The 56,370-nt window shown below is 64.7% G+C and carries 51 protein-coding genes (2 of these 51 running past the window's edge); 21 read left to right on the top strand and 30 right to left on the bottom strand.

What is annotated here, in order from left to right:
• Positions 1 to 649, bottom strand: the 5' end (the start) of a protein-coding gene (locus tag AC5RU3_RS11550; RefSeq protein ID WP_309070848.1) for a cytochrome P450. It extends 668 nt beyond the left edge of the window; only the first 649 of its 1,317 coding nucleotides appear in the window; it begins with the start codon at positions 647 to 649; the stop codon falls past the left edge of the window.
• A 112-nt stretch (positions 650 to 761) separates the two neighbouring features.
• Between AC5RU3_RS11550 and AC5RU3_RS11545 the strand changes: the two genes are divergently transcribed.
• Positions 762 to 1,667, top strand: a complete 906-nt coding sequence (locus AC5RU3_RS11545; RefSeq protein ID WP_309070849.1) for a LysR substrate-binding domain-containing protein — start codon at positions 762 to 764, stop codon at positions 1,665 to 1,667.
• Between the two features lie 34 nt (positions 1,668 to 1,701).
• The gene (locus AC5RU3_RS11540) at positions 1,702 to 2,682 is read left to right on the top strand and encodes a glycoside hydrolase family 43 protein (RefSeq protein WP_309070850.1); all 981 of its coding nucleotides are present in this window, start codon (positions 1,702 to 1,704) and stop codon (positions 2,680 to 2,682) included.
• 22 nt (positions 2,683 to 2,704) lie between these two features.
• Here AC5RU3_RS11540 and AC5RU3_RS11535 read toward each other — a convergent pair whose 3' ends face one another.
• Together AC5RU3_RS11535 and AC5RU3_RS11530 are read right to left on the bottom strand one after the other, a co-directional pair.
• On the bottom strand, positions 2,705 to 3,643 hold the full coding sequence (locus AC5RU3_RS11535) for a DUF368 domain-containing protein (RefSeq protein ID WP_493965593.1): 939 nt from the start codon (positions 3,641 to 3,643) through the stop codon (positions 2,705 to 2,707).
• Between the two features lie 61 nt (positions 3,644 to 3,704).
• Positions 3,705 to 3,890, bottom strand: coding sequence for a PspC domain-containing protein (locus AC5RU3_RS11530; protein ID WP_309070852.1), 186 nt, complete (start codon positions 3,888 to 3,890; stop codon positions 3,705 to 3,707).
• A gap of 122 nt (positions 3,891 to 4,012) precedes the next feature.
• Between AC5RU3_RS11530 and AC5RU3_RS11525 the strand changes: the two genes are divergently transcribed.
• Entirely contained in the window at positions 4,013 to 4,747 is a 735-nt protein-coding gene (locus AC5RU3_RS11525; RefSeq protein WP_493965592.1) for a DUF72 domain-containing protein, read from the top strand.
• Positions 4,748 to 4,838: 91 nt separating this feature from the next.
• Here the strand turns inward: AC5RU3_RS11525 and AC5RU3_RS11520 are convergent, their stop codons facing one another.
• The 4 genes from AC5RU3_RS11520 to AC5RU3_RS11505 form a co-directional block, all read right to left on the bottom strand.
• On the bottom strand, positions 4,839 to 5,636 hold the full coding sequence (locus AC5RU3_RS11520; protein WP_493965591.1) for an IclR family transcriptional regulator: 798 nt from the start codon (positions 5,634 to 5,636) through the stop codon (positions 4,839 to 4,841).
• Positions 5,637 to 5,644: 8 nt separating this feature from the next.
• Entirely contained in the window at positions 5,645 to 6,478 is an 834-nt protein-coding gene (gene kduI / locus AC5RU3_RS11515; protein ID WP_458115706.1) for a 5-dehydro-4-deoxy-D-glucuronate isomerase, read from the bottom strand.
• Between the two features lie 18 nt (positions 6,479 to 6,496).
• Positions 6,497 to 7,783, bottom strand: a complete 1,287-nt coding sequence (locus tag AC5RU3_RS11510) for a TRAP transporter large permease (protein ID WP_493965590.1) — start codon at positions 7,781 to 7,783, stop codon at positions 6,497 to 6,499.
• Positions 7,784 to 7,848: 65 nt separating this feature from the next.
• The gene (locus AC5RU3_RS11505) at positions 7,849 to 10,716 is read right to left on the bottom strand and encodes an FAD-binding and (Fe-S)-binding domain-containing protein (RefSeq protein WP_493965589.1); all 2,868 of its coding nucleotides are present in this window, start codon (positions 10,714 to 10,716) and stop codon (positions 7,849 to 7,851) included.
• Between the two features lie 62 nt (positions 10,717 to 10,778).
• Between AC5RU3_RS11505 and AC5RU3_RS11500 the strand changes: the two genes are divergently transcribed.
• Together AC5RU3_RS11500 and AC5RU3_RS11495 are read left to right on the top strand one after the other, a co-directional pair.
• On the top strand, positions 10,779 to 11,480 hold the full coding sequence (locus tag AC5RU3_RS11500) for a GntR family transcriptional regulator (RefSeq protein ID WP_493965588.1): 702 nt from the start codon (positions 10,779 to 10,781) through the stop codon (positions 11,478 to 11,480).
• A 49-nt stretch (positions 11,481 to 11,529) separates the two neighbouring features.
• Entirely contained in the window at positions 11,530 to 13,194 is a 1,665-nt protein-coding gene (locus AC5RU3_RS11495) for an alkaline phosphatase D family protein (RefSeq protein WP_493965587.1), read from the top strand.
• A gap of 6 nt (positions 13,195 to 13,200) precedes the next feature.
• Here AC5RU3_RS11495 and AC5RU3_RS11490 read toward each other — a convergent pair whose 3' ends face one another.
• Positions 13,201 to 14,004, bottom strand: a complete 804-nt coding sequence (locus tag AC5RU3_RS11490) for a hypothetical protein (RefSeq protein WP_493965586.1) — start codon at positions 14,002 to 14,004, stop codon at positions 13,201 to 13,203.
• Between the two features lie 102 nt (positions 14,005 to 14,106).
• On the opposite strand from AC5RU3_RS11490, the gene AC5RU3_RS11485 reads away from it, so the two are divergent.
• The 4 genes from AC5RU3_RS11485 to AC5RU3_RS11470 all read left to right on the top strand — a co-directional run bounded on the left by AC5RU3_RS11485 (position 14,107) and on the right by AC5RU3_RS11470 (position 19,763).
• Complete coding sequence (locus AC5RU3_RS11485) at positions 14,107 to 15,546, top strand: lipase maturation factor family protein (RefSeq protein WP_309070542.1); 1,440 nt, start codon at positions 14,107 to 14,109, stop codon at positions 15,544 to 15,546.
• Between the two features lie 154 nt (positions 15,547 to 15,700).
• Positions 15,701 to 17,434, top strand: coding sequence for an ABC transporter ATP-binding protein (locus tag AC5RU3_RS11480; protein ID WP_309070541.1), 1,734 nt, complete (start codon positions 15,701 to 15,703; stop codon positions 17,432 to 17,434).
• 134 nt (positions 17,435 to 17,568) lie between these two features.
• The gene (locus AC5RU3_RS11475) at positions 17,569 to 19,467 is read left to right on the top strand and encodes an ABC transporter ATP-binding protein (protein ID WP_493965622.1); all 1,899 of its coding nucleotides are present in this window, start codon (positions 17,569 to 17,571) and stop codon (positions 19,465 to 19,467) included.
• A 77-nt stretch (positions 19,468 to 19,544) separates the two neighbouring features.
• Positions 19,545 to 19,763, top strand: a complete 219-nt coding sequence (locus AC5RU3_RS11470; protein WP_493965585.1) for a hypothetical protein — start codon at positions 19,545 to 19,547, stop codon at positions 19,761 to 19,763.
• On the opposite strand, the gene AC5RU3_RS11465 is transcribed toward AC5RU3_RS11470, so the two are convergent.
• Positions 19,753 to 21,222, bottom strand: a complete 1,470-nt coding sequence (locus tag AC5RU3_RS11465; RefSeq protein WP_493965584.1) for a DUF6297 family protein — start codon at positions 21,220 to 21,222, stop codon at positions 19,753 to 19,755. The genes AC5RU3_RS11470 and AC5RU3_RS11465 overlap by 11 nt on opposite strands.
• A 61-nt stretch (positions 21,223 to 21,283) precedes the next feature.
• Positions 21,284 to 21,973 carry an ABC transporter ATP-binding protein gene (locus AC5RU3_RS11460; RefSeq protein ID WP_493965583.1) on the bottom strand — a complete coding sequence of 230 codons (690 nt, stop codon included), beginning with the start codon at positions 21,971 to 21,973 and terminating at the stop codon, positions 21,284 to 21,286.
• Between the two features lie 89 nt (positions 21,974 to 22,062).
• On the opposite strand from AC5RU3_RS11460, the gene AC5RU3_RS11455 reads away from it, so the two are divergent.
• Positions 22,063 to 23,328 carry a multidrug effflux MFS transporter gene (locus tag AC5RU3_RS11455; protein WP_309070537.1) on the top strand — a complete coding sequence of 422 codons (1,266 nt, stop codon included), beginning with the start codon at positions 22,063 to 22,065 and terminating at the stop codon, positions 23,326 to 23,328.
• Positions 23,329 to 23,350: 22 nt separating this feature from the next.
• A complete protein-coding gene (locus tag AC5RU3_RS11450; protein ID WP_493965582.1) occupies positions 23,351 to 23,746 on the top strand; it encodes a VOC family protein in 396 nt (131 codons plus the stop codon).
• Here AC5RU3_RS11450 and AC5RU3_RS11445 read toward each other — a convergent pair.
• Entirely contained in the window at positions 23,743 to 23,961 is a 219-nt protein-coding gene (locus AC5RU3_RS11445) for a hypothetical protein (protein ID WP_493965581.1), read from the bottom strand. The genes AC5RU3_RS11450 and AC5RU3_RS11445 overlap by 4 nt on opposite strands.
• 176 nt (positions 23,962 to 24,137) lie before the next feature.
• Between AC5RU3_RS11445 and AC5RU3_RS11440 the strand changes: the two genes are divergently transcribed.
• On the top strand, positions 24,138 to 25,028 hold the full coding sequence (locus AC5RU3_RS11440) for a ribonuclease Z (RefSeq protein ID WP_493965580.1): 891 nt from the start codon (positions 24,138 to 24,140) through the stop codon (positions 25,026 to 25,028).
• Between the two features lie 30 nt (positions 25,029 to 25,058).
• On the opposite strand, the gene AC5RU3_RS11435 is transcribed toward AC5RU3_RS11440, so the two are convergent.
• The 6 genes from AC5RU3_RS11435 to AC5RU3_RS11410 form a co-directional block, all read right to left on the bottom strand.
• Complete coding sequence (locus tag AC5RU3_RS11435) at positions 25,059 to 25,700, bottom strand: DNA alkylation repair protein (protein WP_493965579.1); 642 nt, start codon at positions 25,698 to 25,700, stop codon at positions 25,059 to 25,061.
• A 2-nt stretch (positions 25,701 to 25,702) separates the two neighbouring features.
• Complete coding sequence (locus AC5RU3_RS11430) at positions 25,703 to 25,963, bottom strand: antitoxin (protein ID WP_493965578.1); 261 nt, start codon at positions 25,961 to 25,963, stop codon at positions 25,703 to 25,705.
• Positions 25,964 to 26,137: 174 nt separating this feature from the next.
• A complete protein-coding gene (locus tag AC5RU3_RS11425; RefSeq protein WP_309070531.1) occupies positions 26,138 to 27,376 on the bottom strand; it encodes an ABC transporter permease in 1,239 nt (412 codons plus the stop codon).
• A complete protein-coding gene (locus AC5RU3_RS11420; RefSeq protein ID WP_493965577.1) occupies positions 27,373 to 28,254 on the bottom strand; it encodes an ABC transporter ATP-binding protein in 882 nt (293 codons plus the stop codon). Before AC5RU3_RS11420 ends, AC5RU3_RS11425 begins: the two co-directional genes overlap by 4 nt.
• Positions 28,255 to 28,334: 80 nt before the next feature.
• Positions 28,335 to 29,033: a response regulator gene (locus tag AC5RU3_RS11415; protein ID WP_309070529.1), complete on the bottom strand. Its 699-nt coding sequence runs from the start codon at positions 29,031 to 29,033 to the stop codon at positions 28,335 to 28,337.
• Between the two features lie 56 nt (positions 29,034 to 29,089).
• Positions 29,090 to 30,511, bottom strand: a complete 1,422-nt coding sequence (locus AC5RU3_RS11410; RefSeq protein ID WP_493965576.1) for a sensor histidine kinase — start codon at positions 30,509 to 30,511, stop codon at positions 29,090 to 29,092.
• Positions 30,512 to 30,767: 256 nt separating this feature from the next.
• Here AC5RU3_RS11410 and AC5RU3_RS11405 point away from each other — a divergent pair, with 256 nt between their 5' ends.
• A complete protein-coding gene (locus AC5RU3_RS11405; RefSeq protein WP_493965575.1) occupies positions 30,768 to 32,258 on the top strand; it encodes a glyceraldehyde-3-phosphate dehydrogenase in 1,491 nt (496 codons plus the stop codon).
• A 108-nt stretch (positions 32,259 to 32,366) separates the two neighbouring features.
• Complete coding sequence (locus tag AC5RU3_RS11400; protein WP_493965574.1) at positions 32,367 to 33,158, top strand: ZIP family metal transporter; 792 nt, start codon at positions 32,367 to 32,369, stop codon at positions 33,156 to 33,158.
• Between the two features lie 13 nt (positions 33,159 to 33,171).
• Here the strand turns inward: AC5RU3_RS11400 and AC5RU3_RS11395 are convergent, their stop codons facing one another.
• The 5 genes from AC5RU3_RS11395 to AC5RU3_RS11375 form a co-directional block, all read right to left on the bottom strand.
• The gene (locus AC5RU3_RS11395; protein ID WP_458115770.1) at positions 33,172 to 33,276 is read right to left on the bottom strand and encodes an MFS transporter small subunit; all 105 of its coding nucleotides are present in this window, start codon (positions 33,274 to 33,276) and stop codon (positions 33,172 to 33,174) included.
• A 7-nt stretch (positions 33,277 to 33,283) separates the two neighbouring features.
• Positions 33,284 to 34,666 carry an OFA family MFS transporter gene (locus AC5RU3_RS11390; RefSeq protein WP_493965573.1) on the bottom strand — a complete coding sequence of 461 codons (1,383 nt, stop codon included), beginning with the start codon at positions 34,664 to 34,666 and terminating at the stop codon, positions 33,284 to 33,286.
• A 149-nt stretch (positions 34,667 to 34,815) separates the two neighbouring features.
• A complete protein-coding gene (gene malQ, locus AC5RU3_RS11385; protein WP_493965572.1) occupies positions 34,816 to 36,888 on the bottom strand; it encodes a 4-alpha-glucanotransferase in 2,073 nt (690 codons plus the stop codon).
• Positions 36,889 to 36,992: 104 nt separating this feature from the next.
• Complete coding sequence (locus tag AC5RU3_RS11380; RefSeq protein WP_493965571.1) at positions 36,993 to 39,113, bottom strand: FG-GAP-like repeat-containing protein; 2,121 nt, start codon at positions 39,111 to 39,113, stop codon at positions 36,993 to 36,995.
• A 245-nt stretch (positions 39,114 to 39,358) separates the two neighbouring features.
• A complete protein-coding gene (locus AC5RU3_RS11375; RefSeq protein ID WP_493965570.1) occupies positions 39,359 to 41,509 on the bottom strand; it encodes an FG-GAP-like repeat-containing protein in 2,151 nt (716 codons plus the stop codon).
• Between the two features lie 213 nt (positions 41,510 to 41,722).
• On the opposite strand from AC5RU3_RS11375, the gene AC5RU3_RS11370 reads away from it, so the two are divergent.
• On the top strand, positions 41,723 to 43,660 hold the full coding sequence (locus AC5RU3_RS11370; protein ID WP_493965569.1) for an acyl-CoA dehydrogenase family protein: 1,938 nt from the start codon (positions 41,723 to 41,725) through the stop codon (positions 43,658 to 43,660).
• A gap of 78 nt (positions 43,661 to 43,738) precedes the next feature.
• A complete protein-coding gene (locus AC5RU3_RS11365; RefSeq protein ID WP_309070520.1) occupies positions 43,739 to 43,897 on the top strand; it encodes a hypothetical protein in 159 nt (52 codons plus the stop codon).
• 22 nt (positions 43,898 to 43,919) lie between these two features.
• Here AC5RU3_RS11365 and AC5RU3_RS11360 read toward each other — a convergent pair whose 3' ends face one another.
• Positions 43,920 to 44,468: an acyl-CoA thioesterase gene (locus AC5RU3_RS11360; protein ID WP_309070519.1), complete on the bottom strand. Its 549-nt coding sequence runs from the start codon at positions 44,466 to 44,468 to the stop codon at positions 43,920 to 43,922.
• Positions 44,469 to 44,617: 149 nt separating this feature from the next.
• On the opposite strand from AC5RU3_RS11360, the gene putP reads away from it, so the two are divergent.
• The gene (gene putP / locus AC5RU3_RS11355; RefSeq protein ID WP_493965568.1) at positions 44,618 to 46,117 is read left to right on the top strand and encodes a sodium/proline symporter PutP; all 1,500 of its coding nucleotides are present in this window, start codon (positions 44,618 to 44,620) and stop codon (positions 46,115 to 46,117) included.
• 99 nt (positions 46,118 to 46,216) lie between these two features.
• Here the strand turns inward: putP and AC5RU3_RS11350 are convergent, their stop codons facing one another.
• Complete coding sequence (locus tag AC5RU3_RS11350) at positions 46,217 to 47,335, bottom strand: DNA polymerase IV (protein ID WP_458117194.1); 1,119 nt, start codon at positions 47,333 to 47,335, stop codon at positions 46,217 to 46,219.
• A gap of 117 nt (positions 47,336 to 47,452) precedes the next feature.
• Between AC5RU3_RS11350 and AC5RU3_RS11345 the strand changes: the two genes are divergently transcribed.
• Positions 47,453 to 48,286, top strand: coding sequence for an aldo/keto reductase (locus AC5RU3_RS11345; protein WP_493965567.1), 834 nt, complete (start codon positions 47,453 to 47,455; stop codon positions 48,284 to 48,286).
• 2 nt (positions 48,287 to 48,288) lie between these two features.
• Here AC5RU3_RS11345 and AC5RU3_RS11340 read toward each other — a convergent pair whose 3' ends face one another.
• Positions 48,289 to 48,936: a pyridoxine/pyridoxamine 5'-phosphate oxidase gene (locus AC5RU3_RS11340; protein WP_493965566.1), complete on the bottom strand. Its 648-nt coding sequence runs from the start codon at positions 48,934 to 48,936 to the stop codon at positions 48,289 to 48,291.
• A gap of 63 nt (positions 48,937 to 48,999) precedes the next feature.
• On the opposite strand from AC5RU3_RS11340, the gene AC5RU3_RS11335 reads away from it, so the two are divergent.
• Positions 49,000 to 49,794 carry a phosphatase PAP2 family protein gene (locus AC5RU3_RS11335; RefSeq protein ID WP_309070515.1) on the top strand — a complete coding sequence of 265 codons (795 nt, stop codon included), beginning with the start codon at positions 49,000 to 49,002 and terminating at the stop codon, positions 49,792 to 49,794.
• Between the two features lie 108 nt (positions 49,795 to 49,902).
• On the opposite strand, the gene AC5RU3_RS11330 is transcribed toward AC5RU3_RS11335, so the two are convergent.
• Genes AC5RU3_RS11330 through AC5RU3_RS11320 form a run of 3 tightly spaced genes read right to left on the bottom strand, consistent with a single transcriptional unit; the run spans position 49,903 to position 53,083 of the window.
• Positions 49,903 to 51,678 (bottom strand): thiamine pyrophosphate-requiring protein, encoded by a 1,776-nt coding sequence (locus tag AC5RU3_RS11330; protein WP_493965565.1) that lies wholly within the window; start codon positions 51,676 to 51,678, stop codon positions 49,903 to 49,905.
• Positions 51,678 to 52,817 carry a baeRF2 domain-containing protein gene (locus AC5RU3_RS11325; RefSeq protein WP_309070513.1) on the bottom strand — a complete coding sequence of 380 codons (1,140 nt, stop codon included), beginning with the start codon at positions 52,815 to 52,817 and terminating at the stop codon, positions 51,678 to 51,680. Before AC5RU3_RS11325 ends, AC5RU3_RS11330 begins: the two co-directional genes overlap by 1 nt.
• On the bottom strand, positions 52,814 to 53,083 hold the full coding sequence (locus AC5RU3_RS11320; RefSeq protein WP_309070512.1) for a hypothetical protein: 270 nt from the start codon (positions 53,081 to 53,083) through the stop codon (positions 52,814 to 52,816). The genes AC5RU3_RS11325 and AC5RU3_RS11320 overlap by 4 nt, the downstream gene beginning before the upstream one ends.
• Positions 53,084 to 53,198: 115 nt before the next feature.
• Here AC5RU3_RS11320 and AC5RU3_RS11315 point away from each other — a divergent pair, with 115 nt between their 5' ends.
• Together AC5RU3_RS11315 and AC5RU3_RS11310 are read left to right on the top strand one after the other, a co-directional pair.
• Positions 53,199 to 54,092, top strand: coding sequence for a phosphoribosyltransferase (locus AC5RU3_RS11315; protein ID WP_493965564.1), 894 nt, complete (start codon positions 53,199 to 53,201; stop codon positions 54,090 to 54,092).
• Between the two features lie 3 nt (positions 54,093 to 54,095).
• Entirely contained in the window at positions 54,096 to 54,890 is a 795-nt protein-coding gene (locus AC5RU3_RS11310; protein WP_493965563.1) for an MBL fold metallo-hydrolase, read from the top strand.
• Between the two features lie 7 nt (positions 54,891 to 54,897).
• Here the strand turns inward: AC5RU3_RS11310 and AC5RU3_RS11305 are convergent, their stop codons facing one another.
• Together AC5RU3_RS11305 and AC5RU3_RS11300 are read right to left on the bottom strand one after the other, a co-directional pair.
• Positions 54,898 to 55,992 (bottom strand): LacI family DNA-binding transcriptional regulator, encoded by a 1,095-nt coding sequence (locus tag AC5RU3_RS11305; RefSeq protein WP_493965562.1) that lies wholly within the window; start codon positions 55,990 to 55,992, stop codon positions 54,898 to 54,900.
• A gap of 46 nt (positions 55,993 to 56,038) precedes the next feature.
• Positions 56,039 to 56,370, bottom strand: the final stretch of a protein-coding gene (locus tag AC5RU3_RS11300; protein ID WP_493965561.1) for a PfkB family carbohydrate kinase. 553 nt of this gene lie beyond the right edge of the window; only the last 332 of its 885 coding nucleotides appear in the window; its start codon lies beyond the right edge, outside the window — the gene reads right to left on this strand; its stop codon occupies positions 56,039 to 56,041.

Below are 56,370 nucleotides of genomic sequence, written 5' to 3'. Positions count from 1 at the left end.
AGTTGCCGGTTCCGTCGATCATCGACTGGCTCCAGCGCTGCAAATCTTCCTGCGTGGAGTTGTGGAACCCGCAGATCAGTCGGAGGTTCTCGGCCGCATAGGGTGCTGCGTAATCCCAGACGAAGTCCGCTCCCGGCCCCTTGGCGACGAGCTCGTCGAGGTACTTCCGGTTGTTCTCCTCGAAGATGGCGGCCCAATGCTTCTTGATCGTGCCCGGCCGGAGCGTGCTGCCGTAGGAGTCGCGGTCCACCTTGTGCTCCGGATCGTCCTTGCGGAGCATGGAATGCCCCATGGCGCGCTTCATCAGGGAGCCCGTCTCATTGGCAGAGAAAACGTCCGCGTCCTGTTCGATGGCGTGGCAGGCGGCGTAACTCGTCACCATGTAACGGTTGACGGCCGGGACCCAGTGCACTGGCGCCTCTTCGCGCATCCTCCGGTAGATCGGGAATGGGTTCCGGTGGAGTTCGGGGATCGTGACCCAGTCGGCGACAGGCGGGTCAATGGGCGCCTCGGTGTTCTCCGCAACGCTGCCGGACCCTACGTGGTCGGCGGGAAGGGATGCCAACACCGCAGCGCGTTCGGTAGGGTCCGTGGGCAGGTTCCCGCTGAAGGGACATGCGGCGGTCTCGGATGGCCCCTGGACATTCATGGCTGATCTCCTGCACTGAGCGACATTGCTGATGGATTCAGTGTGGCCTGACTCATATCAGCAGGTAAAGTACAAGAATCAGGGCTATATCCACGGTTTGGGTGAGGTGTTCATGGCACGGTATACGCTCCGGCAACTGGAGGCGTTTGTCGCCGTAGCTGAACAAGGCAGCCTCACCTCCGCTGCGGAGAAGCTCCATGTGTCCCAGTCAGCCATTTCCGGTGCCATCAACAACCTTGAACGCGTCTTCGGCGCACAGCTGACCATTCGCCGTAAGGCTCATGGAGTGACCCTTACCTCCGCCGGAAAGTACGTTCTCGACCGGTCGAAAGGCCTCCTGAACGCGGCGTCGGACCTCGAATTACACGCCTCCGACGCTGGGACCGAACTGCGGGGCGCCCTTACACTCGGCTGCTATCGCACGCTCGCGCCCACCGTGCTCGCTGGCCTCATCGACCAGTACAGCCGGCTCTACCCACTGGTGGAGCTCGATTTCTTCGACGGACCACAGTCGGAGATTCAGGAACGGGTCCTCGCAGGCCGGCTGGATCTCGCAGTCGCTTACGACCTGGGGCTGCCCGCCGGGCTGCAGCGCAAGCGCCTGTACGAGGCTGCGCCCTCCATCGTGCTGGCAGCGGATCACCCGTTGGCGTCCCGGCCTTCCCTTGGGTTGAACGATGTGGCCGATGAACCGATGATCCTGCTGGACGTGAATCCGAGCCGCGAGAACACCATGATGATGTTCTCCAGCGCCGGGCTGCAGCCCAATATCCGGTTCCGCACAACGGACTACGAGGTCACACGGTCGCTGGTCGGACGCGGGATGGGCTACGCAATCCTGATTCAACAACCGGCAGCGAATCAGACCTACGAAGGCCGCCCGCTTGTAGTCCACCCCATGACACCGGTCATTCGAACCGTCCCGGTCTCGATCGTGTGGCCGGGCTCCGTGACGCCCTCCCAGAGCGCTGCCGCCATGGTGGCGCTTGCCTCCGAGCTCTACGCCGATGCCGGCTGATTCGCAGCCGGCAGCGTCTGAAAGACTGACTCCCGTGACTCCATCCCATGCTGCTTCCGCGGACACAACCCATAACGACGACGACGCCTCCCAGCGCTGGCTCTTCGCCTACTTCACTCCCGAGACGGAGAAGGAAGGCGAGCAGGTCCGCTTCGCCGTAAATTCCGGCCCGGATGCAAGGACGTGGATACCCCTCAACGATGGCAACCCCATCCTGATCAGCGACGTCGGCGAGCGCGGCGCGCGGGACCCCTTCATCTTCCGCGACCATACGCGTGACAAGTTCGTTGTGCTCGCCACCGACCTGCGCGTTGCGACGGACGGCGACTGGGACCGAGCCGAGCACCGCGGCAGCCGGTCAATCCTCGTGTGGGAATCCGAGGACCTGATGACGTGGTCCGGCCCGCGGCTCGTCCCCATCGCCCGTGAGGACGCCGGCAACGCCTGGGCCCCGAAAGCCTTCTGGTCCATAGAACGGGACGCCTGGCTGGTGTTCTTCGCGTCATCGCTTCCGGGCATCGGTGAGGCAGGAAGTGATTACCAGCGCATGTTCGTCACCGAAACGGCCGACTTCGCCAGCTTCAGTGCACCCGTCCTGTACCTGGACCTCGGCAAGTCCGTCATCGACGTGACCTTCCTGCAGGTGGGCCAGTGGTGCTACCGCTTCTCCGCAACCTCCCGCCCCGCGGGGAGCCCCGAGGATGACGCTTTCGTGTTCGTTGAACGCGGCCGCAGCCTGCTCGACCCTGACTTTGAGCCCTGGGTAGTAGCCGCCGGAAAGGGGGACATCAGGCAGGGCGAGGGTCCCGCCGTCGTCCTGCCCTCCGACGGTTCCGCACCGTTGCTGCTGATCGACGAATTCGGGCTGAGCGGCTATCACCTGTTCGAAGCCGCTGACCCGGAGCTGCGGGAATGGAAGCACGTGCACGACGCCGTCCTGCCGCCCCGTGCACGCCACGGCTCGTTGCTGGCGATCACCCCTGAGGAACACGCACGGCTTCTGCGACGCCGATGACCCCTGCCAACGTCCTGGCAGACTAGGCGGGCTTGTGCGCCCGTCGGCCAAGCAGCCACATCAGGATGACCATCGATGCTCCTGCCACAGCCGCGGTCAGAGGTCCTGCCCAGGCGCCGGGCTCTGGGGCGAGCAGCGCTGTGTCATCTTGCCAGGGCCAAAGAGCGCGGACTGAGCCAAGGATCAGACCGGCAGCGATCAGGAGCGTGGGGACTTGGTGTTTGCGCAGGAGGTACGCGAGGAGCCGGACCACGGTCACAAGCCCCAGGAATGCGCCGGCGCCAAAGAGCGCGATGTAAGCAAGATCCCTGGAGCTGACGGCTTCCAGAGTCGGTTCGTACATGCCCACCGTGAGCAGGACAAACGACCCGGACAGCCCGGGAAGTACGAGCGCCCCAACCGCTGCCGCTCCACTGATGACGAGGATCCACCACCGCGGCTCGTCGACCTGTAGGGCCGGAATGCCAAGGAAGAGAAACGTAAGCGATGCGACTGCCAGCACCACGGCCACGTTGCGGACGTGGCGACCTGGCTTTGCCGATGTCGCTTGACGAACCATCGACGCCGGTACCAGCAGACTCGCGAGAACCATGCCGAAGAAGAGCGCCCGCGCCAGGACGGGTTGTGTGTCAACGAAGTGGTGAAGCGGTCCGGCAAGGGTGAGGAGAGCGACCACCATGCCGGCAACCAGCGGAAGGACGAGCACCCACTCGACCTGCTTGAGGTGCTGCAAGGCTGACCCGACGCTGCGGCGACGTACCAGCGACGCGACACCATGGACGGCATGGTTCGCTGAGCGGATCAGCCGCTCATAGATTCCAAGGACCAACGCCATCGTGCCGCCGGAGACTCCGGGAACGAGTTCCACGAGACCGATTACGGCCCCCTGGAGGAGAGCAGGGATGAGTCGCAACCACCCTCTGGTAGGAACAGGAGCGCTGGGTACCGGAAGCGAAGTCATCCCTTCAACGGTAAGTGCAAGGAGCCGATCGGCCTGAATCGGAGCCGGCGTGCGGTGGCGGTCAGCCGCTGGACTTGGGCAGGATGATCCACAGGATGATGTAGACCAACTCGCCAATGCCTACCAGTCCGAAGATGATGAAACCGATCCGGACAAGCCACGTGGGCAGGCCGAATCCGGTTGCGATAGCCGCGCAGACTCCGGCTATCAGTTTGCCGTTACGGGGACGTACCAGTGTGCCAGCCATGCGGCGACTCTACGCCCGTCGGGGACCCGGCGGAACCCCGCTCTTCAAACGTCGCGAGCGTTCTATCGGCCGGTTGCTAGTGTGACCAAGGTGAGTGAAGCGGACCCTAGGTCAACCGGGCAATGAGCGAAGTCCGTATCGGAACCTCCGGCTGGAGTTACGACCACTGGAACGGCGTCTGCTACCCGCACGGGACACCGCCGGCGAGACGGCTGGACCACTACGTGAGCCGGTTCAACACGGTGGAGCTCAACGCCAGCTTCTACCGCTGGCCGCGCGACGCGACGTTCGCCGGGTGGCGGCGTCGCCTTCCGCCGGGGTTTGCGATGTCCGTCAAGGCACCACGCGGACTGACGCACGGTAAGAAGCTGTACCAGCCGGAGGTCTGGATCGAGCGGATCGCCCGCTGCTGGCACGAGCTTGGTGACCGCCGCGCCGCCCTCCTCCTTCAACTCCCGCCATCCATGGAGCGCGACGACGCCCGCCTCGACTACTTTCTCACCCACCTGCCGTGGTGGATCCGGGTAGCGGTCGAGTTCCGTCATCCGAGCTGGGATGACGACGCCGTGTACGCGATGCTCGAACGTCACCAGGCCGCGTACTGCGTGATGAGCGGAGCAGGGCTCCCCTGCGTCCTGAAAGCGACAGCTCCCTTTGTGTACGTTCGGCTGCACGGACCGGATCACGGGCATCTTTACGCGGGCTCGTACTCGGACGCCGACCTTCGCTGGTGGGCGGACCGTATCTCGGAGTGGCACAGTTCCGGTCGGGACGTCTACGTGTACTTCAATAACGACGGCGCCGGCCACGCCGTGCGAAATGCGGAGACTTTGCGGGTGTTGGTGGGCAAACTTTGACTATGCTCGGCTCGTGAATCCGGGGAAGAACAGGGAAAACGTGCAGCGCGGAGAGCCTCTGCAACTGAGGCACCGCCCCGATGAGGAACCTCTACGCGCTGGCACGCTCCACGGACGATCCAAGTGCCCGGGAGATCTCGTTCGCCGCTGCGACAGCCTGCGGAGCAAACTGCTCGATGCTGGAGCCCGGATACTCCAACTCGAGGGATGAGATCGACAGACCATACGTCACGCGGCCGAGGTGGTCACGGATGGGGGCTGAAACGCACACCGTACCGCGCTCGTTTTCGCCCAGATCGAGTGCATACCCGCGCTGGCGCACGTTAGCGAGTTCCGCGTGTAACTTCTCAGGGTCGGTGATGGTGTCACCGGTTCGGGCCGGCAGACCGACCTCAGCCACCAACCGGTCCACCTGCTCAGCCGTCCAGCTGGAGAGCACCGCCTTGCCCATGCCCGAGCAATGCATGGGCATCGACAGGCCTACGCGCGAGGCCATCCGATAAGGCTTCGACGAGTCCTTGCGGATGACGTAAACCATCTCGAAGCCATTCGCGACGCCGACGTGAACCGTACAGTCGACTTCGCGAACGAGCCTGTCGACGATCGGCTCCGCGATGAAGGAGATGTCGAGCCTTGAGATAGCCCTACCGGCAATGCCGAGGAGCCTGGAGCCGGGGTGGTACCCACGATCGCTGTCGCCGCTAACGAACTGCAGCTCAGCAAGCGTTGCGAGGATACGGTGCACGGTCGCCTTGGGCAGCCCGGTTTCCTCGACGATGTCCGTAAACCGGTCGTAGAGGATCGCGGCCTCGAGCACCCGCAGGGTCTTCTCACTAGCGCCCATGGACGGCGCCGGGCTTGTATCAAGCTCCCTGGCTTCCCCGGTCATGGCCCGCATCATCTCACGTCAACAATCGCGACGCCATCCATATCGTCGAACGCCTGATTCTCCCCGGCCATCGCCCACACGAACGAGTAGTTGGATGTTCCGACACCCGAATGGATCGACCAGGACGGCGAGAGCACCAGTCCCCCGTCGCCGACAAGCATGTGCCTGGTTTCTGTCGGCTCGCCCATGAGATGAACGACGCGAGCCTCCTCGGGGATATCGAAGTAGACGTAGAACTCAGTGCGACGGTCGTGGGTATGTGCCGGCATCGTGTTCCACATGCTGCCGGGGTGCAGTTGCGTCACACCCATGACGACCTGGCAACTGCGCACACCGTTCTCGTGGATGTACTGGTTGATTGTCCGTCGGTTCGAGGTCAACGGATCACCGAGCTCACGGACCGTGCCCTGACCGGGCTCGACCAACGCCGTCGGGTAGGAAGCGTGCGCGGGTGCAGAGAAGCCGTAGAAGCGCGCGGGGGTGCCGGCATCGTCGGACTCGAAAAAAACATCCTTCACTCCGCGGCCCAGGTACAGGCACGCCCCTGTGGTCATCACGTGACGCTCGCCATCGGCCTGGACGGTGCCCGGCCCGCCGATGTTGACGATGCCGATCTCGCGATGGTCAAGAAACTGTTCGCTGCGGATCTCCGGGACAGCTTCGAGCGCAATAGGTGCGTCGGTTGGCACGGCGCCAACAGCCACCACGCGGTCGTAGTGCGTGACGACGATGCGCACGCTGCCCGGCACAAAGAGGTCTTCAATCAGGTAGCGGTCACGCAGCTGCTGCTGGGTGGCTCCGGGAATCTGCTCGGGGGATGTCGGCCCGTAGACGGCGGTCATGGAATTCCTTCCGGTCGGTTAGAGCAGTCCCATGAGGCCCGGTAGCCACAGGGAAAGCTGGGGGACGAAGACGATAATGAACAGCAGCACAACGAGCACGATCAGGAACGGCACCAGTTTGACGATAACCGGTTCGAGCTTGACCTTCGCCACCTGGGTACCGACAAACAGCACGGGCGCTGACGGGGGCGAGATCACCGCAATCGAGAGGTTGAATACCATGATGATTCCGAAGTGCACGGGGTCGATGCCGTAGGAAACAGCGATCGGCAGGAAGATTGGCGTGAATATCAGGATTGCCGGCGTCGGATCAAGCGGGATACCGATCAACAGCAGCACAAGCATCATGATCAGCAGCACTATAACCTTCGAGTCAGTCCACCCGAAGAGCGAATCAGCGATCAGCTGCGGCAACCGGGCATAGGTCATCACGTAGGACATGATCGACGAGACCGCGATCAGGAAGATGACGATCGCACTGGTGCGGCAGGCGTCGAACAACACGCGCGGCAGGTCCTTGACCGAGATGGTGCGGTAGAGGAACGAGAGAAGCAGGGAGTAGATCACTGCAACTGCCGAGCCCTCGGTCGGGGTGAAGAAGCCGGCAACAATGCCGCCGATCGCCACGACGATCAGGCCGAGGGATGGAACGGCGCGGCCGAAGGTCACGAGGAAAACCGAGAACTTGGGCCAGGGCTCGCCCCGTAGCTCGGGATGGCGACGAGCGTAGACCAGCCCGACGACGGCGCACGCGACTGCCCAGAGAATGCCGGGAATGTACCCCGCGACAAACAGGGCGCCCAGCGACGTGCCGCCGGCGGCCAGGGAGTAGACGATGAGCGTGTTGCTCGGCGGGATCAGCATGAGCGACCCTGTCACAATCGGCGTGGTGACTACCGGATCTGTCGGAGTGATGATCGCGCCCAGCAGGAGTGCCAGCACAAATGGGACTCCCAGTAGCGCCCACAGCACACCGGTCGCCACGATCAACATCCCGATCATTCCCAGCAGGATGATGACAACGATCCAGCGCAGGTTCTTCCGCCAGTATCCGTGCGGCAGACGAAGGGCGACCCCGGTCAATCCGACCGCTAGGGTGATCCGGGCTGCTTCTTCGAGCAGCGTCCCTGTGGGAACACCGAAATCCTCGATTGTCATGACACCGAGACAATAGGGGCCGATCAGCGCCCCGAACAACAGGGCAAGCACTGGCCCCGGCAAGCTCACCCGTTGCATCAGCGTGGAGAAAGCAGAAAGCACGAGTACCGCACCGGCAAACAGCGTCAGCACGAGATTGATCGTCATGGATATCTCGTACCCCCTTTTCCCGGCACTAAACCAGTTGTGATGCTATGGCGCTGGCATATCGGTCACATCGTCGTATCCAGGCGCTCTGCCAGCAGTTGCGCCAGATGAATTCCCTTCCGCTCGCTGAGGTCCTCCAGTTGAGTACGGCAGGAGTAGCCGTCGGCGAGCACGACGGCGTCATCAGCCGCCGCACGAACCGCCGGCAACAGTTGCTGCTCGGCCACCGCAACAGACACCTCGTAGTGGCCGCGTTCCACCCCGAAGTTGCCGGCGAGCCCACAACAGCCTCCGAGCTTCTGAAGCTCGGCACCCGCTCCTTCGAGCAGCGCGGCATCGGGACTCCACCCCATGACGGCGTGATGGTGGCAGTGCGGCTGGGCCACGATGGTGGTTCCCTCCAGCGACGGCGGCTTGTAGCCCGGCGTTTTGGCGAGCAGCTCGGCGAGGGTGTGGGTCGCTCCGGCAACCCGGCCCGCCTCTGCGCGGCCCAACAGCTCGATCGAGTCCGACCGCAGCACCCCCGTACAGGACGGCTCGAGGCCCACGATGGGGATACCCTGCTCGGCGTACTCCATCAGGGCGCCTACTGAGGACCGCAGGATTTTGCGCGCGCTGTCCAGTTGCCCGGTCGAGATCCAAGTGAGGCCGCAGCACACAGGTTTCTCCGGAATCCGGACCTCATACCCCGCATCCTCGAGGACCCTCGCTGCGGCCTTGCCGACGTCGGGTGAGAAGTTGTTGGTGAAGGAGTCTGCCCAGAGCAGTACCTGCGGCCGCCCGTCGGACGCGGGTGTGGACCGTGACTGGAACCACTTGTGAAAGGTCTGCGGGGCAAACGCCGGGATGTTGCGACGCTGGTCAACGCCGGCCAGCCGCAGCCCGAGCTTCCCGAGGCCCGGCAGACCGGTCAGCGCGTTGACCAGCCGCGGAGCCACGGCAGCGAAGGAAGCCCAGCGCGGCAACCAGCCCAGTGAATAATGGGACGCCGGCCGGATGCGCCCCTTGTAGCTCTGGTGCAGCACCTCGGCCTTGTAGGACGCCATGTCGATCCCCGTGGGGCAATCGGACGCACACCCCTTGCAGGACAGGCAGAGGTCCAGTGCATCATGGACCTCCGGTGCACGCCAGTTGGGCTTCCCATGCTTATGACCGGCGGCGGTTCCGCCCGTGACGCTTCCGTTGATCATCTCCTGCAGCGCACGGGCACGGCCGCGGGTGGAGTCCTTCTCCTCAAGGGTCGCCACGTAGGACGGGCACATCACCGTCTGGTTGTCCCGGTGCGCCGCGCGGCACTGTCCCACGCCGGTACAGCGGTGAACTGCCTGGCTGAAGTCGCCGTCGTCGTGCTCGTAGCCGAAAGCCAGTCCCGTACGCAGGGGGCCGGCTTCCGCGACCCGGAGGTTGGCGTCCAGCGGCTCGGGATCAATCAGGACCCCCGGGTTGAGGATGTTGTCCGGGTCGAAGATGCCTTTCACCTTGCCAAACAGCGACAACGCGTCCGGCGTATACATGTACCGCAGGAGTTCGCTGCGCGCCCGTCCGTCGCCGTGTTCGCCCGAGAGGGACCCACCATAGGATGCGACCAGCCGGGCCGCATCGGTGAGGAACGCGCGGAAGGCGGCGGCGCCGTCGTCGCGCTGGAAGGGGAAGTCCAGGCGCACGTGCACGCAGCCGTCGCCGAAGTGACCGAAGGGGAAGCCTGTGAGGTTATGCGTCAGCAGGAGTTCGTCGAATTCACGCAGGTAGTCGCCTAACCGTTCCGGCGGGACAGCCGCGTCCTCCCACCCGGCGTGCGCAGGTGCTCCGGCAGGTGACCGGCCCGCAAGTCCTCCGCCGTCCTCGCGGATGCGCCACAACGCCGCGGCCTGAAGCGGGTCGGTGATGATGCGGGCGTGTCGGGCTGCTTCGATGCGGCTCACCGCAGCCGCCCTGTCCGCCACCTCCAGGGCATCGTCACCCGAGATCTCGACGAACAGCCAGGCCGCCCCACCGGGCAGTTCAGGCACCGCCCGCGGACCCTTGCGTGTGCGCACCACCTCGACGATGCGCGAATCGAGCCCCTCACACGCCGTGGGTTTGAACGGAAGGACCGCAGTCACGGCGTCACCGGCGTCCCCGATGTTCCGGAATCCCAGCACCACCATGGTTTTATGGGGCGCGTCCTTCACCAGCCGCACGCCGGCTTCGAGCACGACGGCGAGGGTCCCCTCGCTGCCCACGAGCATCCTCCGCAGGTCAAACCCCCGCTCCGGCAGGAGGTGCTCGAGCGAATACCCGGACACCTGCCGCCCGAACCGCCCCAGTTCGGTGCGGATGGTCCCCAGGTTCGCGCTCACCAATGAGCGGAGGGCATCGGTCTCCGACGACGACGGCGTCTCCCCTGCTCCCAGCTTCAGCCGCGTTCCGGAGCCGGTCAGCACGTCGAGGTGGGTCACGTTGTCGGCCGTCCGGCCGTAAGCGAGGGCGCGTGATCCGCACGCGTTGTTACCGATCATCCCGCCTACGGTGCAGCGCGTGTGCGTCGACGGGTCAGGTCCGAAGCGCAGCCCGTTGGCGAGCGCGACTTTCTGCAGCGTGGCGTGAATGGCACCCGGTTCCAAGACCGCGGTACCGCTCTCGGCGTCGAACTTCAGGACCCGATTGAGGTGACGGCTGAAGTCGATGACCACGCCACGGCCGATCGCGTTTCCCGCGAGGGATGTCCCGGCTCCACGTGAGGTAAACGGGATCCCCCGCTCGCGGCACACCTCGAGTGTGGCGAACACTTCGTCGAGATGGCGCGGAAAGACGACTGCGGCCGGCTGGATCCGGTACAACGAAGCATCGCTGGAGTAGACCGCGCGCGACGTCGCGTCCGCCCGGGCATCGCCCACTCCACGCGATTGGAGTTCCGAAACCAGGGACCGGGGAGCTGAGAGCGTCGTCGCCATGGGTAACATGTTACTACGCCGTGCTGCTCTGGGTACTTTTCTCACGCGACTACTCTGGACGCATGCCATCTGTTCAGACGCCGAGACCGCCGTCGCTCACCGAGCGCACCATTGAAGCGGTCCGGGACGGCATCCGGAATGGTTCATTCGTGCCAGGTGAGCTGTACTCGGTGTACCAGTTGGCGGACCGGCTTGGGGTGTCCCGCAGCCCGGTGCGCGAGGCATTGCTGCGACTGGCCGAGACCGGAATGGTGAGCATCGAGAAGAACCGCGGCTTCCGGGTGGTGCTGCCCGGCGCACGTGAGCTCGCCGAGATCATGGCCGTGCGGCTCGCACTCGAAGTACCGGCCGCTGCGCGGGCCGCCAGGCGTGCCGGCCCTGCCGACCGCGCAGCCCTCGAAGCGGAACGCGAGTCCATGCAGCAGGCTGTAGATACCGGCAACGAAGGCGACTTCCTCCTCCACGACCAACGGCTCCACTCCGTCCTGCTCAATCTCGCCGGCAACACCCACGCCATCCGCATCATCGACAACCTGCGCGACGCTACCCGCCTGGTGGGCATGTCCACCATCCGCACAGCGCGCTCCCTCGATGATGTCTACGCTGAGCACCTGCCGATTCTCACCGCCGTCGAGCATGGCGACCCCGCCGCCGCAGCCGACGCCATGCGCCATCACCTGGAATCGACGGGAAGGCTCCTGCTGCGCGGAGCGGCAACCGAGCACGACGACGTCGACCGCCTGTGGGAGGACTACGTCGGCTGAGCCGACGGTGCCGATAGCGGAGGCGCGTCCGCACGGGTAGAAAGGAGGGATGGACTCTCCGTTGATACTCGGCCCGATGCTCCGTTACGTCGACGAAACAACCGCGAGCGTATGGGTCGAAACGCGCTCCACTGCGTGCGTTCGAGTCAACGCTGCCGGGAACTCGTGGGAGGCGGGAACCTTCGCCGTAAACGGGCACCATTACGCCCTGGTCGAAGTGGACCGCCTGGACCCGGGATCGAGCTCACCCTATACGGTGGAGATCGACGGGCATCGAGTCTGGCCTGAGGAGGGATCGCCCTTTCCGCCGCCGACGATCCGCACCCTGGACCCGGATCGTCCGTTCCGCCTGTCGTATGGCTCCTGCCGGACAAGCGAAGCGAACGACCTCGCTGCCCACAAGACCCACGGGGTGGACTCCCTGCTCGCCTTCGCCCTGGACCTTGCTGTGCGGGAAGAAGAAGTGCGGCCTGATCTCATCGCGTTCCTGGGCGACCAGGTGTATGCGGACATCCCGAGCTATGAAATGCGCGAACTCATCCGTGAGGACCGCGGCATCAACACCAAGCTCGACGCCGAGCTTCGCAACTATGAGGAGTACACCCAGATCTACCGGCTCGCCTGGTCGAACCCGGCGATTCGGTGGCTGCTTTCAACTCTTCCGAGCGCCATGATCTTCGATGACCATGACATCCGGGACGACTGGAACTCGTCGCTGCTTTGGAAGAAGAAGGTCGCAACCCTCCCGTGGTGGCGCGACCGGATCGTCTCCGGGCTGGCGTCCTACTGGGTCTACCAGCACCTGGGCAACCTCTCGCCGGATGAACGTGCTGCCGATGAGGTGTGGCAAACCATCCAGCAGCATCAGGGTCCGGGCGAACTTGAGCTGGGGCCGATGGTCGAGGCCGTCGTGGAGGAAGCGGATCGGGATCCGGAACGCTATCGCTGGAGTTTCTGCCGCGACTTCGGTGATACGCGGCTGATCGTCCTCGACTCGCGCGCGGCACGCGTCCTTGAACCGGGCAAACGGTCCATGCTCGACCCCAAGGAATTGCAGTGGCTTGATGAGCGGATGCAGGGCGACCGGCGGCACCTGCTCGTGGCCACCTCGCTGCCGTTCCTGCTTCCGCGGGGTCTTCACCACATCGAGGACTGGAACGCCGTGCTGGCCGACGGGCGGTGGGGCGAACGTCTCGCCACCCTCGGCGAATGGATCCGGCAATCAATCGACCTTGAGCACTGGGCGGCATTCCCCGAGAGTTTCCGGGCTGTCGCGGAGATGACAACGGAGGTCGCCGAAGGCAGCCGTGGCGCGGCCCCCGAGACGGTGACATTCCTGTCCGGTGACGTTCACTTCTCCTACATCGAGGAAGTGGACCACCCGATGCAGTCGCGGGTGCTGCAGGCCGTCTGCTCTCCGATCCGCAACCCCTTGCGGCCCGCATTGCGCTGGGTGGCGGCACTGCTGTCGACCCGGGTGGCAGGCCCGCTCGGAGGTGTACTGGCTCGCTTCGTGCCGCGCCCTCCGTTCCACTGGTCCACCCTGAAGAGCCCGTGGTTCGACAACAACCTCGCAAGCCTGGAGGTAGCCGAGGAGGGGCTGAAGCTGCGGTGGGACACCGGCGTCGTCAGCGAAGGAAACCACGGTGCTCCGACGCTGAGGGAGGTCACCTCGATCACCATTGCACCGCATTCGGCGAGGGCGCCGCGCTAGGGACGCCTAGAGGACGGCCGGCTCGAGCAGCTGCGCCGCGAGGTCAGCCAACTTATCCTGTGCGGCGGCATCCAGCTCGCTGGGGCTCATCGCCTGCACGTTCGCCACTACTCCATTGCCGCGGGCGGTGACTGAGAGGGTGTGGAAGACCTGCTCCGACCCGACCTCTTGCGTCATCCGGACCGCAAAAGACTCCTCGCCGATGGGATCCAGTGGGAGCTCCTCTGTGGTCGACGTGATGGTGTTGCCCTGAATGGTCGCAGTCACCACGGCACAATCCTGCAGCGCTTCGCGGCTGACCTCGAACGCGTCCTGGACAGCTTGTTCCGTCGACCCGTCGAAGAGTACGACAGCCAGATAGCCACCCGACTCATCGGCCGCGCCCACCCCGCTCACGGCTTCCGCTGCAAGGTCCCCTGCTCCGGCCATGTTTCCCGTGGCGTGGTCCTTGCATTCCGCAGGCTGCACGTCTGCGCCTTCCATCGCCGACTGCACGATCTCAAGTCCCGCAGCCGCCTGTTCTGCTGACACAAGCTGCAGCGGATTACCGAGTGAATCGGTCAGGGCCGTGATGCGTGCCTCAAGTTCCGCTTTACTGACCTGCGCCACTGCTGGATCAGAAGCCGGAGCGGAAGAAGCCGGCGCAGTGGCCGAGGCGGTGCTTTCCGCCGACGGCTCGGCGCTCACGCTTGCATCCGCCGGGGCGGTGGCGCTGGCCGGCCCCACCTCGGGTTCTTCGCCACCACCGCTGCAGCCGGTAAGGAGCAACGCTGCTCCGAGCACGCAGGATGAAACAAGAGTTGATCGCATGATGTGGGCCCCCAGGTTGGCAGCGGCTTTCCGCTTGAGTACCGAAATAGTAGCCGCCGGTGCCCCTTGACGCCCCCTCCTGTACGGGAGTTTCGTTGGAGCATGGAGTGGTTGAGCGGCGTGCTCGACGCCGAAGGATACGAAGTGGGGCGGCAGATACTTCAGCGCGGGGTCGCCGCCATCTACCTCATCGCCTTCATCTCGGCCATCAACCAGTTCCCGGCGCTGCTCGGCGAGAACGGGCTGCTGCCCGCGCCACGGTTCATCGAGCGGGCAGGGAAGCGTGCCGGGCCCACGCTCTTCCGCTGGCGTTACTCCGACCGGCTCCTGTTGACGGTGTGCTGGGTCGGCGTCGCGATCGCGGCTTTGCTTGTGCTCGGAATCCCGCAGGCCGGACCCCCATGGCTGCCGATGCTCGCGTTCCTCATCCTGTGGGGGCTCTACCTTTCGGTCGTCAACATCGGCCAGGTCTTCTACGGGTTCGGTTGGGAGAGCCTGCTGCTCGAAGCCGGGTTCCTCGTGGCGTTCCTCGGATCCAACGAGGTGGCCCCGCCGTTCCTGGTGCTGCTGGTCATCCGGTGGCTGGTGTTCCGGCTGGAGTTCGGCGCCGGCATGATCAAGATACGCGGCGACCGATCCTGGCGTGATCTCACCGCCCTCTACTACCACCATGAAACCCAGCCCATGCCCAACGCCGCCAGCCGCTTCTTCCACCTCCTGCCGAAGCCGCTGCACCGCATGGAGGTCGCCGGTAACCACTTCACCCAGCTGGTGGTGCCGTTCTTCCTCTTCGCGCCGCAGCCGGTCGCCGGGTGGGCGGCCGTGATCATCATCGTGACCCAGGCGTGGCTCGTGGTCTCGGGGAACTTCGCGTGGCTCAACTGGATCACGATCGTCCTCGCCTTCGGCGCGGTGCCGGATTCGTTCTACGAAGCCTTCGGCCTCGCTATCGCGCCCGCATACAGCACGACGCCGGTCTGGTTTGCAGCCGTCGTCGTGCTGATGACCGTTTTCATCGCCTGGCTGAGCTGGCCGCCGCTGCGCAACCTGTTCGCCAAGCGGCAGCTGATGAACGCCAGCTTCAACCGCTTCCATCTGGTGAACGCCTACGGAGCCTTTGGCAGCGTCACGAAGGTCCGGAACGAGGTGATCATTGAAGGAACGCGCGACGACGGCGCACCCGGCTCCCGCTGGGAAGAGTACGAGTTCAAGGGCAAGCCCGGTGACCCTGGCCGGATGCCCCGCCAGTATGCCCCGTACCACCTCCGTCTGGACTGGCTCATGTGGTTCCTGGCCTTGGGGTCCGACGGCGGTTGGTTCACTCCGCTGCTCGTGAAGCTCCTCGAAGCGGACCCGAAGATCCTGAAGCTTCTCCGCCACGACCCGTTCAACGGCGAGCGCCCCCGCTATATCCGGGCTCGCATGTTCCGGTACCGCTTCTCCACGCGCGAGGAAAAGAGGGCGACCGGTCTCTGGTGGATGCGGGAGGAAGTCGGTGTGCTCGTGAACCCTGTCTCCCTCGGAGCTAACCAGCGACGCTGAGCGCGCAGATCCTCCTTTCGGGTGATGTCCCGACGGGGGCGCAGGACTAACCTGAAGTGCGGTTCTTGTGGTTTAGCGCCTTTGACATGGCTGCCACCCCCCTCAGCACAAGAGGCCGTCCGCCAGTCAGCCCACTATTCGAGGAACCGGCTCCATGCTGATCAAATTGGTCCGCCATTACCTGCGGCCCTATGCGCCACTAGTCCTGGCAGTGGTTGCACTGCAACTGGTGTCGACCATCGCTGCCCTCTACCTGCCCAGCCTGAACGCGCAGATCATCGACGAGGGCGTGGCCCGCGGCGACACCGGATACATCTGGGACACGGGCATGGTGATGCTCGGGGTGAGCCTCATTCAGGTTGCTGCTGCCATTGCCGCCGTCTACTTTGGGTCGAAGGCCGCTATGGCGTTGGGCCGGGACGTGCGCAAGAGCGTCTTCCACCGGGTGTCCGGTTTCTCTGCCCAGGAAGTCAGTTCCTTCGGCGCCCCGAGCCTGATTACCCGCGGTACCAATGATGTCCAACAGGTGCAGATGCTCGTGCTGATGGGTCTGAACTTCATGGTCGCTGCCCCCATCATGTGCATCGGCGGCATCTTCATGGCCCTGCGTGAGGACCTCGAGCTGTCCTGGCTGGTGTGGGTGTCAGTGCCGGCGTTGTTCGTCGTCGTCGGGTTCCTGGTCTGGCGGCTTATGCCGCTGTTCCGAACCATGCAGGTCAAGATCGACAACATCAACGGGGTGCTGCGTGAGCAAATCACCGGCATCCGCGTGGTCCGCGCCTTCGTGCGCGAGCCCTACGAAGCCAAGCGCTTCGGCAAGGCCAACCGGGAGCTCACGGATGTTTCGCTCGCGGTGGGGTCACTGTTCGTCCTCATGTTCCCGGCCATCGGCATGATCCTGCACCTCGCCACAGCGGCCGTGCTGTGGTTCGGCGGCCTGCGGGTAGACGCAGGTGAAATGGAGGTGGGCGCCCTGACCGCCTTCCTGCAGTACCTCCTGCAGATCCTGGTGGCAGTCATGATGGGGACGTTCATGGCGATGATGATCCCCCGCGCATCCGTCTGTGCCGAGCGCATCGGCGAGGTGCTGGACACCGAACCGGCGATTCACGAGTCGGACCAGCCGCTGCAGCCGGCCAGCAAGGCCGGCGTGGTCGAGTTCCGTAACGTCACCTTCGCCTACCCGGGGGCCGAGGCGCCCGTCCTGAACAACATCAGCTTCACGGCCCGCCCTGGCCAGACCACGGCAATCGTCGGGAGCACCGGCGCAGGAAAGAGCACGCTCATCAGTATGCTGCCGAGGCTCTTTGACGTCGGCGGCGGCCAGGTCCTGCTGGACGGAATCCCCGTCACCGATATGGCCCGCAGGGACATTACCGAGCGCGTGGCGCTGGTACCCCAGCGCCCCTACCTGTTCTCGGGCACCATCGCGCACAACCTGCGGTTCGGCAACCCGAACGCGCACGACGACGACCTCTGGGACGCCCTTACGGTCGCCCAGGCGGCAGATTTCGTACAGGCAAAAGAACACGGGCTCGAGGCGCGGGTGTCACAGGGAGGAACGAACGTGTCCGGCGGTCAACGCCAACGGCTCTGCATCGCGAGGGCCCTCGTGGCAAAGCCCAAGGTGTACCTCTTCGATGACTCGTTCTCGGCACTCGACGTCACCACTGATTCGCGGCTGCGTGCGGCGTTGAAGCCGAAAACCAACGACGCCACAGTCATCATCGTTGCCCAGCGCGTCACCACCATCACCGAGGCCGACCAGATCCTGGTCATGGAACACGGTGAAATCGTCGCCCGCGGTACGCACGAGGAGTTGCTCGAGATTTCTCCGACCTATCAGGAGATCGTGGAATCGCAGACTACCGCGGAGGAAGTGGCATGAGCACCGACAAAGACCTCCGTTCCGACGCAGACCGGACCATCGACCCGGTGGTCGCCCCTACTCCGGGTGCGGCGGCGGATGCTGAATCGCAGGTGCTCGATGAGGAATTCCGTCCCTCTGAAGCTGACGGCGACATGTTCGGCGGCGTCCCGGCCAAGAAGGCCAAGCACTTCTGGCCCTCCGCCAAGCGACTCTTTGGCCTGCTGGCCCCGGAGAAGGCAGCCATCGTGGTGGTACTCGCGATGGTGGTCATCGCCGTCGTACTCAATGTCATTGCGCCTCGGGTGCTGGGAAGCGCCATGGATGTCATCTTCAGCGGTGTCATCAGCAGCAACCTGCCCAGCGGCGTGAGCCAGGAGCAGGTCATCGAGGGGCTGCGTGCTGAGGGGCAGGACCAGTTCGCGGACATGCTGACCGGCATGGAAGTGACCCCGGGTGTGGGTATCGACTTCGGCTTGCTGGGGCGCCTGATCTACATCGTGCTCGGCATGTACCTTGTCGCCTCCCTGTTCATGTGGCTCCAGGGCTACCTGCTGAACAAAGTGGTCATGCGGGTGGTCTACAACCTCCGCCGCGACGTGGAGGCGAAGCTGAACCGCCTCCCCCTGAACTACTTCGACACCCGGCAGCGAGGCGACCTGCTCTCCCGAGTGACCAACGACGTCGACAACGTCCAGCAGGCCCTGCAGCAGGCGTTCGCGCAGCTCATCATGTCGGCGCTGAGCCTGATCGGCATCACGGTCATGATGTTCGTGGTCTCCTGGCAGCTTGCGCTCATCGCCCTGGTTGCGCTGCCCCTGTCGGCCCTCGGCGCCGGGATGATCGGTGTGCGCAGCCAGAAGCTTTTCGCGGAACAGTGGAAGCACACCGGGCAGCTCAATGGGCATATCGAAGAGTCCTTCAGCGGCCACGACCTGGTGCGGGTGTTCGGCCGGGAGAAGGAATCGCTGGAGATCTTCGACCAGAAGAACGACGACCTCTACAAGGCGTCCTTCGGCGCACAGTTTGTCTCCGGCATGATCATGCCGGTCATGCAGTTCATCTCCTACCTGTCCTACGTCGGCATCGCGGTGGTGGGCGGGTTGCGCGTGGCGTCCGGTTCAATGACCCTCGGCGAGGCCACCGCCTTCATCCAGTATTCCCGTGAGTTCAATCAACCGCTGAGCCAGATGGCGGGCATGGCCAACATGCTGCAGTCCGGCGTGGCGTCCGCGGAACGCGTCTTCGAACTGCTCGACGCCGATGAACAGGATCCGGACACGGCGACCGAATCCCTGCCCGAGCGGACCACAGGCCATGTCGAGTTCGAGCGGGTCAGCTTCAGCTACTCCCCCGACAAGCCGCTCATCGAGGACCTGTCCTTCGAGGCAAGTCCGGGTGAGACGGTGGCGATCGTAGGCCCGACCGGTGCGGGCAAGACAACGCTGGTTAACCTCGTCATGCGCTTCTACGAGCTTAATTCAGGGCGCATCACCGTGGACGGCGTGGACATCACGCACATCAGCCGCGCCGAGCTGCGCTCCAAGGTCGGCATGGTGCTGCAGGACGCCTGGCTGTTCGGGGGCTCGATCTACGAGAACATCCGCTACGGCAACCTGGACGCCACCAAGGAACAGGTGATGGAAGCGGCGAAGGCAACTTACGTGGACCGGTTCGTGCGCGCGCTGCCTGACGGCTATGAAACCGTCATCGATGAAGAAGGGAACAACGTCAGTGCAGGCGAGAAGCAGCTGATCACGATCGCCCGTGCCTTCCTCGCCAACCCGTCACTGCTGATCCTGGATGAGGCCACCAGCTCGGTCGACACCCGGACGGAGTTGCTGGTGCAGCATGCCATGGCGGCGCTGCGGACCGACCGGACCAGCTTCGTCATTGCCCACCGCCTGTCCACCATCCGTGATGCGGACATCATCCTGGTGATGGAGGAGGGCCGGATCGTGGAGCAGGGCAACCACGCGCAGCTCCTGGAAGCGCAGGGTGCGTATTACCGCTTGTACATGAGCCAGTTCGCGGGGGCTGCGGACCCGGTCTAGGCTTCGCTTCCGAGCGTCCGCGCTTCCACCGTTGTCGGTGGGACTGTTTGAATGGGGTATTCATCAAGGGGAACGTCATGACCTATACCAAGCTTCTGCTCACGGGTGGCACATCGCTGCTCGCCGGCTTCTTCCTGTTCGTGCTGCCGGTGCGCGACCTCATCAACGGCACGGGCACCGGACTCGACTGGCTCCTCGTCGCCGTCGGAGCGTTCCTCCTGGCGGAGGGACTCACCATGTTCTTCCTCGGGGAGCGGATGCGCAGGCGCGACCTGAGCCGGGACCTCAAGCGCTAGCTTTGTCATGCGGGTTCGTCATCGCCACCACAAGAAATACGACGACGCTGATCACGCCCTGCACCAGTAGCACCGGCAGCGCCACGGCTCCGAGGTAGAGGGTGAGCAGGACCGGCATCAGGCTCAATACCGTCACGTCAACTCCGCGCATGAGCGACGCCAGTTGCGCTCGGGGAACCGGACCGAACGGAGTCTCAACCGGTGGCGCAGACCAGTCGGTCGAAGGCCTCGTGGCGCCTCGCACCGTTCCCGCGCCCATCCCGATCCCGGCGAGTCCTGTCAGCAGGATGAGCATCGGTCCCGCCGCGCCAAGGACCACCAGCACGGCACCGAGCAGGATCATCCACAACGTCATGACGACGGCGGGCATGAACGCCCGGCTGGTTCGAACCAAAGCGGCGCTCGCGGGAACCAGCCCATCAAGTTCCGGCACCAGCGCCGCCCTCCGCGCCACTGCCCCGAAGCCGGAGGATGCAGCGCATCCCGCGACTCCCAGAACCGCCAGCTGCGCGAACAGCGGCAGCCCGCCGTCCACCATCATCACCGCAGCACAGGCGACCAGCCAAAGCACCGCCGTCGTCGGTAGCGGGTGCAAGCGCACGAACGCGACGATGTCAGCGCGCAGCAGCGCCGCGAACGGCCGTCGGGAGGGTCGGGCGAAAAACCGGGAGCCGCGGCGATGAGCTGCCCGGTTCTCCGCTCGTACAGCACGCAGCAACTCGTTGGTATCCATGAAGTAGAACGAGGCTCCCACGTGCCCGGACACCGCGCCCGCACGTGCCAGCTCCGAGCCGGGCACAAGACCGGCCCGCGGCGAAACCAGGGCCACCAGAAGAACAGCCAGCACCACGGCGGCGCCCGCAGTCCATATCGATGGCACGAGAGCAGCACCCGCCGCACCGCCTGCCACAACGACGCCGGCCGCCACTTTCAGTCCGACCGCACCGGGAGTTTCCTGAAGCAGCCCGGCGATGCCGAGCACCGCTGCGACAGCCGCCCCGAACGTGGCAGCGGCATACGCGTGCGTCAGCGGGCTGCGTTCAAGCGCGGTGAGGATGCTGAACGGCGCGTACACCGCGGCTGCGCCGGCGCCCGACAGAGCGGTCCTGCGCAGGTACGGCCCCCACACCATGGGCCGGCGGTCCAGCGGCAGGGAGAGCCACCACGCGCTCTCCGGTCCCCCGAGGGCAAGCGGTCCCAGCCGTCGGGACAGCACGACGACGGCGGCGAGCGCAGTGAACGTCAACATCATCTCAAGCGCCTGCCTGGGCAGGACAAACACCGGGTCGGTGATGAGGCCGCCGTCGGACGTGGCACGTTTCGCGAACTCACCCCGCAGGGCCAGAACGAAGGAAACCGCAAGGGCGGCCGCGCAGCCCAACGCATGCACGCTGACGTAGACGTCGGCGAACAGGTCGGGCAGCGAGGTGCGGGCGCGGTGTAACGGCGGGCGGACCACCGGGTGAAGCGGACAATTTCTTCAGCCCGGTCGACCGCCGGGTGCGGTTCGGCAAGAGCGGTCATCGGGAGCCAGCGATGATGGCCGCCCCCGCATCGGGTGCTCCGAGTGTCACCTCGTCGTCGATGACCAGGCAGGACGAGGCTGTGTCCCTGAGCAGCTGCGGGTCGTGCGTTACGAGGACCACGGCTGTGCCGTTGTCGGCCATGGTGCGGATTCGACGGCCGAGCGCTTCACGCATCACTGGGTCCAGCCGCTGTTCCGGTTCGTCGAGGATGAGCAGCGACGCGGGACGCATCAGTCCGGCGGCGAGGAGGGTGCGCCGGCGCTGTCCTGAGGAGAGTGACTCGGGTACGACGTCGGCGCGGGCGTGGAGACCAAAGAAGGTCAGCTCCTCCTCCACAGAGGCTTCCGGCTCGGGCAGCGAATGGCCACGGGCCACCAGCAACAGGTGTTCGCGCACAGTCAGGGACGGAAAGAAGAGATCCTCATCAAAGACGGCGGACACCTCCCGGCGGAAGGGAACGGCGTCCGGGTCGGCCAGTAGTCCATGCACCTTCACGTCACCCGGGATGGGCACTTGACGCCCCGCCAGTGTGCGGGCCGCCGTCGACTTGCCCGCACCGTTGAAACCAACGACGCCGAGCACCTCCCCGGCAGCGACAGACACGGTAATTTCGCCGCAGACAGGCGCTCCCGCGTACCCGACAAGAAGGCGCTCAGCCTCCAGGACAGTCCCCCGTACAGTCACTCCTCCACCCTATCCGCACCCGGTGTTGAGCCTGCCGTAACGTTTCAACAATCCACCACGGGGCCACAAATCGGCCTACAGTTAACCGGGTGACTCAACCGCCTGCGTCCCAGGCCCACCCTCCCCGTTATATTCCCGGCATCAAGTACATCCTGATGCTGGGGGCATTGGCCGCGCTCCCGGCCGTCACCACCGACATGTACCTGCCCTCGCTTCCTGCTGTAGCCGAGGACCTCAGGGCCAGCCAGGCGGCCGTCCAGTTCACCCTCTCCGGGATGCTCCTCGGCGGCGGCGTAGGCCAGCTGGTGATCGGGCCGCTCTCCGACCGGTTCGGACGAAGGCTCCCGCTCATCGTCGGCATCATGCTGCACGTGGTCATCTCGCTGCTCTGCTCGGTTGCGCCCGACATCGGCACGCTCATCGTCCTGCGCGTTCTGCAGGGGTTCTTCAACGCGGCAGCTGCCGTCGTCGCCATAGCGGTCATCCGCGACAGGTTCGTTGGCTCCGATGCCGCCCGCCTACTTTCCCGCCTCATGCTCGTGATCGGTGTGGCCCCGCTGTTCGCGCCCACCATCGGTCAGGCGGTCGCGGGCTTGTGGGAGTGGCGTGCAGTTTTCTACGCCCTGGCCCTGATCGGCGCCGTACTCGTCGTGATCGTGTGGCGGTTCATGCCCGAGACGCTTCCCGAGGAACGACGACGACCGGCCCACCTCCGGCACGTCGCCGGCGGGTACTGGCACCTGCTCAGGAACGTCCGCTTCATGTCCCTTGCCGTCATTCCCGGACTCGGCCTCGGCGTGATCATGAGCTACGTAGTGGGATCCCCCTTCGTGTTCCAGGACCAGTACGGGCTGAGCCAGGCGGAGTTCGCCCTGATTTTCGCTTTGAACGGCCTGGCGCTGGTGCTGTCAGCACAGGTGAACGCAGCGCTCGTCCGGAAGGTCGCCCCTGCCCGGCTTCTGCGCACTGCCGCCGTCGCCCAGCTGGTCTTCGCGGTCATCCTGGTTGTGGTTGCGGCCACTGGATTCGGTGGCGTGGTCGGTTTGATCGCGTGCCTGTGGCTGGTTCTTGGAACCCAGGGGATGATCCCGGCGAACGCCTCAGTTCTCGCGCTCAACTCGTACGGCCACATGGCCGGCACGGCGGCCGCCGTCATCGGCGCCCTTCAGTCCGGGGTGGCCGGAATCGTGAGCCCGGTGGTAGGCCTGCTCGGCGGCAACGCCACGTCCATGTCGGTGGTCATGCTCGGCGCTGTCTTACTTACCGTCGTCGTGCTTCTGCTGGGCACGCCGGTTTTCCGCAAGGGAGGCTGGCAAGCCCTCGAAGCCTCGGAGGAGCCGGCCGCCCGGCGTTAGCCCGACTCTGTAGGCTGTGCCCATGACAGCACCCCAGGTTTACGTCAGCTTCCCCGGTACTGCCCGCGAAGCACTCACCTTCTATGCGGACGTTTTCGGCGGGGAGCTATCCCTGCACACCCACCAGGATTCCGGCCGCGACGAGGGCACGCCTGACGCAATCGCTCACGGAACGCTCAGCGGCATGGTTGCGCTGGCAGGATCGGATGCAGGAGCCGATGGAAAGAGTGTCCGGTTCGAGGGGCTGATGCTCTCCCTGCTCGGCACCGCAGAACCACACGTCCTCCATGACTGGTTCGACAGGCTGGCAGAAGGCGGTTCGGTCGTTGACCCCCTGGGGCCCAAGCCGTGGGGCGCTTCGGACGGCCAGGTGATCGACCGTCACGGCCTTCACTGGCTCATCGGTTACGAGTCCTAGTCGCTGGGGCTGATGTCGGTGGTGAGCTCGCGCTCGTCGTCGGTCTCTTTATCCTTCTCTTCGGCGGGTCCGGCAGCTTCGTTCACTCCGAGCTTTGTGCCGCTCGCTTCATCCTCGTCCTGATCCGCCTGGACCACGTCGCGCGGAATCGGATTTTGCAGATTCTTCAGACCGTCGGCAACCTCGTCCTCAAAGTCATTGGTATCGCTGCTCACACGGTTCTCCCCAGCTCGGCGTTCCTGATGCCGAACACGTTACTCCCCACGGGAGGACTTTGGGGAGGGAACGGACAGCTTGGGGCTCCGTCAACACACCTGCCTGCCGCTCGCTGGAAGGCGTGATAACAAGCGAGGTCGCCCGAAGCCGACGCAACAATGGCACACTCGAATCCATGCGCGAACTCGTGATCCTCGGCACCGCCTCACAGGTTCCCACCCGAACGCGCAACCACAACGGCTACCTGCTCCGCTGGGACGGTGAAGGCCTGCTTTTCGACCCGGGTGAAGGGACCCAGCGGCAGATGACGTATGCCGGAGTCGGGACGTCAAGCATCACGCGAATCTGCCTCACGCACCTCCACGGCGACCACAGTTTCGGCCTTCCCGGCGTGTTGTCCCGCATGGTGCTCGACGGCGTCGACCATCCCATACACCTCCATTACCCAGCGTCCGGCGAAGAGGCCGTCCGTGCGCTGGTGTCGCTCGCCACTCCGGGCCTTGACCTTCGGCTCAGCCCGCATGGGTCACCGGGCGCCATCACCGATGGACTCGAGGTGCAACCGCTGCGGCACCGGATCGAGGCGTACGGCTACCGACTCAACGAGCCGGCGTCCCGCAGTCTGATCCCGGAACGTCTCGCTGCGGCTGGAATCATGGGGCCCGACGTCGGCCGCCTGCAGCGGGAAGGACATCTCCGTGGCACCGCGGTCGAGGACGTGAGCGTTCCCCGCCCTGGACAGAGCTTCGCCTTCGTCATGGACACGGCCGAGTGCGAGGGCGCAGACGCACTGGCGGACGGCGCGGACCTCCTGGTTGCGGAATCCACTTTCAGTAACGACGATGCCGGCCTCGCCTCCCAGTACCTCCACCTCACCGCCGGTCAAGCGGGCGCGCTCGCCGGGAACGGGCACGCCGGCATCCTGGTGCTGACCCACTTCTCGTCCCGCTACCCAGATGTGAGCGTCCTGCAGGAGCAGGCGGCTGCGGCCGCCGTCGTCACGCAGGTTGTCGCCGCGAATGACCTGGACCGGATCGCCTTCCCGAAACGCCGACGGCTGGAGTAGCACGGCTCTTGTCGGGCGACTCTTCGGGCGCTAGCTCTGGGGCAGCTCAACCAGGAGCTCGGGCCGCCTCTTCCCCAGTTCTGCGTGAAGCACTTCGAACGCGCCGCGGACCGGCCCGCCGTCGTCGTTCTTCTCCAGCACCAGATGCGCACGGCGAAGGAAGGCATCACCGTCTCCCTGGCCGGAGCGCAGTTCGCGCAGCGGAGCAAGCAGGGCTGCACGCCGGAGCCAGGGGTCGGCGCTTGCGGCCCAGCGGTCCAGCACCTCCTCGGCGTGGGAGCGCTCGGGCCCGGTCAGGCGCGCAGCCAACGGCCCGACGACGTCGACCGCCACCGGATCCACCAGCGACTCCCTCCGGCTATCCCGCACGTAACGCTCCAGGCGGGCGAGGTCCGAGTGCCGGAGCAGGGAAACGGAGGACTGCAGCAGAACCACGGCGGCGAGACGCCGCTCGAACACCGGCTCGAACCACAGCTCGGCGCTAAGGAAAAGCACATCCTGCCGGTCCATCCCCCGGAACTTACGGCTGGCATCCCGTACGGTGCCGCGCACGGCGCCGACGGAAGACCCGTAGTAGCGAAGGCCGTCGTCGAGCGCGTTCTGTGCATCCGCCCGTTCCCACGACGCCTCGCGCTGTAGCGCGGCGTCGATGAAGTCCGCTGCCTCGCTCAAGCTCAGAGGCGGGGGGACCCGGGATTGTTCGGGTTTGCGTCGGGGCCTTCACCCGGTCCACGCAGATGCTTCTGCGCCTGGCCGCGGGCGTTCTGGATCTTGTCCTGGTGCTTGCCCTTGGTTGCCTTGTCCGCAACGTCAGCCACGCGGTCCACTACTTTGCTGCCCATCTGTTTGGCCTGGGGGCTGTTGAGCGCTTCGCGGACCTTGGGGTTGCGGGCGAGTTCCTTCGCGATCTTGCCGAGCGAGCCGAATCCGGCCATGACTGAGTACCTTCCGTGGGAGATGGTGTCTTGCCAGTACCAACGTAGTGCTCGTGGGAATCGTCCCCACCTCTACCCACTCGACCCGACGGGCGCAGAAATGGCCCTTGGGTGCACGTCCGTCGGATCGAACCGGCGTTTCCTGAACCCAAGGGCCAATTCTGCGGGATTGCCCTACTGCTCCAGCTTCATCGCCTTGCGCAGGGTCAGCGCTCCACCGCCTTGCATCACAGCACGGCGGTAGATCTTCTCGCCGAGATGGAGCAACGCAACCGCAGCAGCGAGCGCGAGCACCAGTGACAGGATCGGTTCCCAGAGCGCGACCTCGGAGTTCAGCATGCGGATCGGCATCGCAACGGATGACACCACCGGCACATAGGACGCAATGACGAGCAGCTGGCCCGAGGCGAACAACCCGGCACCCAGTGCAGCGAAGATCAGGGCCATGACCGGTGTCGAACTGCTCGTCAGATCCTCCGCACGGCTGGCCAGCGACCCGAGCACCGCCCACATGGCGGCCAGGATCAGGAAACCGAACAGGAAGAACACCATGAACCACCCGGACGCGGGGATGATGCTGCCGATGATGTCCGCGGTGTCCGTGAGGTTCAACGCGAGCAGCGCCGCTCCGCCGTACAGCGCCAGCTGGATCATCGCCAGGATCGTGTTGCCCAGCACCTTGCCGTACAACAGCTGCCGCACAGGGATCGCAGTGGCCAGGATCTCCACCACGCGGTTCTGCTTCTCTTCCACCACCGAATTGGCAATAGCCATTCCGAAGATGATGGACGCCATGTAGAACAGGAAGCTGAACGCGAAGCCGGCCACGTCCGCAACGGCCTGGTTTTCCGCGTTGCCCTCCAGGAGCGACTCCTCCAGCGTCGACCCCCTGAGCAGCTGCTCGGAAGTGGTCCCCGCAGCTGCTGCATTCGACTCGAGGGCGTAGGCCTCCAGGGCGGCACCCAGGCCGCTGCTCAGACCTCGGGGTACCTCGTTCTTGCCGGTCAGGGTCCACGTACCGTCGCCCCCGCGGATGAGGGCTGCGTCGGCTCCCTCGGTCCGGACCTGCTCAAGCGCTGCATCATCGGACACTGTGGCTATCGTCTCGAAGGCCGTGTTGCCGTCGTCGTCCTGGCCTACTTCATGTGCGAGGGCGACCACAGACTCCCCGGCGTTCGAGCTCACCGCGACGGTGTACTCCTCGCCCCGGGTGGACATGTAGGCGTTGAAAACGACGCCCGCGACAATCAGCACCAGGGTCACGAGTGTCGAGATCGCGAAGCCGCGATCCTTTGCCTTCACCATGACCTCGCGCAGCGTTACGATCAGCCAGGCCGGCTGCGGGTTGTGCCCCGAAGGGGACGACGACGCCGGCCCTCGCTGCTGTTGCCTGTATGCGGTTTCGGTGCTCATTGGGATACCCCCCGGTAGATTTCGCTGAGACTGGGTCGGATTCTGCTGAACTCGTGCACACTGCCCCGCGTCATGGCAGCGGCGAGGAGGCGTTGGGCGTCGTCGTCGTTGTCCAATTCCACGACGGCGTCCCGTCCTGCCACGTCTATGACGCGCACACCGGTTTCCTCACGTACCCAGCCGGCGTCGGGTGAGACCGTCAGCCGGTGACGCCGGGGCGCTGTCGCGCGGAGTTCGTCGCCTGTCCCCGAGGCGACGAGCCGGCCCTTCTGCAGGACCACCAGGTTGTCGCACAGCCGGTCCACGAGGTCGAGCTGGTGGCTTGAGAAGAGGACAGGAACCCCCTGCGCGGTGTGTTCGCGCAGCAGTTCCACCATCGAATCGACGGCCACCGGGTCCAGGCCTGAGAAGGGCTCATCGAGAATGAGTACGGACGGGCGGTGAAGGAGCGACGCCGCAATCTGCACCCGCTGCTGGTTACCGAGCGAGAGCGACTCCAGCTTGTCCTTGCCCCGGTCGCCGAGCTGGAACCGTTCAAGCAACTCCTGCGCCCGCGACCGCGCATCCGACTGGCTCATCCGGTGCAGCTGCCCGAGGTAGACGAGCTGATCGAGAATGGGCTGCTTCGGGTAGAGGCCCCGCTCCTCGGGCATGTACCCGAAGGTGGCGCGGTCATTCGCGGTGACCGGACGTCCATCAACCAGCACCTCCCCGGCCTGCGCGGTGAGCACACCCATGATCATGCGCATGGTGGTCGTCTTGCCGGCACCATTTGCGCCGACGAACCCGGTCATCTCGCCCGAAGGGACAGTGAAGCTCACATCGTCGACGGCGGTGTTCTCGCCGAAACGGCGGGTCAGGTTCTGCACCTGCAACATGGGTTTCCTCCCGTTTGGTCTTCCTGGGATCAACACTAGGGAGGCGGGCCAGTTCGGGGATGCGCCGAAAGACGGAACTTTCATTCACCCGGACGGATGAGCCCGCTTTCGTAGGCAAACACGACTGCCTGTACCCGGTCGCGCACCTGGATTTTGCCCAGCAGGGAGGACACGTGGGACTTGACCGTAGCCTCGGCGAGGAACAGCTTCCCGGCAAGCTCGGCGTTGCTGAGCCCTGACGCCATGCACACCAGGACTTCCTTTTCACGCTGCGTCAGCGAGGCGAGCAGCCGCTGTTTGTGCTGCTGCTCCGGTGTGGGGTGCTTGTGCGCCGGGGCGGTGCCGGCACCATCGAACTGGCTGGTGAACCGTTCGATCACCCGGACAGTAACCTCCGGTGCCAGCAGCGCGTAGCCGCCGGCCACCGCGTGGACCGCTGCAATCAGATCTTCCGGTTCGGCGTTCTTCAGGAGGAAGCCGCTCGCACCGCCGCGGATCGCGTCGAACAGGTAATCGTCGCGCTCGAAGGTGGTCAGGATGATGACCTTGCCGCGGCCGGCCGCGGTGATTTGCTCCGTGGCCCTGATGCCGTCCAGCACCGGCATTTGCACGTCCATGAGGATGACGTCGACATCGTGCGAGGTGGCGAAGTCGACCGCCTCCTGCCCGTTGGTGACCTGTCCCACCACCTCGATGTCGTCCTCAACGGACAACATGGTGGCGAAACCGGCACGGACCAGCCCCTGGTCGTCAGCTAGCAGTACTCGAATCTTGTCCATGACGTCTTTCGGTGTGAAGTTTTGGGAATGGTGAGGACGTTCGGGATGACCTGTGCTTAGGACATCAGGAAGCGGGCGCGGACCCGCCAGCCTCCGTCCGCCCGGGGACCGATTTCAGCGGCACCGCGATGCAGCGCTACCCGTTCCCGGATGCCCTGCAGCCCGAACCCTGACCCGGGTTCTGCTCGCGGGCGCGGCCTTCCGTTGTCCACCGTCTCGAGTTCCACCCAGCGCTGTTCCGCGGTCTGCCCGGTCCGCAGGGTCATGACGGCTGCCGAGGCGGTGGAATGGCGGCGGACGTTGGTGAGGGATTCCTGCGCCGTCCGGTACAGGGAAAGCGCCAGCGGCGCCGACACGTCGTCGAGGGCTCCCGAAACGTCTTCAATCCGGGAAAAGGTGACATCCAGGCCGAACTCACGCTGCAACTCAGCCAGGGCACTGATGTCGGGGAGCCCGGGCTCCGGATGGCGGCCGCCGTCGTCGTCGGCTCCTTCAACCGAGGTGTCCGACCGCAGCACGCCCAGCAGGTTCCGCATATCGGTCACGGCCTGACGGCTGGCCTGTTCGATGGTGCGCAGCGATTCAGCCGCGACGTCCGGTTTCCGGTCCATCACACGGCGGGCGGCGCCGGCCTGGACTCCGATCACGGACACGTGGTGGGCCACGACGTCGTGAAGCTCACGCGCAATCCGGAGCCGTTCCTCGATGACGGCCCGCCGGGCAAGCTCGGCGGACTGTTGCGCGATCTGCTCGGCCTGTTGAGCCAGCTGAGTGCGCTGCAGGGCGTTGCGCCAGGAGGACAGTCCGGCCAGGATGGCGCCCCCGAAGTACGCGAAGTTCACCATGAAGTTGTAGACCGCCGCGGAGGTCAGCGGGTCAAGGATTCCCCGCCAGGTTTCGTCCCCCTCGGAGACCCGCTCCAGCATGCCGTCGAATGTGTTCGAAACCGTGAGGGACAGGATCAGCCACAGCGTCATGGCGACCACCACAAAGGTGGTGCCGAGCCACAGCACGCGCCTGTCCTTGGCCCACGCCACCGCCGAGTACAGCGAGGCGAAATAGGCAACCTGATACGAGAGCTGGATGGAGAGGGCTGGAATCCAGAGGCTGAGGATGATGAAGAGCGCGGACATCACCAGCATGACCGCGACGGGGAAGCGGCGCCGGAGCACGAGCGGGAAGATCATCAGGGCGAGAACGCAATGCTGCAGCCAGATGGGGCTGCGCTCCTCGGCCATGGCCCCGACGCCCCTGCTCAACTCCAGCGCGACAGCGCTGATCAGGAAGAAAACGACGACGCCGATCAGGTCCTTGCGCAGCTGCTCCTGGATGGGGCTGGGCCGCTCCCAGCGGCTTTCCTCGGAGCCCGTTGGGGGCACGAGCCGCCTCAAAATATTCAGCATGTCGACGTCCAGCACCCTCCGAAGTGTTCCTGCGCCAGTGTAGTCAGCGGCCGGTCCTGTTCTGCTCCCCCGCATGACCTAGTTCCTTCGGATGAGATGTCCGTAGAGGCGTTCCGGCCTTTTCGGGGCTTATGCCGTTGGTCACAGATGGGCCTGAGGAGTTATCTGCGGCAGGTAGCGGCGGATATCCTTGCAGCATCACCGTGCCGCACCGCCCGACGTCGATGTCGACCGGATCTGCACGGCAACAGACCAACAAAATCAGCCGCCCTTTCTTTCTCGGAGGAGCGGCAACGCCGGACAATCCGGTGAGAGAGAGGACCTGATCATCGTGGATCACAACCCTTCAGTCACCCGCGACACCTGGATGAGCCGGGAGGCACTCGCCGAGGGGATGATTCCCGTCATCGGCCGCCTCTACCGTGAGAACAACGTGGTCACCAGCATCCACGGGCGCAGCCTCATCAACAAGTCCACCATGGGCATCCTCAAGGCACACCGTTTCGCCCGCCGCATGAGCAAGGAAGAGCTGCTCCTCGAAGAGACCGCGCCTCTGCTGCGCACCCTCGCGGACTTGGACCTTGGTGCCGCATCCATCGACGTCGCCCGCCTCAGCCAGAAATACAGGTTGATTCAGGAGGAGGCCGGCAGTCCTACCCTGGAGGAGTTCCTCCGTGAGGAACTGTCCGACGTCGTGGGCAAGCGCGGCGCCGACGAGCGGACGAGCACCGACGTCGTTCTCTATGGTTTCGGGCGCATCGGCCGCCTGGTTGCTCGGCTGTTGATTGAGAAGGCCGGCGGCGGACACGGGCTGTGCCTGCGCGCGATCGTGGTGCGCAAGGGTGCCGAGAACGATCTCATGAAGCGCGGCAGCCTGCTGCGCCGTGATTCGGTGCATGGCTCCTTCGAGGGCAGCATCCAGGTGGATGAGGCCACCAACACGATTACCGCCAACGGCGTGCGCATCCAGGTCATCTACTCCAATGATCCGTCCACCATCGACTACACGCAGTACGGCATCAAGGACGCGCTGGTCGTGGACAACACCGGGCGCTGGCGTGACGAAGAGGGGCTCAGCCAGCACCTCCAGAGCAAGGGCGTTGCGAAGGTTCTGCTGACTGCGCCGGGCAAGGGCGGGCTCAAGAACATCGTCCACGGCATCAACCACACGGACATCACCGCTGACGACCGGATCGTAACCGCGGCGTCCTGCACCACCAACGCCATCACGCCGGTGCTCAAAGCGATCAACGATGAGTTCGGTGTCGTGCACGGGCACGTCGAAACCGTCCACTCCTTCACGAATGACCAGAACCTGATCGACAACTTTCACAAGGGCGACCGCCGCGGGCGCTCCGCAGCCCTCAACATGGTCATCACCGAGACGGGTGCCGCAAAGGCTGTTGCGAAGGCGCTGCCGGAACTGCAGGGCAAGCTCACCGGCAGCTCAATCCGCGTACCTACCCCGGACGTGTCGATCGCTATCCTGAATCTCTCGCTGGAGGACGCGTCCACGAAGGACGATGTCAACGACTACCTCCGCAAGATGTCGCTGCACTCTGACCTCCGCAAGCAGCTGGACTACATCGACTCCCCCGACGTCGTATCAACCGACTTCGTTGGTTCACGCCGCTCCGGCACCGTTGACGGCCTCGCCACCATCTGCAACGACAAGAACCTGGTCCTCTACGTCTGGTATGACAACGAGTTCGGCTACAGCTGCCAGGTTGTGCGCGTCATGGAAGAAATGGCGGGCGTCCACGCGCCGTCGTTCCCGGCGAAGGAAGCCATCCCGACGGCGGAGCTCACCGCAAGCGTCTGATCCGGCTGCTCCACTCGGCATAATCGTCGATGGGTTGGAGGATCGTCGTTCATACCCGATGATCCTGCAACCAATCGACGAATCCCGCGCAAGGCTTATACTTCCGGCATGGGTACCTCCCTGCTTTTCGGTCTGGTGGCTTCGACGCCGCTGATCATCGGTTCGCTGATCGGTATCCGGTTCGAGCTGCCGAAGCGGATCCTGGCGATCCTGCTGGCTTTCGCCGCAGGGTCTCTCATTACCGCGCTCGCCTTCGAACTCTTCCTGGATGCCTATGAGCATGGCGGGCTCGTTCTCGCTGCTGTGGGCCTCTTTGCGGGCGCGGTTGTCTTCACCGTCCTGAGCGCACTGCTCGACAAGTGGGCTCAGCCGGGCGACCAGGATATTCCGGCGGACGAGTACGAGGGCAGCCCCAAGCTCGACACGGACGCCGCTGCCCAGGAGAAGAAGCCTTCCAGCACCTCCGCCCGCGGCGCTGCCGGTCTGGCCCTCCTTGCAGCTGTCACGCTCGACGGCGTGCCGGAGAACGTGGCGCTCGGTGTCGCTCTCGGTGAAGGCAGCGGGGGACTCGCGCTCCTCGCAGCTATTTTCGTCTCGAACCTACCCGAGTCGCTGGTGGGCTCGGCCTCCATGCGGAGCCAGGGGATGCCGAAGGGGCGCATTCTGGGGCTCTGGACGGCGTGTGCAGTCCTGCTTGTGATTGCCGTCATCATCGGCGCCGGACCGCTCTCCGGCGCCGCTCCTGAAACCATCTCGCTTCCACTCGCTTTCGCGGCCGGCGCCGTCATCGCGTCGCTCGCTGACACCCTTATGCCGGAGGCTTATGAACACGGCGGACCCGCAGTGGCACTGGCCACTGCCGCAGGGTTTGTCCTCGCGTTCGTGCTCTCGCTGATGTAGAACGGGCTGGCGGCTATCCCGTGAAAAGCGCGGCCACCCGCGTGAGGGTCTGGAAGATTCCATAGGCGAGCGGCACTGCCACCAGCGCCCACACAACAGTCAGACGAGCCTTGGTCATTTCCATCTCATGCCTCCATCGCAGGTTCGGTGGTCTTCTTTGGTTCGTGGAAGCGGGAATCCACAGGCTTGATCAGCAGGTTTGCGGTGAAACCGACAATCAACAGGCCAACCATGGTCAACAGGGCGGGCTGGTAATCCGCAGCAACCAACTGTCCGGGCGTTCCGCGTGCGTCAAGGAACCCGTTGACGATCAGGGGTCCGGCGATGCCGGCTGCGGACCAGGCCGTCAGCAGTCGGCCGTGAATGGCGCCCACCTGGAATGTGCCGAACAGGTCGCGAAGGTACGCGGGGACGGTGGCAAAACCGCCGCCGTAGAAGGAGATGATCACGAACGCGAGCAGCACGTAGAGGATCGTGGTTGAAGCGCCTGCGAGGGCCAGCACCGTGTAGAGGACGGCACCGACGCCGAGGTAGACCATGTAGATGCGCTTGCGTCCGATGTGGTCCGAGGTGCTCGACCAGACGAAGCGTCCAACCATGTTTCCGATGGACAGCAGGCCAACGAAGCCCCCGGCCACCGCTACCGAAACAGCGCTGAGTCCGTCGGGCTGGCGGAAGAAGTCCTGGATCATCGGTGCAGCCTGCTCAAGAATGCCGATACCCGCCGTCACGTTGCAGAAGAGTACAACCCAAACGAGCCAGAACTGCTTGGTGCGGATGGAGTTCTTGGCCGAGACGTTGTCAGTGGTGACAAGTGGCTTCGATTTCAGCGTGCTCGGGTCGAAGCCGTCGGGACGCCAGTCGGCGGCGGGGACCTTGATAGTGAAAGCACCGAACACCATGTAGATCAGATAGATCACTGCGAGGGTCACGAAGAGCATCCCCACCGCGTCGCCGCTGGCAACCCATCCTTCGCTGCCCGAGTTCGGGTCATACATTTTGAGCAGCTGGGTTGACAGCGGGCTGGCAATCAGCGCGCCACCGCCGAACCCCATGATCGCCATTCCGGTGGCCAGTCCCGGACGGTCCGGGAACCACTTGATCAGCGTGGACACGGGCGAGATGTAGCCGATACCGAGACCGATTCCGCCGATGACGCCGTAGCCGAGATACACCAGCCACAGTTGGTTGGTGAAAATGCCGAGCGCACCCACCAGGAAACCGCTCACCCAGAACATTGCCGAGGTGAACATGGCCTTGCGCGGTCCGTTCGTGTCCACCCAGGTGCCCATGACGGCGGCGGACAGGCCGAGCATCACTATGGCGATGGAGAAGATCAGACCGATCTGGGTCAGGCTTGCGTCGAAGTGTTCCACGAGCGCCGTCTTGTAGACGCTGGTGGCGTATGCCTGGCCGATGCACAGGTGCACGGCAAGTGCCGCCGGCGGAATCAGCCAGCGGTTGTATCCGGGTGGGGCGATGGTGTGTTCCCTGTCAAGCCAGCTCATGGACGAAATGCCCCTTCTCTATATGTTGGACGTCATCGTCCGCTCGGCCCCCACCACAGAACATTGTGCAGTAGGTCACACATTGCCCGGGGCAAGTATCGCCGTCGAGCGGTGAACGGTCATCGTAATGCGATGAACGGTATGCGTTGTTAGTCCCCGATTGCCCGGACCAGCGCGTCGAACCGGGCCAGCTTCGGCAGGTCTTCAACCAGCACGACGCCGTCCGGTCCCGCCAGCGGGACCTGCCAGTTGGGATACTGCTCTGCGGTGGTTCCCGGCTGGTTCTGGGTGCGCTCCTCGCCGACGGCGTCCGTCAGCGCCACGCCGAGCAGTACGGAAGGCGTCCGGGCGATGAAGGAGTGCATCGCTTCCACCGTCTCCTGAACCGTGGCAGGCGCAGTCCCCGTAGTGGATCGCACAAGGGAGAGTACCTGTTCCTGCGTTTCCCGGTCTGCAGCTTTCTCCTCCTGCACCGGCCGGCTTAACAGTCCGAGCTGTTCGCGCAGCTCAACGTGGCGGTGGGCCAGGTACCCGGCAGTCGGCGGCAGGTCGTGCGTGGTGACCGTGGTGAGGCACGCCGTCCGGTACTGCTCCGCAGGGCGGGGCTCATCGTCGTCGTACTCAAACCACAGGATCGACGTGCCGAGCACGCCACGCTCAGCCAGGTACTCCTGGACGCCCGGCTCGAACACGCCAAGGTCCTCACCGACGACGACGGCGCCGGCCCGTTCTGCCTCCAGCGCAAGGATTCCGATGAGCGCCTTATGGTCGTAGTAAACGTAGGCGCCGTCCCCGGGCATGGACCCTTGCGGAATCCACCACAACCGGAAGAGACCGAGGATATGGTCGATCCGGATTCCGCCCGCGTGCCGGAGGATGGTGCGCAGCATGTCCCGGTAGGGCGCGTACCCGGATTCAGCAAGCCGTTCCGGGTGCCACGGGGGTTGTGCCCAGTCCTGGCCCTGCTGGTTGAACATGTCAGGCGGGGCACCGACGCTGATACCGGAGGCCAGCACGTCGCGCAGCGTCCAGGCATCGGCGCCGGCGGGGTGAACGCCCACCGCCAGGTCGTGCATGATTCCAAGGTTCATCCCGGCGTTGATTGCCGCCCGCTGGGCTTCCTCCAACTGCTGGTCGCAGAGCCACTGGAGCCAGGCGTGAAACTCGATGCGGTCGGCAAGGTTGGAACGCTGGGCCTCGAGGAACTCCGGGGCATCCCATTGAGGCGCCCCTTCGGGCAGGATTTCAGCGAGGGCCGACCACAGGGCGAAATTCTCGAGCCCCGGCCCGGCCTCCTTCCGGAATTGCCGAAATGAGTCCTCCCGCTCAGGCGTGCGCCGTACGGCGAAAAGGCGTTCCAGCGCCTCCAGCTTGGCGGCGTAACTGGGATCCCGCTCTATGACTTCCGCATTCTGGTTTGCATCCTTGAAACGGGATGCCAGCTCGCGGACCGTGTCCGAGTCGGTGTCAGTAAGCTTCTTGAATTCGGGAATGTTCTCCACACGCAGGTAGATGGGGTTGAAGAAACGGCGCGTGCTCGGCAGGTAAGGGGACGCCTCCACCGGCGGTTTGGGCTGCGCCGCGTGCAGCGGGTTGATCAGCACGAATCCGGCACCCTTGTCAGCGGAGATCTCGGCCAGCCGAGCAAGATCGTCGAGGTCACCGATCCCCCACGACGACCGGGACCGCACGGAGTACAGCTGCGCCATGAGCCCCCACGTTCGGCTGAGGCGATCGGCGGTGCTGAGCTTGCGTGGCGTCACGACGACGGTGCAGCTGCTGTCGGTCGATCCATCGTTCGCAAGGAGCGTATGCCACCCCAGTGGCAGGTCGAGCGGGATCTTCACCTCGAAGCGGCTGATGGTCTTGTCGGCCACCTCCTTTTCCTGCACCGCTTCCGGGGTCAACGGCAAGTGGTTGCCGTCCTCAAGCTCCAATCGGAGGGAGAGTGCGGCACCCGGCTCGACATTAACGGCCACCGTGGTGGGGTCACCCTGGCGAATCACGACGGCGGCGGGCAGCGTACTGAGCCACGGCGCCGCTTCGGCGGCACGGAGGGAGGAGGCGACGTCGTCGTCATCCGCGCAGGGAACGCCCAAAGCGGTGAGGACCGCGATGAGGGTGGCGTCGCTCACCGTTTGCGGAGTTCCGTCCCATCCCTTGAATGTGGTTCCGATGTGGTGCTTCTCTGCCAGTTGCGCCAGGGGTGTGAGCTCAGCCATCTTCCTAATCTATTGGCTTGGCGGCCTTCGTGCTTGCACATGTCGATCCCCTCCCGCCTGAACGGGAGGGGATCGACACGGTATTCAACTGTGTTTTCCGGCGGTTATGGGGCGATGGTGAAGCCTCCCCACCCTGTGCCGATCTGGGTACGGGCTCCGGCGAAGCCGCCGGTGCCGCTGCCGTTGTAGACGTAAAGCCTGCCGGTGCTGTCGCGGGCTACCAGGTCACTGGTCGTGTTGGCGGTTCCCCACGCTCCGGGACCCACAATGGTGAAGCCGTTCCAACCGGTTCCGATCTGGGCCGATCCGCTGAAGGTGCCGGCCCCCGATCCCCGGTAGAGGAACAGTGCGCCGTTGGAGTTACGGGCGATGACGTCGGACCGCCCGTCGCCGCTGAAATCACCAGTGCTGAGGATGGCCGTGAAGCCGCCCCATCCCGAACCGGGCTGGGTGCGGGTGCCGAAGCCGCTCGCACCGTTTCCTGGGTAGAGGAAGAGTGCGCCTGTGCTACTGCGGGCCAGCAGGTCTGCCCTACGGTCCCCGTTGAAATCACCCGGCGTGACCAGCGCGGTCATGCCGCCCCAACCGGTGCCGATTTGGGTGCCGGCGTTGATCCTGCCGGTGCCGGTTCCGGTGTAAAGCCAGAGCCGTCCGGACGTATCCCGGGCAATGACGTCTGAGCGTCCGTCACCGCTGAAGTCCCCCGGCTGCAGAACGGCGTTCATCGCACCCCAACCCGTGCCGATCAGAATCCGGGTTCCAAAACCGCCTGCGGCAGTTGAGGGGTAAAGGTACAGATTGCCGCTGGAATCGCGTGCGACGAGGTCAGGATTACCGTCCCCGTTCATATCCTTCTGCTCAGCTGTGCCGGCAGGTGGCGTGGTGGTTGTTCCGATCCGCCAGGTGTACGAACCGTTGGCGCTTACGTTTCCGGCAACGTCGGTGGCCCGGACGTTGAAGGTGTAGTCACCTGCAAGCTGTTGGTCGTACGTGTGCGGGGAGGTGCAAGCACGCCACGTAGCGTTACTGGGCAGCAACTGGCACTCAAAGTTCGCGGATGCCTCACCGCTGAACGTAAACGACGGAGTAGTGTCCGCGCTGGGATTCGACGGCGTGCTCTGGAACGTCGGCGCCGCCGGAGCGGCAGTATCCACCGTCATCTGCAGGGTTCCCGAGGTGGCTACTGCCCCCGTGGTCGCGTCGGTCACGACGCGGGCCTGAACCCTGTAGGCACCGCTGGTAAGCGCCGTCGTAGGAGTCAGGGTGTACGCGCCGGTTGCCGAAGCTACAGCGGTAACACCTGTGCCTACACCGTTGACGACGAGCTCGACAGTGGCTCCTGCCGTGGCCGTGCCAGAGAAAGTCGGCGTGGTGTCGTTGGTGATGTTGTCGGCGTTGGAGCGGCCGGAGTCGCTCAGTGCATCCAGGTCGGGCGTAGACGGTGCCCCGTCCACGACGTCGGCGATGAGACCCTGAACCGTGAACAGATTCGTCGACTGATTAACACCGGGGCCGACGATCGAAACGCTGTTGTTTCCCGACGGCGCACCCGTGACTGTACGGGCGGTGTTGATATCACCGATGGTTCCCGCTGGGGCGGTGGTCTGCCGCAGGAATCTTGCGGTTGTACCGACGGCGTAGTCTCCCAGGAATGCCTGGCCGACTGCCTCCCAGTTACAGGGTGTATCGGCGCAGCCGTCGTCGATCGTCTCGTTGATGACACCTTCCCCGTCAGCTGTGAAGGTGTGAACGCCGTAGGGGTGCGTGAAGGTATAGGAACCGTTGGCCTGAAGCCCTTCGAATCGGAAGCGCAGCCGGCCGAAACCTATCTGGTCGCCGGGGACCACAGCGTCGTTGGCGTGGGCAGCCTCAAGGGCAGCTTCGTACGAACCAAGCGTGCCGACGTCGGCAGATGCGGCGAACCAGAAGGACTCGTCCGGGAAATTGTCGGGGTAGGACACCGGCAGCTCGGGATTAGGCGGCTCGGACAGGCAACCACGGCCTGCTTCGTAGCACAGTGCCAGTTTGATGGTGCCGTCGTCGTACCACTCAGGGTAGCCGTGCAGAGTGCTGATGGGGCCGGTTGCGGCGGTGGCAGCCTGGGCGGGTGCGGCGGCAAAGGGCGCGAGTGCTGTGATGAGCAGCGCGCCGGTGAGAACAGATGATGTGAGGCGAAGTGTGCGGCGGCCCGTCGGTGGGTCCACCGCGTATGGATGGTTGGACATTTCAGAGCTCCCTCGTTCGAAACCAAAAACCGCTTACTGTCGGCTTCGGTGTTTTTCAGGGTGCTCCGTCCTCCTTGGACAATTCTTGGGGTTTGGGAAATTCGGTCCCGTCCGGTGAGGCGACAGGGTAGGATTCCGCATCCCTACTCGCCGGTAGGTTCGCGCGGAGGCCCGCCCTGCACGTCGATGGCCCCCTCCCACCGGAGTGGAAAGGGGCCATCGGCTATCTAGATGGCCGGCGTGCCTTACTGGGCGATGGTGAATGCGCCCCAGCCGGTACCGATTTGCGTGCGGGTTCCGGAGAATGTTCCGGTGCCGCTGCCGCGGTAGAGCCAGAGGGCTCCGGCACTGTCCCTGGCGACAACGTCGGCGCGGGTGTCAGCGGTGCCCCAGGCACCCGGGCCAATCAGGTGGAAGCCGTTCCAGCCGGTACCGATCTGCGCCGAGCCGGCGAAGGTGCCGGTCCCGGAGCCGCGGTACAGGGTAAGTGTTCCGGCGGAGTTACGGGCGATGACGTCTGAGCGGCCATCACCACTGAAGTCACCCGTGCTGACCAAGGAGGTGAACCCTCCCCAGCCGCTGCCCGGTTGGGTGCGTGTGCCGAAGCCGCTCGCACCGTTTCCTGGGTAGAGGAAGAGTGCGCCGGCGGCGTCGCGGACCAGAAGGTCAGCCCGGCGGTCGCCGTTGAAGTCACCCGGGGTGACGAAGGAGTTGAAAGCACCCCAGTTGGTCCCCGTGGCGATCTGGACGCCGGCGTTGATCCTGCCGGTACCGGTTCCGGTGTAGAGCCAGAGCCGTCCCGAGGTATCGCGTGCCAGGACGTCGGAGCGTCCGTCATTGTTCAGGTCACCGGGTTGCAGGATGGTGTTCATGATGCCCCAGCCGGTACCCATCTGGATCCGGGTGCCGAAGCCGCCGGCTGACGTGGATGGGTACATCCACAGGGTGCCTGCGCCGTCGCGTGCCACGAGGTCGGGCCGGCCGTCGCCGTTCATGTCCTTCTGCCGTGCGGTGGTGGCCGGAGGCGGAGGGGTCGTGGCGGTGCCGATCTGCCACGTGTACGAACCGTTCGCGCTCACGTTGCCGGCGGTGTCGGTGGCCCGCACGTTGAACGTGTAGGTACCGTTCACCTGGGCGTCGTAGGAATGAGGCGAAGTGCATGCACGCCAGACCGAGTTCGTCGGCAGCAACTGGCACTCCAACGTGGCCGAGGCCTCACCACTGAACGTGAAGGACGGCGTATTACTTGCAGTCGGGTTCGACGGCGTGCTCTGGAACGTCGGGGCCAGAGGAGCGGCAGTGTCCACCGTCATCTGCAGGGTTCCCGAAGTAGCTACTGCGCCCGTGGTCGCGTCGGTCACGACACGGGCCTGAACCCTGTAGGCACCGCTGGTAAGAGCCGTCGTGGGAGTCAAGGTGTACGCGCCGGTTGCCGAAGCTACGGCGGTAACACCTGTGCCTACACCGTTGATGACGAGCTCGACAGCGGCTCCTGCCGTGGCCGTGCCCGAGAAGGTCGGCGTGGTGTCGTTGGTGATGTTGTCGGCGTTGGAGCGACCGGTGTCGCTCAGGTCATCAAGATTCGGCGTCGATGGCGCTCCGTCGACAACGTCGGCGATCAGACCCTGAACCGTGAACAGGTTCGTCGACTGATTAACACCGGGGCCGACGATCGAAACGCTATTGTTTCCCGACGGCGCACCCGTGACTGTGCGAGCCGTGTTGATATCACCGATGGTTCCCGCCGGTGCCGTGGTCTGCCTCAGGAAGGTGGCGGTGCTCCCTACGGCGAAGTCGCCCAGGAACGCTGCGCCAACCCTGTTCCAGTCACAGGGAGTCTCAAGGCAACCATTATCGATCGTGGCATTGATCTCACCACCACCACCCGGGGCGGCCGTAGCCGTGAACTGGTGGGTTCCGTAGGGGTGCGTGATCGTGTAGACCTGTCCTGCGGTAAGCCCTTCGAAGCGGAACCTCAGCCGGCCGAACCCGATTTGATCACCGGGAATGACTGCTTCGTTGGCGTGCGCCGCCTCGAGGGCAGCTTCGTATGATCCCAGCGTGCCCACTTGCGCAGAGGCTTGGAACCAGAAGGATTCGTCCGGGAAGTTGTCCGGGTAGGCGGCAGGCAGTTCCGGATTAGGCGGCTCGGACAGGCAACCACGGCCTGCTTCATAGCAGAGCGCAAGCTTGATGGTCCCGTCATCGAACCATTCCGGATAACCGTGCAGCGTACTGACGGGGCCGGTAGCAGCGGTGGCCGCCTGGGCGGGCGAGGCTGCCAGGGGTGCAAGCGCTGCGACCAACATGACGCTTGTGAGGACAGAGGCGGTGACCTTCTTGGGTTGGGTGCGGCGTCCCTTCGGTGGATCAACCGCGTAATGAGAATTGGACATTTCAGAGCTCCCTTTGTGAGACCGAAACCTTGCTTACTATCAGCTTCGGTTGCAGAAAGGGTGCGTCGCGCTCCTTGGGCATTCCTTGGGAAATCATAAGGCTCGTTCTAATAACTCTTTTTGTGACGCTAGGATTCCGTTTTCCTACTCGGGAGTAGCATTAGTCCATGGCCGGGTTCCGGCTGGCGGAGCCTGCCAATGAAGGGGGCTGCCATGAGCGCCGAGGCACTTCAGGAGAACGTCAACGAGCGCACTTCCCGGGAGGTGGCCGAGTCCGCCCGCGAGACGGAATGGAACCGGCCAAGCTTCGCGAAAGGCCTCTACCTGGGCCGTTGCGACATCTCCCTCATCCACCCCTTGCCATCCTCCACCTACACCGAGAACGACGACGGCGAACAGTTCCTCTCCCGCCTTACCTCGGTTTTGGCCACCATGGAGGGACAACGGATTGAGAAGGAGTCGCTGATCCCCGACGAATACCTTCGCGACCTGGCCTCCGTCGGAGTTTTAGGCATCAAAATTCCCAAGGAATTCGGTGGCCTGGGCCTCTCGCTGACCTACTACGGGCGAGCCCTGATGCTCCTCTCATCCGTTCACCCCAGCATCGGCGCACTGGTGTCGGCACACCAGTCGATCGGGGTCCCGGAGCCGGTCCGCATGTTCGGCACGCCGGAACAGAAGCGCGAATACCTTCCCCGCTGCGCGTCCGGCGCGGTCTCCGCCTTCCTCCTCACCGAACCCGACGTCGGCTCGGACCCCGCCCGCATGAACGCTACCGCCACCTATACCGACGACGACGGCACCTACATCCTGAACGGCAGCAAGCTCTGGACCACGAACGGAGTGATCGCCGAACTGGTAGTGGTGATGGCGAAGGTGCCACCTCACAGCGGTGGACCGGGTGGTATCTCTGCGTTCGTGGTCGAAGCGGACACACCTGGCATCACGGTGACGCACCGCAACGCGTTCATGGGGCTGCGTGGAATCGAGAACGGCGTCACCCGCTTCGAAAATGTCCGGATTCCAGCGGCTAGCCGCCTGGGCAGAGAGGGCCAGGGTCTGAAAATCGCCCTGACAACCCTCAATACCGGCCGGCTCTCCATTCCCGCGAACTGTGCGGCAACAGGGAAATGGTCGCTCAAGATCGCCAGGCAGTGGTCGAATGCCCGCGTGCAGTGGGGGCGCCCGATCGGAAAACATGAGGCGGTCGCCCAGAAGATCTCCTTCATTGCGGCCACGGCGTTCGCCCTCGAATCCGTTTTCGAGCTCTCAGCCGCGCTGGCTGACTCGGGCCAGAAAGACGTTCGCATCGAAGCGGCGCTGGCGAAACTCTGGTCCAGTGAGATGGCCTACCGCATCGCCGATGAACTGGTGCAGATCAGGGGAGGTCGCGGGTATGAGACTGCTGCGTCCCTCAAAGCCCGCGGGGAGCGGGCCGTGCCGGCTGAACAGCAGCTCCGGGATCTGCGGATCAACCGGATCTTTGAAGGGTCCTCTGAAATCATGCACCTTCTCATCGCACGGGAGGCCGTCGATGCCCACCTCGCGGCGGCAGGCGACCTTGCGTCGTCGGACGCTGATCTGAGGGCAAAAGCAAAGGCGGCAGCCGGCGCCAGCAGTTTCTATGCCGGCTGGTTGCCGCACCTGTTGGCAGGGCCGGGCATGTCCCCGCGCTCATATTCCGACTTCGGCCGGCTCGCCGGCCACGTGCGCTTCGTCGAGCGGGCATCCCGACGCCTGGCCCGTCACACCTTCCTCGGTATGGCCCGATGGCAGGCGAAGCTCGAGCACCGGCAGGTATTCCTCGGCAGGATCGTGGACATCGGGGCGGAGCTCTTCGCAATGGCTGCAACCTGCTCACACGCCAAACACCTGGAGGGACAGGGGCGTCAGGAGGCAGGCGAACTCGCCGACGTGTTCTGCCGGCAATCCCGGATGAGGATCGAGCAGCTTTTCACCGACCTGTGGAGGAACACAGACAACGCCGATTCCCGGCTCGCAGGAAGGGTTCTGGACGGCCGGTACGAATGGCTGGAGGAAGGCGTCCTCGACCAGTCGGACGGAACAGGGCCGTGGATTGCGGAGGCGAACGGTGCGGAACCGTCCGGAGCATCGTTGAGTGCGGAAGACCTGCATCGCCGCTACCGGTGAGGTAGTAAGCTTCCTTTCCTTTTCATCCTGGACTTCTTACGATGGAACGACAGCCGAAGCCGACCTTGAGGACACCTGATGAATGAGACTCCGGACAAGCAGCCCTCCATCGACGACGGCGAGCTCACCCCGAAGGGCCAAAAGAAAGTCAGCTACGTAATGATGGCCGGCATCGCCGTAGTGATTCTCGGTTTCGTGATCTTCGTCGTCGCGAGCGCAGTCCTCAACGGAGGCTGACGCCCTCGACCCGCCCCGATACCTAGCGCACCCATTCGTGCGGCGCAGGCCTGCGAGTGCTGGGAAGCGCGGTGTTCGAGCGCCATTCGTGGAGCCATTCCGGAAGGACCATATCCTCAGGCGGGTATCCGAACGCTTCGAAGATGTCGGCATTTGGAACGGGTCCCTTTGAGCCGAGCAGGCGCGTGGCGACATAGGCGCGTGCGTAGACCTCGTCGTCGCGCACCATGCGCTGATCGAAGTAAATTGCGCGCTCATCGAAACCGACGATCCGGGTTTCGATGGTGTAGCGGTGCCCAAGCTGCAGGGACTTCCGGAATGTGATGGTCTCCGCGTTCACCACCGGGCTCCAGCCCTTCTGACGCATGACCTTCCAAAAGCCGCTCCGGATCATCAGGTCGAAGCGCCCCAGATCCATCAGCGAGAGGTACATGCCGTTGTTGACGTGCATCGCTATATCAATGTCCGTGAGCTGAACCCGCAGCGGCAGGGATGCCGGGTCCCAGATGCTTACTGCCTTGCGTCGACGGGAGGCGATGAGGAGCCAGAGGGTCCGGAAGATCAGGTGCATCGCTCCATATTACCCGCGAGTAACATCGCTCGAGCGGTTGCCGCCCGGAGAACTGTGAACCAGTTCACCTTATTGGCCAAACTGGACGACCCCTTGGAATAGTGGGCCGCTGCACACAGCCAACTCCAAGGAAGATGTGAATCTGACCAATGACTGACCAGATCTGGCAGTACCTGGCCATGGCGCTTTACATGCTCGCCATGCTGGGGATCGGCTGGTACGCCTACCGGCGAACATCCGATCTCGACGACTACATGCTCGCCGGCCGCGGGCTCACTCCGGGCGTCGCCGCGCTCAGTGCGGGAGCCTCCGATATGTCCGGCTGGCTGCTGCTCGGGCTTCCCGGGGCGATCTACCTATCCGGCCTGGTCGAGATCTGGATCGCCATCGGTCTGACCGTAGGCGCCTGGCTCAACTGGAAGTTCGTCGCGCCACGGTTGCGAAGCTACACCGAGGTGTCGAATAACTCGATCACGGTGCCAAGCTTCCTCGAGAACCGGCTCAAGGACCGCTCCCGCGTTCTTCGTGTGGTTTCGGGCGTAATCATCCTGGTCTTTTTCACGTTCTACGTCTCCTCCGGCATGGTGGCCGGAGGCGTCTTCTTCGAGTCATCCTTCAACTCCAGCTATACCCTCGGCATGATCCTCGTAGCGGCGGTCACCATCCTCTACACCCTGTTCGGCGGCTTCATGGGTGCTACCTACACCGATGTGGCGCAGGGTCTCCTCATGCTTGTCGCACTGCTCCTCGTCCCGATCATGGGACTGGTTAGTGTGGGCGGTTTCACGGGCATGACCGAGTCCATCAGCGCGGTCGATCCGTCCCTGTTGAGCTTCTTCGCGGGCGGTTCAATCCTCGCCGTTATTTCCGCCGCGGCCTGGGGTCTGGGCTACTTCGGCCAGCCGCACATCATCGTCCGTTTCATGGCGATGCGGAGCCCCCGTGACGCCAGGGCAGGACGCCGGATCGGTATCAGTTGGATGGTCCTCACGGTCCTCGGCGCCGTTGCCACCGCCCTGGTCGGCATCGCATACTTCCAGCAGAACCCGGACCTGACCCTTCAGGATCCGGAGGCTGTCTTCCTGTCGCTGTCACAGGCGTTCTTCCACCCGTTCGTTGCCGGCGTCGTCCTGGCGGCAGTGCTTGCAGCGATCATGAGCACCATCTCGTCACAGCTGGTCGTGTGCTCCTCGGCGCTGGTCGAGGACCTGTATAACATGGTGTCCAAGAAGACTCTGAACGCGAAGCAGGGCGTCATGCTTGGCCGCCTCGGCGTGCTGGTTGTTGCCGTCGTCGCGATGGTGCTGGCCTCTGGCCGTAACGAGTCGATCCTCGCTCTGGTGGCCTTCGCCTGGGCAGGCTTCGGTGCCTCCTTCGGCCCAGCCGTGCTTCTTTCGCTGTTCTGGAAGAAGCTGACCATGCCGGGTGCACTGGCAGGGATGATCGTTGGCGCTGTGATTGTCTTTGTCTGGGGCAATTCCCCGCTCGCCGACACCATGTACGAGATCGTCCCGGCGTTCTTCGCCAACCTGCTTGTCGCCGTCGTGGTCAGCCGGATGACCTGGAAGCCGAACGCGGAGATCGAGGCCGAGTTCGACGAGGCCGTCCGCGGCGTATCGGGCCGCAAGGAACCGGTGACGGTTTCCTAGCTGTCAGGCGCTGAACAGCTGGCCCCTAGGCTCCCCGGTTGCGCCCGCATCCGGGGAGCCCGCACTTTCGGGGCGGAACCCAGAAGTACGACGGCGCTCTCACCACCCGCTGCGCGTCGGAGTGTGCCCCTTCCGCGCTTCCTCCGGCATCGACATTTCCGCCCGGAAACCAAGGAGCCGCACAGGCCGCCCCTGCTCGATCTTCCCGACGAGCTCCAGAGCGCGGTCCAGCACCACCTCACGGTCGAACGTCTCAGGTATCCGCTTCGCATAGGTCTTGGTGAAGAACGGCGCGTACCGGACCTTCAGCGTCAGACCGACCACCGGGCGGCCTTCGGCGATAACGTCCTCGAGAACCCGCGCCACGAGTTCCCTGACGGCGTCGTCCACCTGCGCGGGGGCGGTGAGATCCTGCTGATACGTCGTTTCCCGGCTGTGTCCGCGGGCAACCCAGGGAGTGTCATCGACCACGGTTTCGCCGTCACCGCGTCCCAGCTGTGCGTACCACGGACCCATCTTCGGACCGAACTCCGGGACCAGATCGGCGGGATTACACGCTGCGAGTTGGGCAACGGTGACGATCCCGTGCGCAGCAAGCCGGCGGGACACCTTCGGCCCCACACCCCAGAGGTCGATCGTCGGCCGCTCGCCCATCACCTCGAGCCAGTTGCCTTCGGTCAGGCGAAAGACCCCCGCAGGCTTCGCGAAGCCCGTCGCAACCTTCGCGCGCACAAGGGTGTCGCCGATCCCCACACTGCTGGAAAGGCGGGTGTTCTCGAGCACCGCTTCACGCAGGCGTCGGGCGTATGCCTCCGGGTCCCCCGCCTCCACTCCAACGAAGGCTTCGTCCCAGCCCAGCACCTGTACGGTTGCGCCCGGCTGCGCGCGGAGCGTGGCCATCACCGCTTCTGACGCTTCGAGGTACGCCTCGTGATCCACGGGCAAGATCACGGCGTCCGGTACCTTCCGGGCCGCGATGCGCAGCGGCATTCCGGAACCGACGCCGAATGCACGTGCTTCATACGACGCCGTCGAGACGACCGCTCGCTCCGTGGGATCACCCCGGCCGCCGACGATGACCGGTTTTCCCGCCAGCTCGGGCCGTCGCAGTACCTCGACCGCGGCGATGAACTGATCCAGGTCGACGTGCAGCACCCACGAGGTCCGGCCTTGACTCACCGTCCCAGTCTGCCCGCCCGGTCCGTTTCGCACCACCATTCCGGACCCGATCACTTGGTCACGGATTGACGCACACCCTGCCCAACTAGAAGGCTGGGCAGAAGGCAGACCAAGACCCACACCCATACCCATACCCATACCCATACGAGGAGAACTATGACTGACGCAGCGGCCCCAACCATCGGACTCCTGAGCGGAGTGTCCATTCCGGCGCTCGGACTCGGCACCTGGCCGCTCAACGATGAGGAGGCAGCAGACGCCGTCGAGCAGGCCGTATCCGCCGGTTACCGCTTGTTCGACACTGCGGAGAACTACGGGAATGAAGCCGGGGTCGGCGAGGGTATCCGCAGGTCTGGAATTGACCGCGGGCAGGTCTTCATCACCACCAAGTTCAACAAGCAATGGCACAGCGTCGACGGCGTCCGCAAAGCATACGAGGAGAGCGCAGCCCGCCTGGGCGTGGACTACATTGACCTGCTGCTGGTGCACTGGCCCAACCCGGACCAGGACCTGTACGTCGAGGCTGTCCAAGGCCTTGCCGCGCTCCGCGAGGACGGTTTGATCAGGGCCATCGGCGTCTCAAACTTCAAGCCCGCCCACCTGCAGCGCGTCCTCGACGAGGGCTTGGTACCGGACGTCAACCAGATCCAGCTCGACCCCCGGCATACCCGTTCCGAGTCGCGAGCCTTCCATGCCGAGCACGGCATCATCACGGAGTCATGGAGCCCGCTGGGCAAGGGCGGCGCCCTCCTGCAGGATCCAGCCGTGGACCGTCTCGCGGACAAGTACGGCATGACGCCCGCTCAGATCGTGCTGCGCTGGCACCTCCAGCTGGGTCTGATCGCAATTCCAAAGTCCGCGAACCCGCTCCGCATCAAGCAGAACATCAATTTGTTCGGCTTCGAGCTGGAGCAGGAAGAGGTGGAGTCACTGTCGGCGTTGGACACCGGCGACGATGACATCACCGATTCCGACTCCTTCGGCCACTAGGACTAGGGCCAGAGAACGTCGCGCCGCCAGCCCTCTCCGTCGCGGACGTAGCGAAGGCGGGTATGGCGACGCTCCGCATCGGCCTGCCAGAACTCCAGCCGCTCCGGGGCGACGGTGTAGATGGTCCACGTCGCCGATCCCTTGCCCTCAATCCCCGCCAGTTCCCGCTCGACGGCGGCGCTCACCGATTCCCCCTCGAGAATGACCTCGCTCTGCCCGCCGGCGAGCACGAGCGCGCGTGCAGTGGGATGACGACGGCGGAAGTCGGCGTCGTTCTCCTCCGCCGTGCCCGGCGTCACCGGACCGCTGACCCGCACCTGCCGGCCCGCCGCCTGCCAGAAAAAGGTCAGAGCGGCATAGGGGGTTTCCCGAAGCTGACGCCCCTTCGGGCTCTCGCTGCTCGTAGCAAAGGAGAACCCGTTCTCGTCCAGGTCGCGAAGAATGACCACACGGGCGTCCGGGCGTCCGTCGTCGTCGGTTGTTGACAGGGTGACTGCGTGCGGGGCGGGTACACCGTCGTCGATCGCGGCGCTCAACCACTCCGTGAACAGATCCACCGGTGAAGCCGGCGCGGTGCCGGGATCGAACGGACGCATCTGCTCGGGGAAGACGGGCAGCCCGCGCAGCAGGTCCCGGGCTTGTGTATTCATGCGGCCAGCCTACGCTCGCGGAACGGCCACGCAGAGAACAGGCAGCGTTGCTAACCTCGGAAGATGTCGTTTCAGGACCCGGAGAACGAAGACCGTCACGTCGGCGCCCGCGACCTCACCCGGTGGACGACACCGGTAGGCCGGTTACTGGTCACATGCGTGAGGGCGGTCGCCCAGTGGATCGGACCGCGCTGGACACTGGTGATCATGCTGGTCATCGGCATCGGCGCGGCGGTGTCGCTCACGGTCGCCTCTGCCGAGGTGTATGAGGCTGTGGCCCAGGACGACGGAATCGCAGCGCTCGACCAGCCGACGCTCGACGCGGCAGTGGACTTACGGTCCCCCGGTCTCGACGGCGCAGCAACCGCGTTCACCCACCTCGGGGGCCCGGTGGGAATGCCCATCCTCGCAACGTGCGCGGTACTTGCTTTCACCGTGGTGCGGCGCTCCTTCACGCCGTTCCTCCTCATGATCTCCGCTGCCGGCGGATCGCTGTTGATGACGGTCCTGGGGAAGGAGGCGATCGGACGGCTCCGGCCCGACCTCCAGTTCGCGGTGCCGCCTTACGAGGTGTCCCCGTCGTTCCCCAGCGGCCACACGTTGAATGCGGTGGTGATTGCCGGAGTGACGGCGTACTTGCTGGTGCTGCGCCAGCACTCGAAGCGCGCACGGGCGCTGACCGTTCTCGGCGCCGTCGCCTTCGCGTTCATCATGGGCGCCACCCGCGTGTACCTCGGGCACCACTGGGTGACCGACGTTGCCGTCGCGTGGACCCTGGGCCTCGCCTGGCTGGCGCTGGTGATCACGGCGCACCGCCTGCTGCTGACGTTCGGCAGCTACAAACGTAAGCGGGTTTGACGGGTCCCACTGAACTCGTGGATTCCATGGGATAGTCCGGACTATCCCCCCGAATCCGCCCGTTCGGTGGGATAGTCCGCCCGTTCTGGTGACCCCGTTCCGGACGACCTAGAGCTGAGCCTCGATTTCCAGCCGCACGTACTCCCGCAGCAACTCCAGGGCGTGGTTGTTCCCCTCGGTCTCCAGCGCCTTTTCCATCGACTGGGCCAACTCCTGCCCGCCGGGGAACGGCGGAAGCAGCGGAACGTCAGCGTCGGTGCGGATGTCGAGCACAAACGGCCGGTCGGCGGAGAGTGCACGGTCCCAGGCCGGACCGACGTCCTCAGGGTTCTCCACCCTCACCCCATCCAGACCGAGGAGCCGCGCGTAGCCGGAGTAGTCCACGTCCGGAATGTCCTGGCTGTCATCGAAGCGCGGCTCGGTTTCCGTTTCACGCTGCTCCCAGCTGACTTCGGCGAGGTCACGGTTGTTGAGGACGCAGATGGCGAAGACCGGGTTCTTCCAGTTCTTCCAGAGCCTGCTGACCGTGATCAACTCGGCCATTCCGGTCATCTGCATGCCGCCGTCGCCGCTCAGCACCACCAGCGGACGGTCAGGAGACGCGAGCTTCGCCGCCAGACCATAGGGGATACCGCACCCCATGCTTGCGAGGGTGCTCGAAAGGTGGGCGGGGACGCCCGCAGGCAGATGCAGCTGGCGCGCGTACCAGTACACGCAGCTGCCGACGTCGATAGCCACCTGCGCATCATCCGGCAGGCGCCCGTTCAGCTCCCGGACAGCGCGCTCCGGGTTCACGGGATCCGCGGCGGTGAAGGCCCGGGCCTCTGAAAGGCTCCGCCAGGCGTCCACATGGCGCTCGACGTCCGCCAGCCAACCAGTGCGATGCTTCACCAGAGGCAGCAGAGCGCGGAGAGCCTCCGCGGCGTCTCCGGTCACGGCCACTTTCACCGGGTATCTGTTCCCGATCGCCTTTGCGTCATTGTCGATCTGCACCGCTCGGGCCTTACCGGGCGGCGGGTAGAACTCGGTCCACGGATCGTTCGAGCCGACAATCAGCAGGGTGTCGCAGTTGGCCATCACCCAGCCGCTGGCGCTGGTACCCAGATGTCCCATGGTGCCTGCGGCGTACGGCAGCGCCTCGTCCACGTACGGTTTACCGAGCAGGCTGGTCACGACGGCGGCGCCCAGCTTCTCGGCCAGCACCACCACCTCCTCCTGCGCAAGCCGTGCGCCCTGCCCAACCAACAGCGCGAGCTTCGATCCGGCATTCAGGACGGCGGCGGCGTCGTGCAGGTCCTGATCCTGCGGGACCATCTTCCCTGGGCTCCACAGCGGGGCGGACGGGATGACGCCGTGCTCGTGCTCCAGCTCCGGGGCGGGCTCCTGCTGCACATCGTGGGGCAGGATGACGACGGCGGGCGAGCGGGTGGCGAGCGCCGCCTTGAACGCCCGGTCTATCACCATGAGCGCCTGGTCGGGGCTGTTCACCTGCTGCCGGAAACCGGAGGCGACATCCTTGAACAGGCTCTGCAGGTCGATTTCCTGCTGATACGCCGAGCCGAGGACAGTCTGGCTCTGCTGCCCCACCAGGGCGACAACGGGCACGCTGTCCATCCGTGCGTCGTACAGGCCGTTGAGCAGGTGAACAGCACCCGGTCCCTGCGTGGAGAGCATCACGCCGACTCCACCTGTGTACTTGGCGTGTCCCACCGCCATGAAGGCTGCGTTCTCCTCATGACGAGCCTGAACGAAGGCCGGCCCACCGGCACGCCGAAGCGCGCCCAGGACCGGGTTGATCCCGTCCCCGCTGTAGCCGAACACGCGCTCGACTCCCCAGGCGGTCAACCGCTCGACAACAGCGTCAGCTACCAGCCGATCACCCATCAGCGAGCGGAAGGAACGGTGGGCCCTACCGGCCAGCGCAACAGCGCAGCCACTGGTCCGCCGTCGAGCGCGCCGGAAGGAAAGAGTGCCACCTCAGCGTCGGTGAGTACCGCCGCCCGCAACAACGACGACGGCGCCGGCACCTCCCCGAGCACGGGTGACCCTGCAGTTTCCCCATCGACCTCGGCGGTCCACGGTTCTGCTCCCAGAGCAAGAAGCCGATGGCCGTTCAGCCCGGCGGTCTCGAGGAGCAGCGTGTCGACCTGCGCCTGCTGCAGCGCGTGCACCACCGAACCGATACCTTCCGTTGACTCGGGATTGGCCCGCGCCTTCTGGTTGTTGAGCCTCTCGAGCAACTGCGCTTGCCGTCGCGCAATGCATTCCGCGACTCGTTTGTCGATTTCCTGCGCGTAGGCGCCCTTGTCCGCACCGTCGGTCCGGCTATGGCTTTCGACGATGGTGAGGATCTCCTTTGACTGTTCGCTCAGCTGTTCCGCGACCAGGTTCCGGGCACGGATGTCACCCGCGACAACGAGGAGCCTTGCCCGGCAGCTGCGGACAATCCGGTCGATCTCACCGGCGATGTCCGAGGCGTTCGCCTTCCAGATATTCTCGGTGCGATGTTGGTAGCGTCCTTGTGACCACCCACCGCTTGGCACCTTCTTGAGGTTCTCGGTCTCGCCCTCGATGTGGGTCATGTCGTCGTCCTGCCGTCCACCTGCGCGGCGAAGGTGGATCTCGCCGCCGTCGCGGCCTACTTCGGCCACTACGTAGGAGAAATCGTCCGGACGGTGCCACAGCAATGGACACAGGTTCGGCACTTCGTTCACCGAAGTGAACTCGGGCAGTGCAAGGGTGCCGGGCAGGAACTCGTCGAGCTCCACCGTGCCGTTTGCGACGACGAGCAACCGGGCCACCGGATCCGGAATGCCTTTCGCAGACTGGCGGAGGGCCTCAGCCACCGCTTTGCGGTCCTCCTTGGACGCTCCCGCCTCCTCAAGCGCCGTCGCAATGTTGTCCGGCCGGACATCGTCGGCGTGGAGGGAATCAACGGTCCCGGTACTCGCATCCGTGTAAATGGTCACCCATGGACCCGGCTTCCTGTAGAGGTCTGCGAGCATGTGCAGGGTGCTGGTCACTGCGCCTCCTCGTCGTCGTCATTGCCGGCAGCTTCATCGACCGATTGAGTGAGTCCGTCCTCGACGACGGCTCCCTCGCCCTGGTTGGTTTGCGACACGTAGACGGGCTGATCGCCCTCGGCCGTATCGTCGGAGTCGTCCACGCTTTCGGTCTCACGCCAGTCCTCAGCACGGGTGGGATGGTTACTGTGCACCAGCCCCTGTGTCTCGTGTTTCATCTGGTCGTCCACCTGTGGACCGTGGGTTGTGTTTCCCCGCTCTGCCATGACGTACCTCTCTCCTGTTGTTTCGGTTTCGTCTGACTCGAATTGCTAAGGCTACTGCCGGTTTATCATCCTCTAAGCTCGAATGAAAGACCCTCCTTTCCGACCGGTGCCCAAGATGGTGAGAACTCAGGAAGAACCAGAGCGATACGTCGACCGAGCCGATGCCGGTCGACTCCTCGCCACGGCGCTAATGCCGGTGGTCGAGGCCGATGGACTGCTCATTCTCGCCCTTCCGCGAGGAGGTGTTCCGGTCGCCGCAGTGGTGGCGGAAGCGCTTAGCGCACGGCTCGACGTCGTCATGGTGCGCAAGGTCGGGGTCCCCTCGTTCCCGGAGCTCGCGATGGGCGCCCTTGCCTCCATCGGCGGCGCCGTCGAAACGGTCCGGAATCCGCGCGTGCTGGAGCAGGTACGGGATGCCGACGCCGTCTTCGCAGCCGTTGCGAAACGTGAATTCGCCGAACTGCAGCGACGTGAAGCTCTGTACCGCGAGGGGATGGAGCCGCTGGTCGTGGCCGGTAAGACGGTGGTGATAGTAGACGACGGCGTTGCCACCGGAGCCACGATGCTCGCCGCCGTAGCGGCTCTTCGAAAGGCCGGGGTGAAGCGCATCGTCGCCGCCGCACCGGTGTTCCTGTCCAGCGCCTCAGTGACAGTGGGCAGTGCCGTCGACGAGCTGGTCAGTCCGTGGGCCGCGCCGAACCTGCCCGCCGTCGGCAGCGCCTACCGCGCCTTCGAGCAGGTATCGGACGAAGAGGTCCGACGGTTGTTGCGGGACGCGCGCGAGCGTAGTTTGGGGACCATGACGGATTACTCAGAGCTTCCCGATTCCTACCGCGCCTACCTTGCAGGGCTGGACGACAGCACGGCCGCCGCCCTGATCCCCGTTTTCAAGCAGTCTATTGCCGGCGGCGAGCACGGCGTCCTGGTCACGACGAACCTCGGGCCCGACACCCAGGCGGAAGTCTCCCCCGAGGTTCCGTTCGGCGAGATCCGAGAGACAGTCCGCTAACCGGTGTCCCCTGTGAAGGGTGGCCTGACCCCGAGCAGCCCGCTTACGCGCTACCACCTTGCGCCCAACCCCGGACCGATGAGCCTGGACGGCACCAACTCCTATGTCATCGCCGCGCCGGGTTCACCTGCCGTAGTTGTGGTTGACCCGGGGCCGCCCGACGACACCCATGTAGCCGCCCTGCAAGCGGCCGGGCTCGTGGAACTGGTGCTGATCACCCACCATCACTGGGATCACACCGAGGCCAGCGCCCTCTTCCACGAGATCACCGGCGCGCCGGTTCGCGCCCTCGACCCCGGATATTGCCACGGGGGCCATCCGCTCGATGACGGCGAGATTGTTACCGCCGGCGGCGTCGAAATCAGGGTTATGGCCACGCCGGGCCACACCGCAGATTCCGTGTGCTTCTACTTACCCGACGACGGCCCCGACGGTTCCGTACTGACCGGCGACACGATTCTTGGACACGGCACCACGGTCCTCAGCTACCCGGATGGAACCCTGGGCCAATATTTTCAGTCTCTCGACACGCTCGAGTCCCTGGGCAGTGCCAGCGTGCTGCCGGGCCACGGCCCTTTGCTCCCGCATCTCGACGAGGTTGTCGGTGCCTATAGAACGCACAGGCTGGAGCGGCTTGATCAGGTGCGGGCAGCGCTTGTGGCGCTGGGTCTGGCAGCTGATGATGCCGACGTCGGCTCCGTCACCGACCATGTATACGCCGAGGTCGATCCTTCAGTGCGCTCCGCAGCGCAGCAGTCGGTGGCAGCGCAGCTTCATTACCTGCGCTCCGAGCGCTAGCACGCGTTCACCGGCTGCGCTTCGCTACCGACGCGCGCTCTACGAACCGTGCCTCAAGTGTGTGCATGGTCCGCGAGGGAGTCGCTCCTTCTATCTCGCTCAGCAGGGTCTCTGCCGCCCGCGCACCCAGGTCCAGCATCGGTTGCGCGATCATCGTGAGCGGAGGCTCCATCACAGCCGCCCAGGAGCTGTCATCGAAACCAATGAGAGATACGTCCGCGGGGTAGCTGAAACCGCTCTCCCTGACGGCACGGAGAGAGCCGGTAAGAGCGTCATTCTCCGTGCAGAAGAGAGCAGTCACGCGATCATCAAGTGCCAACATTCGGGAGACGGCAACTGTTGCGTTCTGTTCAGTCTTGGGTCCCGTCATGACGAGGTCGGCGTCGAAAGGCAGACCGGCGTCGTCGAGTGCGTCCAGGTATCCGCGGAGCCGCTCCCCATCCGTCCAGAGGCTACGCGCTGCCGCAGCGGTGAGAGCCCGCCGGGTGGTGGCCGGCTTCTTCATCGGTGGCCCCCAGATGAATCCGATACGTCGGTGGCCATGCTCGATCAGGTGGTTCACCGCCCGTCGGCTCGCCTCCCGGTTGTCGATCACCACCGAGTCGAGCGCGAGGTGCTCCACGGCGCGGTCGACCAGGACCACCGGTATCCCCCGGGTCATCGCGTCCTGAATATGGGCGACATCGTCCCGTTCGACCGCCGCAGACGCGATGATCATGCCATCGACGCGCTTGTCGATGAGCACCCCTACAGCGGCCTTCTCTTCCTCGAGATCCTCGTGCGTGCTCAACACAATGGTGTCGAAGCCCCGTTGTCGTGAAAAATCGCTGATCCCCCTGGTGACGCCGGCGAAAAACGGATTACCGATATCCGCGACAATGAGCCCCAGGGTGTGGCTCACTCCAGTCGACATGCTGCGGGCGAGCGCGTTGGCCCGATAACCCAGCTTCTCGGCGGCGCTCAGGACGCGTTCCCTCAACTCCGGGCTGACATAGCCATATCCGCCGAGCGTACGGGCGGCCGAAGCTCGGCCCACTCCTGCCTCCGCGGCGACTTCGGAGATGGTTGGCGGGGCGACGCTGCGATCACGTTCAGCCGCCATTCAGATCGTCATTCTGTTTTGAATTCGGCGCATCCCGGTCAGCATGTCACATCGTAACCGCGATGCCGGAATCGGCAACACCTCGACCGAATGCTCCCTCCACCAGGCACTGCCGTGCGGCAAATGCGGCGCCCGCGTTCAGCGCGTTTCGAATCTCCGACTCACCGGGCGGTGCCGAGCGGCTCCATCCTCCCGCCACAAGAGTTACGGCAAATGCCGTAAGGAATGCGTCCCCACAACCCATGGTGTCAATCGGTTGTTCGGTCGCCGGGATGGGCACCGCCGGGGCACTGATGTAGTCCTGCCCGTTATATGCAACGGCTCCGGAGGATCCGCGGGTGCCAAGAGCCACGCCCGCGCCTCGTTCCACCAACGCGG

This window comes from Arthrobacter sp. MDB1-55, from assembly GCF_059092925.1.
This window is presented reverse-complemented; position numbering and strand designations above follow the sequence as displayed.

Coding starts and splice junctions, on each gene's coding strand:
- AC5RU3_RS11390 (WP_493965573.1), bottom strand. CDS start 34,666: ATGAGCTGGCTTGACAGGGAACACACCATCGCCCCACCCGGATACAAC.
- AC5RU3_RS11315 (WP_493965564.1), top strand. CDS start 53,199: ATGGTGAGAACTCAGGAAGAACCAGAGCGATACGTCGACCGAGCCGAT.
- AC5RU3_RS11420 (WP_493965577.1), bottom strand. CDS start 28,254: ATGTTGCAGGTGCAGAACCTGACCCGCCGTTTCGGCGAGAACACCGCC.
- kduI (WP_458115706.1), bottom strand. CDS start 6,478: ATGACCGCCGTCTACGGGCCGACATCCCCCGAGCAGATTCCCGGAGCC.
- AC5RU3_RS11490 (WP_493965586.1), bottom strand. CDS start 14,004: ATGCGATCAACTCTTGTTTCATCCTGCGTGCTCGGAGCAGCGTTGCTC.
- AC5RU3_RS11480 (WP_309070541.1), top strand. CDS start 15,701: ATGCTGATCAAATTGGTCCGCCATTACCTGCGGCCCTATGCGCCACTA.
- AC5RU3_RS11485 (WP_309070542.1), top strand. CDS start 14,107: ATGGAGTGGTTGAGCGGCGTGCTCGACGCCGAAGGATACGAAGTGGGG.
- AC5RU3_RS11345 (WP_493965567.1), top strand. CDS start 47,453: ATGACTGACGCAGCGGCCCCAACCATCGGACTCCTGAGCGGAGTGTCC.
- AC5RU3_RS11500 (WP_493965588.1), top strand. CDS start 10,779: ATGCCATCTGTTCAGACGCCGAGACCGCCGTCGCTCACCGAGCGCACC.
- AC5RU3_RS11350 (WP_458117194.1), bottom strand. CDS start 47,335: ATGGTGGTGCGAAACGGACCGGGCGGGCAGACTGGGACGGTGAGTCAA.
- AC5RU3_RS11415 (WP_309070529.1), bottom strand. CDS start 29,033: ATGGACAAGATTCGAGTACTGCTAGCTGACGACCAGGGGCTGGTCCGT.
- AC5RU3_RS11505 (WP_493965589.1), bottom strand. CDS start 10,716: ATGGCGACGACGCTCTCAGCTCCCCGGTCCCTGGTTTCGGAACTCCAA.
- AC5RU3_RS11425 (WP_309070531.1), bottom strand. CDS start 27,376: ATGAGCACCGAAACCGCATACAGGCAACAGCAGCGAGGGCCGGCGTCG.
- AC5RU3_RS11450 (WP_493965582.1), top strand. CDS start 23,351: ATGACAGCACCCCAGGTTTACGTCAGCTTCCCCGGTACTGCCCGCGAA.
- AC5RU3_RS11430 (WP_493965578.1), bottom strand. CDS start 25,963: ATGGCCGGATTCGGCTCGCTCGGCAAGATCGCGAAGGAACTCGCCCGC.
- AC5RU3_RS11370 (WP_493965569.1), top strand. CDS start 41,723: ATGAGCGCCGAGGCACTTCAGGAGAACGTCAACGAGCGCACTTCCCGG.
- AC5RU3_RS11535 (WP_493965593.1), bottom strand. CDS start 3,643: ATGACTTCGCTTCCGGTACCCAGCGCTCCTGTTCCTACCAGAGGGTGG.
- malQ (WP_493965572.1), bottom strand. CDS start 36,888: ATGGCTGAGCTCACACCCCTGGCGCAACTGGCAGAGAAGCACCACATC.
- AC5RU3_RS11440 (WP_493965580.1), top strand. CDS start 24,138: ATGCGCGAACTCGTGATCCTCGGCACCGCCTCACAGGTTCCCACCCGA.
- AC5RU3_RS11525 (WP_493965592.1), top strand. CDS start 4,013: ATGAGCGAAGTCCGTATCGGAACCTCCGGCTGGAGTTACGACCACTGG.
- AC5RU3_RS11305 (WP_493965562.1), bottom strand. CDS start 55,992: ATGGCGGCTGAACGTGATCGCAGCGTCGCCCCGCCAACCATCTCCGAA.
- putP (WP_493965568.1), top strand. CDS start 44,618: ATGACTGACCAGATCTGGCAGTACCTGGCCATGGCGCTTTACATGCTC.
- AC5RU3_RS11375 (WP_493965570.1), bottom strand. CDS start 41,509: ATGTCCAATTCTCATTACGCGGTTGATCCACCGAAGGGACGCCGCACC.
- AC5RU3_RS11410 (WP_493965576.1), bottom strand. CDS start 30,511: ATGCGGGGGAGCAGAACAGGACCGGCCGCTGACTACACTGGCGCAGGA.
- AC5RU3_RS11510 (WP_493965590.1), bottom strand. CDS start 7,783: ATGACGATCAATCTCGTGCTGACGCTGTTTGCCGGTGCGGTACTCGTG.
- AC5RU3_RS11365 (WP_309070520.1), top strand. CDS start 43,739: ATGAATGAGACTCCGGACAAGCAGCCCTCCATCGACGACGGCGAGCTC.
- AC5RU3_RS11320 (WP_309070512.1), bottom strand. CDS start 53,083: ATGGCAGAGCGGGGAAACACAACCCACGGTCCACAGGTGGACGACCAG.
- AC5RU3_RS11340 (WP_493965566.1), bottom strand. CDS start 48,936: ATGAATACACAAGCCCGGGACCTGCTGCGCGGGCTGCCCGTCTTCCCC.
- AC5RU3_RS11475 (WP_493965622.1), top strand. CDS start 17,569: ATGTTCGGCGGCGTCCCGGCCAAGAAGGCCAAGCACTTCTGGCCCTCC.
- AC5RU3_RS11335 (WP_309070515.1), top strand. CDS start 49,000: ATGTCGTTTCAGGACCCGGAGAACGAAGACCGTCACGTCGGCGCCCGC.
- AC5RU3_RS11470 (WP_493965585.1), top strand. CDS start 19,545: ATGACCTATACCAAGCTTCTGCTCACGGGTGGCACATCGCTGCTCGCC.
- AC5RU3_RS11400 (WP_493965574.1), top strand. CDS start 32,367: ATGGGTACCTCCCTGCTTTTCGGTCTGGTGGCTTCGACGCCGCTGATC.
- AC5RU3_RS11395 (WP_458115770.1), bottom strand. CDS start 33,276: ATGACCAAGGCTCGTCTGACTGTTGTGTGGGCGCTGGTGGCAGTGCCG.
- AC5RU3_RS11360 (WP_309070519.1), bottom strand. CDS start 44,468: ATGCACCTGATCTTCCGGACCCTCTGGCTCCTCATCGCCTCCCGTCGA.
- AC5RU3_RS11545 (WP_309070849.1), top strand. CDS start 762: ATGGCACGGTATACGCTCCGGCAACTGGAGGCGTTTGTCGCCGTAGCT.
- AC5RU3_RS11520 (WP_493965591.1), bottom strand. CDS start 5,636: ATGACCGGGGAAGCCAGGGAGCTTGATACAAGCCCGGCGCCGTCCATG.
- AC5RU3_RS11380 (WP_493965571.1), bottom strand. CDS start 39,113: ATGTCCAACCATCCATACGCGGTGGACCCACCGACGGGCCGCCGCACA.
- AC5RU3_RS11330 (WP_493965565.1), bottom strand. CDS start 51,678: ATGGGTGATCGGCTGGTAGCTGACGCTGTTGTCGAGCGGTTGACCGCC.
- AC5RU3_RS11495 (WP_493965587.1), top strand. CDS start 11,530: ATGGACTCTCCGTTGATACTCGGCCCGATGCTCCGTTACGTCGACGAA.
- AC5RU3_RS11530 (WP_309070852.1), bottom strand. CDS start 3,890: ATGGCTGGCACACTGGTACGTCCCCGTAACGGCAAACTGATAGCCGGA.